This is a genomic window from Mycolicibacillus koreensis (genome assembly GCF_002104795.1).
In the GTDB taxonomy this organism is placed as follows: Bacteria; Actinomycetota; Actinomycetes; order Mycobacteriales; family Mycobacteriaceae; genus Mycobacterium; species Mycobacterium koreense.
In genome coordinates this window covers 1-56,616 of sequence record NZ_NCXO01000027.1, presented here as the reverse complement: position 1 = coordinate 56,616, position 56,616 = coordinate 1, and the positions used below count along the sequence as shown (strand labels likewise).

Here is a 56,616-nt window from a genome sequence, read left to right as displayed (position 1 = left end):
CGCCCGGGTGCGCCGCGACCCGGCGGTCACACTGAGCAGCCCGAGCCCGGCGATCGCGAACACCGCGAACGGCAGCCCCCACATCGTCGAGCCGGCCACCCCGGTGAACCCGAGGAACGCCAGCACCAAGCAGAGCACCACGAGGAACTTGCCGACCCACTCGGCGACGGCGGTGCGCATCAGTTTCTCGCTGCGCGACCACGACCGGCACCCGGACGTGAGATTTTTTCCGGCGGCGGCCAGTTTCTCCCCGGCGTCGACCCCGCCGTCGACCGACAGGCTTCCCTCGACGGTGTCGACGCCGAGCGCGTGGCCGACCAGCGCGGTGACCGCATCGACCCCCTCCCACTGCGCCGCGTCGGCGATCCCGGTGATCGTCCAGTGCTTCGGATCGTCGCCGTCGAGGCGCACCAAGTGGCGTTCGGCCATGTGCAGCACCGTCGCCACCAGGGCGTTCTCGCCGGGGGTTTCGTTGACGATGTAGGCGGTCTGGGCCGGGCCCAGCCCGTCGGGCGGGGTGTAGAGCACCGGGGCGCCCGGGGCGTCCTCGCGGGAACGCCGCGCCCACCACCAGCCACCCGCCCCGGCGAGCAGCGTCAGCAACGCCACCACCGCGACCGCCGCCACCGAGTGGCCCAGGATCGTGTCGAAGCGGATCGTCCACGGCAGCGTCAACGCCCGCGGCGGCGGCGCGGTGACCACGTCGGCCCGCACCGTGACCGGGTTCTGCGGCGGCAGCGCAGAAGCGCTGACCGTGACCTCATCGGTGCCCGCGCCGGTGATCGCACAGGGGATCTGACCGCTGGTGTCGGCGGCGCACTGCACCAGCGCGGAGCGGGTCGGCAGGTGCAGGGTCGCCGTGGCGGTGCGGATCGGCATCGCCCAGAAGCCGACGACGTCGTAGTAGAAACTCGCCGTCGGCTCCGGGCTCGGCTGGCCGGCGTGCGCGGTGAACTGCCCGGCGGCCTCGGGCGTGGGCACCAGACCACCGTCGAAGGTGTAGCTGATCTCGTAGCGGTGCAGTCCGGCCGGCACCACGTGCTCGGGGTCCCCGATGCGCGCCACGTACATGGTGCGGGCGTTGCGCCACTCGTAGTGCACCGGCACGGGGTGGCCGTCCATGCGCACCGCAGTGACCGTCGGCAGCCGGCGGGCGTGCGGATCGGTGGGGTCATCGGCGGGGAAGAACCGGAAGATGCCATGCCGTTGCGGGGCCAACTCGACGGTCAGCGCCTCGGTCGCATACACCCGCCCGTCGGCCTCGACCCGGTAGTCGGCGGTGTAGTCGGTGATCGTCGAGGCGGTATCGACCGAGGTCGACGAGTCGCCGTCGGACTGCCCCAGCAGCGGCCAGAACAGCCCGAGGCCGACCAGCACCACCAGCACCCCCGACAGCACCAGTCGGGTAACGGTGGTTAACGGGGAGAACAACGAGCTGACGCGCGGCATCCGCTGATTCTTTCACCCGCGGCCGCCCCGCGCGGGCGCTCGTTCGAGGCGGGCGCCCACCGGACGTGACCGTTGTCACCATCGTGATGCGCGGTTGTGACCTGCTCGGATTCTGTGAACATCGGGGTGAGCAAGTAGGCTAGGTCGGATGGTGCCGCTTTGGTTCACGCTGTCCGCACTGTGCTTTGTCAGTGCGGCAGTCCTGCTGTACACCGATATCGACCGCACCCGGGGACGCGGACGACGGCGCAGGTCCTGGGCCCGCTCGCAGGGGTTCGACTATGAACCCGTCTCGACGAAGATCCTCGACCGCTGGGAGCGCGGGATCATGTCGACGGTCGGCGACGTTCAGGCCCGCAACGTGGTGCTCGGCCAGATCCGCGGCGAGGCGGTCTACATTTTCGACCTCGACGAGGTCGCGACCGTGATCGCGCTGCACCGCAAGGTCGGCACCAACGTGGTCATCGACATGCGCCTCAAGGGCATCAAGGAGCCCCGCGAAGCCGACACCTGGCTGCTCGGCGCGATCGGTCCGCGGATGGTGTACTCGACCAACCTCGACGCCGCCCGCCGTGCCTGCGACCGGCGCATGGTCACGTTCGCCCACACCGCGCCGGACTGCATCGAGATGATGTGGAACGAGCCGAACTGGACGCTGATCAGCATGCCGCTGTCGTCGACCCGCGCCCAGTGGGACGAGGGCATGCGCACCGTGCGGCAGTTCAACGACCTGCTGCGGGTGCTGCCGCCGCTGGCCCCGCAGGCGGCGCTGCCGCAGGCCGCCGAGCGTCGCCCCGCGCCGGGCCGCCCCCTGGCCCCGGCGGCCCACGCCGACCCGGTCCGCGCCGAGACGCGCCGTCCGGTGTCGAGCCCCGCCGGCCGGCAGGCCTCCCACCTGCAGCGTTGATGGCGCGTCCCGTCGCGTTGATCACCGGGCCGACCTCCGGAATCGGCGCCGGCTACGCCCGCCGATTCGCCGCCGACGGCTACGATTTGGTGCTCGTCGCCCGCGACAGCGGCCGGCTGGCCGACCTGGCCGGCGAGCTGCGCAACGAGGCCGGCCGCGATGTGGAGGTGCTGCCCGCCGACCTGGCCGACGCCGACGACCGCGCCGCGGTCGCCGAGCGCTGCGCCGCCGGCGTGCAGGTACTGGTCAACAACGCCGGATTCGGCACCTCCGGGGAGTTCTGGACCGCCGACCCCGCCCTGCTGCAGGCCCAGCTCGACGTCAACGTCACCGCGGTGATGCAGCTGACCCGGGCGGCGCTGCCGCCGATGCTCGACGCCGACACCGGCACCGTGATCAACGTCGCCAGCGTGGCCGGGCTGCTGTCCGGGCGCGGGTCGACCTACTCGGCGTCCAAGGCGTGGGTGGTGTCGTTCTCCGAGGGGCTCGCCGGCGGCCTCGACGGCACCGGGGTGAGCGTGCACGCCGTCTGCCCCGGCTTCGTCCGCACCGAATTCCACCAGCGCGCCGGGATCGAGATGGGCTCGGTGCCGTCACTGATGTGGCTGTCGGTCGATGACGTCGTCAACGAGAGCCTCGCCGACATCGCGCGCGGTCGGGTGCTCAGCGTGCCCGGTGTTCAGTACAAGGCGCTCACCACCGCCGGCCGGCTTGTGCCGCGAAATCTGGTGCGTGCCATGACGAATACTTTTGGGAGGGGCCGTGGGCGCACCTGAGCTGACCGTCTCCGACAAGGCGGAACTGGCCGAGTTGGTGCGAACCCTGGCGGTGGTGCACGGCCGGGTCACGCTGTCATCGGGCAAAGAAGCCGACTATTACGTCGATCTGCGTCGCGCCACCCTGCATCACCGTGCCGCGCCGCTGATCGGACGGTTGGTGCGCGAACTCACTGCCGACTGGGATTACGTCGCCGTCGGGGGACTGACGCTGGGGGCCGACCCGGTGGCCGCCGCGGTCATGCATGCGCCGGGGCGGGCCATCGACGCATTCGTGGTCAGAAAATCAGTGAAAACCCATGGTATGCAACGGATGATCGAAGGTGCCGACATCACCGGACGACGTGTTCTCGTCGTCGAGGACACCAGTACCACCGGGAACTCGGCGCTGACCGCGGTGCGCGCGGCGGTCAAGGCCGGCGCCGAGGTCGTCGGGGTGGCAACCGTGGTCGACCGCGCCACCGGCGCCGCGGAAGCCATCGAGGCCGAGGGCTTCACCTACCGCAGCGTGCTCGGCTTGGCTGATCTGGGGCTGGAGTAGCGGCGCTATGTCTGTGCGGGCCGTCGCTGCGGCGTTGACGGTGGTGCTTGCGGTGATGACCTCCTGTTCGCGCGCCGACGGCGTCGATGCCCCGTACGGCGCGCAAGCCGCGCGGTTGGGCAGTCAAATCAGCGTTCTCGGTTGGGATTTGACGCTTTCGGATTTGCGGTGGGGTGCTGAGCACGTACTCGTCGACATCACCGGCGAGCCCACCGATCCCGACCAGCCGCACGCCGATCCCGCCGATCTGCGCTTCGGTCTCTACGGCTCGTTGCCGTATCCGGTGGAGGCCGACGGGCTCGGTAGCTGCAAGTCGGCGGTCGGGGCGACGTCGACCCCGTTGACCGGGGCCGAGTCGGGCCGGCTCAACGGAACCCTGTGTCTGGGGCCGATGAAGAACCGCTCAGCCGTGCGCGGGGTCTATGTCTATTCTCCGCAGGACCGGATGCCGGGCACCACGGTGGCCTACCCGGCGGCGTTTCCGATCGGGTTGACGCCCACCGGCGATGGGGAGACCGGGTTGGAGGTCGCCTCCACCAGCGTGCATGCCTGGCGTGCCGACGGTCTGCAGCTGACCCAGGGGGCCCTCGGGGACGCCGACGCGTTCAACGGCAACGGGCACATGCTGATCGGGTTGACCGCCGACGCGCCCGCCGAGCGCTACCGCGAACAGTCGCAACAGCGCGGCGGGCCGCTGATGCTGATTGTCGGCCCGTTCGACGAGGGCCCGTGGTCCAATCCGGCGTGCGCGGCCTATGGATCGTCGGTGCTGGTGTTGCCGGAGGCCTCGCTGGGGGCGGTGCACATGGCGGTCTCGTTGTGCACCCAGGGGGATCTCACCGCGGCGCTGCTGTATGCCACCGTGTCGGTCGTCGGTACCCACGCCGGGGTGTGGGTCACCGGTGAGTGAGCCGGGACCGACCGAGTGGGGCACCCCGAGCACCGGGGTCGGCCCGTGGGACGGGCCGTGGCCGGCCGACCCCCGCTACGATCCGGAGCTGCTGCGCGACGGTGACACCCGCAACGTCGTCGACCCCTACCGGTACTGGCGGCGTGAGGCGATCGTCGCCGACATCGACCGGCGCCGCCACGACCTGCACGTGGCGATCGAGAACTTCGGCCAGGACGCCAACATCGGCGGGGTGGTGCGCGCGGCGAACGCGTTCGCGGTGCACACCGTGCACATCGTCGGCCGGCGCCGCTGGAACCGGCGCGGCGCGATGGTCACCGACCGCTACCAGCGACTGCTCCACCACGACACCACCGCGGCCCTGCTTCAGTTCGCCGCCACGAACGGGTTGACGGTCATCGCCGTCGACAACGTGCCCGGTGCGGCTCGGCTGGAGCGCACCGCGCTGCCGCGGCACTGCCTGATGGTGTTCGGCCAGGAGGGCCCCGGCATCTCCGCGGAGCTGCAGGCCGGGGCCGCCGCGACTGTCTCGGTCGCCCAGTTCGGCTCGACCCGCAGCATCAACGTCGCGGTGGCCGCCGGGATCGCGATGCACAGCTGGATTACCCAGCACGCTGACATCGACCGCGCGTGGTAGGGCAGTATCAGTGGACATGGATCAGCAGTGGGCCAATCGGGCGGAGAGTGCCGAAGCAGCGATCACCCAACGTCACCTCAAGAAGCTGTGGTTGCTTCCCGGCACGCAGCTCGGCGTGGTGGCCTGGCCGGCGGTGCGCCGCGAGCGCTGGTTCACCGGGGTGTGGCACTACTGGTGGCAGGCGCACGTGCTGGACTGCCTGGTCGACGCGCAGCTGCGCGACCCCAGCGAGGCGCGGCGCAAACAGATCCTCGCCCAGATCCGCGGCCAGCGGCTGCGCAACCTCGGGGTGGTCAACGACTACTACGACGACATGGCCTGGCTGGCGCTGGCGATCCAGCGCGCCGACGCGGTGACCGGCAAGACCCACCGCCGCACCCTGGAGAAGCTCACCGGCCAGCTCGTCGACTCGTGGGTGCCCGAGGACGGCGGTGGCATCCCCTGGCGCAAACAGGACCAGTTCTTCAACGCGCCCGCCAACGGCCCCGCCGGCATCTTCTTGTCCCGCATCGATGAGCGGCTGGCCCGCGCGGTGAAGATGGCCGACTGGCTCGACGCCACCCTCATCGACCCGGAGACCCACCTGGTGTTCGACGGGATCAAGGCCGGCTCGCTGGTGCGCGCCCAATACACCTACTGCCAGGGGGTGGTGCTGGGCCTGGAGACCGAGCTCGCGGCGCGCACCGGGGAGCCGCGGCACGCCAAGCGGGTGCACCGGCTGGTCGCCGCGGTCGCCGAACATATGGCCCCCAAGGGCGTGATCACCGGCGCCGGCGGCGGCGACGCGGGCCTGTTCGGTGCGATCACCGCCCGCTATCTGGCGCTGGTCGCCACCCGGCTGCCGGGGGAGGATCCCGCCGACGTCACCGCCCGCGAGACCGCGAAACGGCTGGTGCTCACCTCGGCGCGTTCGGCGTGGGACTACCGTCAGCCGGTCACCGGGCTGCCGCTGTTCGGGCCGTTCTGGGACCGCAGCGCGGAGTTGCCGCGCCCGGAGACCGACGCGCCGCCGCCCGCCGATGGTGCGGTCAACTCGTCGCAGATCCCCGAACGGGACCTGTCGGTGCAACTCGGCGGCTGGATGCTGATGGAGGCCGCCTACCGGGTGGAGGCCGGCGATCCGGACGTGCCCCCGCAGGCCTGACCGCGCCGGGCGGGTCAGGCCCCGGTGATCTCCTCGGCGCCGGCGGGCTCGACGGCCGGCCCGGCCGGCCCGGCCGACTCGGCGGCGGCGCGGCGGCGGTTCAGATACGCCTTGGTCACCGAGAAGATCGCCGGCAGCAGCGACACGAACAGGATCCCGACGATGATCAGTTCCAGGTGGTCGGTGATGCCGGGCACCTTGGTGCCCAGGTAGTAGCCGGTCAGGGTCATCCCCGCGCCCCACAGGACGCCGCCGATGATGTCGAAGCCCAGATACACCGGGTAGCGCATGTAGGACACCCCGGCGATCGGCGGCACGAAGGTGCGGGCGAACGGCACGAACCGGGCCAGGATGATCGCCGCCGGGCCGTACTTCTCGAAGAACGCGTGCGACTCGGTGACGTGGTGTTTCTTGAAGAACCGGGAGTCTTCCTTGTTGAACAGCGCCGGGCCGATCTTGCGGCCGATGAAGTACCCGGTCTGATCCCCGGCGATCGCCACCACCGCCACCGCGGGGGCGAGCACCCGGATGTCGGGGTTGCCGGCCGCGGCCAGCAGACCACCGGTCACCAGCAGTGATTCACCGGGCAGCAGCGGGAACAGCAGCCCGGTTTCGATGAACACGATGACCAGGATCGCCGGCAGCACCGCGTGCTCGAAGAGCCCGCCCTGACCGATCCAGTACATCGGATCCAAGATGTGCGGCATCGCGGCCGCGACGGTGATCATGATGCACCAACATACCGGTGGTTGCGCTGAACAGGCGTTGGGGATACTGAGGGGACCGGGTCGCCACCCGAACAACCGCTTGAACCGCCCAGGAGGACGTTTCCATGCCCATCGCAACGCCCGAGACCTACAACGAGATGCTCAAACGGGCCAAAGAGAACTCGTATGCGTTTCCGGCCATCAACTGCACCTCGTCGGAGACGATCAACGCCGCGATCAAGGGTTTCGCCGACGCCGGCAGCGACGGCATCATCCAGTTCTCGACCGGCGGCGCGGAGTTCGGCTCCGGGCTCGGCGTCAAGGACATGGTGACCGGGGCGGTCGCCCTCGCTGAATTCGCCCACGTCATCGCCGAGAAGTACCCGATCACCGTCGCCCTGCACACCGATCACTGCCCCAAGGACAAGCTCGACGGGTTCGTCAGGCCGCTGCTCGCGATCTCCGCGGACCGCGTCAAGGCCGGCCAGAACCCGCTGTTCCAGTCGCACATGTGGGACGGCTCGGCGGTGCCGATCGACGAGAACCTCACGATCGCGACCGGTCTTCTCAACGACTGCGCGGCGGCCAAGATCATCCTCGAGATCGAGATCGGCGTGGTCGGCGGAGAGGAGGACGGCGTCGCCCACGAGATCAACGACAAGCTCTACACCACCCCGGAGGACTTCGAGAAGACCATCGACGCCCTCGGTGTCGGCGAGCACGGCCCCTACCTGCTGGCCGCGACGTTCGGCAACGTGCACGGCGTGTACAAGCCGGGCAACGTCAAGCTGCGACCGGAGATCCTCGACGAGGGCCAGAAGGTCGCGGAGAAGAAGCTGGGGCTGGCGGCCGGGGCCAAGCCGTTCAACTACGTGTTCCACGGCGGGTCCGGGTCGCTGAAATCCGAGATCGAGGACGCGCTGCGCTACGGCGTGGTCAAGATGAACGTCGACACCGACACCCAGTACGCGTTCACCCGACCGGTGGCCTCGCACATGTTCACCAACTACGACGGGGTGCTCAAGGTCGACGGCGACGTCGGCAACAAGAAGGCCTACGACCCGCGCAGCTACCTGAAGAAGGCTGAGGCGTCGATGACCGAACGGGTCGTCGAGGCCTGCAACGACCTGCACTGCGCCGGCAAGTCGCTGACCGCCTGACGCCGCACCGACACAGCGCCCGTCCCGGTTTCGGGGTGGGCGCTGTGTCGTCGGGGCTAGCGGATCGGCAGGCCGGTCAGGGTGCGTGAGATCACGAGCCGCTGGATCTCGCTGGTGCCTTCGAAGATCGTGAAGATCTTCGCGTCGCGGTGCATCCGCTCCACCGGGTAGTCGCGCGTATAGCCGTTGCCGCCGAGGATCTGTATCGCGTCATCGGTGACCGCCACAGCGGTCTCGCTGGCTACTAGTTTGGCCATCGACCCCTCCGCGGATTGGAAGGCCACGTTGTTGCGTGCCATCCATCCTGCGCGCCAGACGAGAAGTCGGGCGGCATCGATGCGGGTTTTCATGTCGGCGAGTTTGAACGCGACGGCCTGGAACTCCCCGATCGGCCGGCCGAACTGCTCGCGTTGACAGGCGTACTCCAAGGCATATTCGTAGGCGGCCCGGGCCACCCCGACGGCCATCGCCCCGACAGTCGGCCGGGTCCGCTCGAACGTCTGCATCGCGGCTTGGCTACGCACCGACTCACCGGATTTGATCCGGGCGATGCGGTGCTCCAGCTTCTCGCGGCCGCCGAGGACCTGGTTCTCCGGAATGCGGACGTTGTCGAGCACCACCTCGGCGGTGTGGGAGGCGCGAATGCCGTGCTTCTTGAATTTCTGACCTTGACTCAACCCCGGGGTGTCCTTGGCTACGACGAAGGTCGCCTGGCCCCGGGACCCCAAGCCGGGGTCAACGGAAGCGATGATCACGTGAACATCGGCGATGCCGCCGTTGGTGGCCCACGTTTTGGTTCCGTTGAGCACCCATTCCTTGGTGGCGGTGTCGTAGTGGGCACGCGTGCGGATCGCGCCGACGTCGGAGCCCGCGTCGGGTTCCGACGAACAAAACGCCCCGAGCTTCGGGTCGGTGGCCGAGCCGAACATCAACGGCAGCCACTGGCCCACCTGCTCGGGGGTGCCGCTGCCCGCGAGCGCCGCGGCAGCCAGCCCGGTGCCCAGGATCGACAGCGCGATACCGGCGTCGCCCCAGAACAATTCCTCGAACACCACCAGCAGGCCGAGCCCCGACGGTTCGGCGGCCTGTTGAGCGAACAGGTCGGTGGAGTACAAGCCGATCTTGGCGGCCTCCTGGATGATCGGCCAGGGGGTCTCTTCGCGTTCATCCCACTCGGCGGCGGCGGGGCGGACCACGTCGGCGGCGAATTCATGCACCCAGTCGCGCACGGACTGGACATCGTCGGATGGCTCGAGTGAAAACATTGTTGATCTCCTGGGGTGGGGTTGATCTCCTGGGTGGTCAGTGGGTGGCCCGACGGGTCATTGATGACACCACGATCGGCCGGGAACGCCATGTCACCCCGGTTCTCACCGCAGCACAATCCCCGCCAGCGGGGGCAGTGCGGCCAGCGCCAGCAGCGTGGCGCTGATCCAGCGAGCCGCCGCCGGCCCCCGCCACAGCGCGGCGAGGAGCAACACCAGCCCGGCCACCCCGCCGATCAGCGCGACCGTGCCGGCGGGCGCGGCGATGGTGCTGGTGTGGGTGCCGTTCTCGAAGTCGCTGGCGAACGCCGAGTCGGTGAGCACCAGCAGCAGTGCGCCGAGCGCGACGGCCCAGCTCACCACCCCGGCGGCGCAGAGCAGATAACCCGAGCGGGGCTTTAACCCGCGGGGGCCTGGCAGATCTTCCACTGGTCGTCGCGGAACTGCAGGTCGAAGCTGCGGGTTGAGCGTTGGCTGGGGGCGTAGGCCATGTAGGCGGTGACGTTGGCCTCGGCGTGCTCGCCGTTGACGACGACCTCGTCGATGCTGGCCACCATCGGGTAGCGGTCGGCCTTTTTCACCCGCTGGTGGATGTCGGCCCACTTGGCGTCGTCGTATTTGACGTAGTTGTCGCGGGTGGTGCCGCAGGTGATGGAGCGCAGAGTGGTCAGGTCACCCTTCTGCAGCGCCAAGTCGAAGTTGTGGATGGTCTCGCGGACCAGTTCCCGCTGGGAGGCCACCTTGGGTTTGCTGTCGCGGGTCATCAACACCGTGCCGAGCACCGCGATCGCCGCGAGCGCCAGGATGATCAACGTCACCGCCAGCACCCAGCCCCAGCTGTTGTGCAGCTGCGCGGGCAGCTTGCTGTTGCGCGGGGGGATGGCCTGCGGCGGCACCTTGCCCGACTGCGGGGCGAACACCTCGGTCTCGGGCTCGTCGGTCGGCGGCAGCACCTGGGTCGCCCCGGCGTCGAAACCCGGCGCGGTGAACCGGCGTTCCGGCTGTTCGGCCGGGGCCTCCTCACCGCTGCCCAGGATCTCAGTCGGTGGGTCCGCCGGGGCGTCGACCCGATCGGTGACGGCGTCGACATCCATGCCGTGCTCCAACGGCGCCACCGGGTCGGTGGTCTCGCCGTGGGGGTTGGACCCTGTGGGGTTCGCCATGGTGGTGCTGTCCCTCCGTGAAAATCTAGTTAGGAGCTTACGACCCCGGTGCGGCACGGCAGAATGGACGCCATGACACTCACCGGTGATCTGCTGCGCCCCGATCCGATCCTGCTGCCCGCCGAGACCGACGTGGAGGCGCGGTTGGCTGCTGGCGACCATCCTGCCATCGTGGCGGCCGCTCATCCGGCTGCCTCGCTGGTGTGGGCGGTATTGGGGGAGAACGCTCTCGGTGAGGACAAGGTCATCACCGCCTACGCCTACGCGCGCACCGGCTACCACCGCGGGCTCGACGCGCTGCGCCGCAACGGCTGGCGCGGGCACGGCCCGGTGCCCTACGACCACGAACCCAACCAGGGTTTCCTGCGCTGCGTGGCGGTGCTGGCCCGTGCCGCCGACACGATCGGTGAGAGCGACGAGCACCAGCGCTGCCTGGACCTGCTCGACGACTGCGATCCGCGGGCCCGCGCCGCCCTGGACCTGGTGTAGCCCGCACCCACCACCTGAATCCACCCGCCGCAAACGCACGCGAACGTGAGTTTCGACGCCAGGCATGCACAGCCAGGCCCGCAGAAGGCCCGCCACTAACAGCACATGCACGCCGCGCCGGGCGGCTCCACCTGGACGGTGGCGTGCTCCAGGCCGCGCCCGGCTAACAGCAGCTGCGCGTCGCGCAACACCTGCGCGGGGTCGGCGTCGGTGCTCAGGTGGGCGGTGACCATGTCGCGGCCGGGCACCAACGTCCACACGTGCAGGTCGTGGACGTCACGCACCCCGGGCAGGCCCGCGAGGGCGGCGCGCAGCTCGTCGACGTCGACGTGCCGCGGTGAGGACTCCGACAGGATCCGCAGCGCGGAGCCGGCCAACGTCAACGCCCGCGGCAGCACCCACAGCGCCACCAACACCGCGACCACGATGTCGGCGTAGGCCCAGCCGGTGGTCACGGTGACGATCCCGGCGATCAGCACACCGATCGAGCCGACGGTGTCGGCGAGCACCTCCAGGTAGGCGCCCTTGACCGCGAGGCTGGTGGTGTGGGAGTGCAGCAGCGCCACCACGACCAGGTTCGCCGCCAGCCCGGCCAGCGCCACCACGATCATCGGCACACCGGGCACCTGAGGGGCGTGCCCGATCCGCCGGACCGCCTCGACGAAGATGAACGTCGCCACCCCGATCAACAGCACCGCGTTGACGACGGCGGTGAACACCTCGGCGCGATGCCAGCCGTAGGTCCGGGCCGCCGAGCGGGGCCCGCGGTCGGCGAGCAGCACTGCGGTCAACCCCATGAACAGCGCGACCACATCGGTGATCAGATGCCCGGCGTCGGCGAGCAGCGCCATCGAGTTGATCCAGATGGCGGTGGTCAACTCGACGACGAAGAAGACGCTGAGGATCGCCGCGGCGACGACCATCCTCGACACCCGGGTGCCGGTGCTGTCCATGGTTGGTCATCGTAGGGCCGGTCGTCGTGGGACTGGTCGTCGTGGGACTGGTCGTCGTAGGGCCGGTCGTCGTAGGACTGGCCATCGTGCGGCGCCCACCCCGCCCCGGCGGCGAAACCCTCCCTACAGCAGGCTGTTCCAGAACAGCGTCAACGCCGCCCCGGCGCCGGCCAGGCCCCGCGGCACCCCGGAGAGCTCGAAGATCGCATACACCAGCCCGAAGAACGCCCGGTTGAGTCCGGGGGCGATCAGCAGCACTACCAGCGCCAAGATGCCCCACTGCTTCACCGGGGCCAGCGCCTGCTGGGTCTCGTCACTCAGGTGCGGTTCCAGGGCGCCGTAGCCGTCCAGGCCCGGGATCGGCAGCAGGTTCAACACCAGGGCGGTCACCTGCAGGAAACCCAGGAACGCCACCCCCGCCCAGAAGACCGGGTGCCGCGGGTCGTAGAACAGCTGCACCGCACCCAACAGCAGCACCGCCAAGACGGCGTTGGCGGCCGGGCCGGCCAGCGACACCAGGGTGCGCCGCCGCGGCGGCATGAACCCGGTGCGCACGTACACCGCGCCGCCGGGCAGCCCGATCCCGCCGAGCGCGACGAACAGCAGCGGCAGCCCCAGCGACAGCAGCGGATGGGAGTAGCGCAGCGGGTTGAGGGTGAGATAGCCGCGTGCGGCGACATCGTGGTCGCCGAAGCGCCACGCGGTGTAGGCGTGACCGAACTCGTGCAGACACAGCGACACCAGCCAGCCGGCGATGACGAAGACGAACACCCCCGCATACGCCAGGGCGCTGACCTCCTCGGCCGCCAGCCAGGCCCCCGCCCCGCCGAGGGCGGTCACCGCCACCAACGCCAGGAAGATGGGGCTGGGGCGCACCGACTGGCCGTGCAGCGAGCGGACATTCACCCCACGGAAGCTACCGGACCGCCAGCCAGTCGACGATGTGCCGGTAGAACGTGGAGCGGCGCACCGGCCGCGGCGCGGCGACGCCGTCGCGCACCACCAGCGCACCGGTGGTGCCCAGCTGCGCGGCCCGGCCCTCCAGCCAGTGCCGGCGCCACCCGCCGAGCACCGCGGCGCGCACCCCGGGGGCGCGGTCCAGCGGTTCGACGCGCACCCCGGCGACCTGCCCGTCGAAGAGCACGGCGTCGTCGACGACGGCCTCCCCGCGCAGCGGTCCGTCGGCGCCGCGCCAGGTGGCCGCGGTGACCAGCACGGTGCCGGTCTCGTCGCGGATCAGCGGTGTCGGGGTGGCGGCGGCGCTCAGCGCCCGGCGCGCGCCGCGGCGCCCGGCGACGTGGGCCACCTCGATGTCGAGCCGCTCGGCGCGCAGCAGCCGCCCCAGCACCGTCGCCAGTGCGGTGTCCGCGCCGAGGACAACCAGCCGCCGCGCGCCGTCGAGCTGGGCGTCGACGTCGGCGCCGGCCGTGATCGCCACCACCGGCAACCCCGCCAGCGCCCGGGGCGGTGCGGCGTCGCCGAAGCGCAGCACCACCGTCTCCGCTGTGTTCACGGCATCCCTCGCGACCTGCTCAGCTAGTGTGGACTCCCGGCTGGAACACCATAATCGCGAGACCAAGGCGGGAAGAAGCCATGCCGGCAATCGTCCTGATCGGCGCCCAGTGGGGTGACGAGGGCAAGGGGAAGGCCACCGACCTGCTCGGTGAGCACGTGCAGTGGGTGGTGCGTTACCAGGGCGGCAACAACGCCGGGCACACCGTGGTGCTGCCGACCGGGGAGAACTTCGCGCTGCACCTGATCCCCTCGGGGGTGCTGACACCGGGGGTCACCAACGTCATCGGCAACGGCGTGGTCATCGACCCCGGCGTGCTGCTCGAGGAGCTCGCCGGCCTGGAGAACCGCGGCGTGGACACCTCCGGGCTGCTGATATCGGCCGACGCGCACCTGCTGATGCCGTATCACATCGCGATCGACAAGGTCACCGAGCGCTACCTGGGCAACAAGAAGATCGGCACCACCGGGCGCGGCATCGGGCCGTGCTACCAGGACAAGATCGCCCGGATCGGCATCCGGGTGGCCGACGTGCTCGACCCGGCCGAGCTGACCCACAAGATCGAGGCCGCCCTGGAGTTCAAGAACCAGGTGCTGGTCAAGATCTACAACCGCAAGGCCCTGGACCCGCAGCAGGTCGTCGACGAGCTGCTCGAGCAGGCCGAGGGGTTCACCCACCGCATCGCCGACACCCGGCTGCTGTTGGGCAATGCCCTCGATGCCGGGGAGCTGGTGCTGCTGGAGGGCTCGCAGGGCACCCTGCTCGACGTCGACCACGGCACCTACCCGTATGTCACCTCCTCCAACCCGACCGCCGGGGGCGCGGCGGTGGGCTCGGGGATCGGGCCGACGCGGATCACCACGGTGCTGGGCATCCTGAAGGCCTACACCACCCGGGTGGGGTCGGGACCGTTCCCCACCGAGCTCTTCGACGAGCACGGCGCCTACCTGGCCAAGACCGGCGGTGAGGTGGGGGTGACCACCGGCCGGGCCCGCCGCTGCGGCTGGTTCGACGCGGTCATCGCCCGCTACGCCACCCGCGTCAACGGCATCACCGACTACTTTTTGACCAAGCTCGATGTGCTCTCCAGCCTGCAGACCGTGCCGGTGTGCGTCGGCTACCGCATCGACGGCAAGCAGACCGCCGAGATGCCGATGACGCAGGCCGAGCTGGCCCGCGCCGAACCGGTGTATGAGGAGCTGCCCGGCTGGTGGGAGGACATCTCCGGGGCGCGCACGTTCGCGGAGCTGCCGGCCAAGGCCCGCGACTACGTGGAGCGCCTGGAGGAGATGTCGGGGGCGCCGGTGTCGTGCATCGGGGTCGGGCCGGGCCGGGATCAGACGATCGTGCGCCGCGACGTGATCACCGGAGAGTCGGCGTGAGCGGCGCCGAGGAGCGCGGCCGCGGCGGGTTTCCGGATTACCCGGTCATCACCGAGGCCGAGCCCGGATTCGCCCGCTACGTCGCCGCGATGCGCCGCCTGGGGGACCTGTCGGTCTCGGCCGCCCCGGACGACGACGTGTGGGCCGGCGCTGCCGACCAGATCGAGAAGCTGGTCGCCGAACTCGAACCGGCCGTCGCCCCCGAAGGGGTCTGCCCGGCCGGGCGGGCGCCGTCGCTGCCGGGCATGGGCAGCCTGATGCTGCCGCCGTTCCGGGTGGTCAAATTCGACCCCGACGGGGTGGAGATGCGCGGGCAGTTCAGCCGCTTCCACGTCGGCGGCAACTCGGCGGTGCACGGCGGGGTGCTGCCGCTGCTGTTCGACTGGCTCTGCGGGATGGTCGTGCACGGCGCGCAGCGCCCGATCAGCCGCACCGCCTATCTGAAGGTCGACTACCGCCACGTCACCCCGATCGACACCCCGCTGGTCGCCCGCGGCCGGGTCTCCCGGGTCGAGGGCCGCAAGTCGTTCATCACCGGCGAGCTCGTCGAGCCCCGCGGCGACCAGGAGATCCTCTGCGCCGAGCTGGACGCGCTGATGGTGCAGCTGCTGCCCGGCCAGCCGTAGCGCGTCAACGGCCGGGGCGCCAACCCCGGCCTGCAGCCCCGGCCCCCGACCAGCCCACACGAACCTGACCCGCAAGATGCGAATTACGGCTGGCACCGCCGCAGGCGCCAACAACGTCTTGAACGCCGATCGCGTTCGATCGACCGCAACCACCGAGAAGAGACGACGGCGCTCGTGGCAACAAAGGCTCGTAGCAACAAAGGGAGGTCTTGATGGGTATCGAAGACGAGGTCCGCCCCGGCGTGGCCGGATCGTGGGACCGATTCGTCGGACCGCGTGCATCCCGGGCCGAGACCGGCGGCACGCTTGCCGCCGTGATAGCCGCGGCAGTGTTCGCCGACCGCGACCCGCGGCGTCGGTCGATGCTGCGCAGCGCATTGCTGCGACTGACTGCAGTCGACTTATGGGGCGGCGCGTGGGTGAACAACACCCGCGCAAGCGTGCGCTGGTACGAGCGCCCCGGCCAGGGGGCCTGCCAACACCTCGGCTTCGCGGCGCTGCATGCGGCACACCCTGCGGTGATCGCCGCCGTCGACGCCACGGGTCACCGCCGCGACCGCGCGTCGGCCATCCGCTGGACGCTGGGGCACTACGGTTGGATGCTCGCATCCGCGACCGTTATTACTACGTCGCCTCGGCGGCAGCGTCTCCTGCTAGCGATCGCGACCACCTGTGTCGGTCTAATCCTCGACCGGCGACTCGGGCGATCGACGGCAGCTCCCTGGTTCGCCTCGGTCTACTACACCAAGCTACTGATTGGGCATGCCGCCGGAAGCCTATGGAACAGGGCTGGCTCTGTGAGCTGAGTCGTTAACGAGGATTCGAGAGTCTAGCGGCAACGCCGTCGGCGGACACCCACCCATCAACCGGCTCGCCGCCTGACAACAACGCGCCAGGTCACAGCCCCTACAGGTTCAGCGCGGCCTCTTCCAGGTCCAGCCCGTGCATCAGCGCGCGCAGCACCTGATCGTCGATGTGCCCGGCGTCGCGTTCGGCGACGAACGTGGCCCGCTCGGCGGCCAGCATCTCCAGGCGCAGCCACTTGAACGTGTCCGAGACGCTCTCATCGAGGTTGGTGGGGTCGTCGTGGCGGCGCAGCCGCTCGCGCGCGGCGTTGCGGCGGCGGGTGTTCATCACCCGCAGCGCCTCGGCGGCGCGGTCGACGGTCTGTGACGGCTCACTGGAGGCCAGCACCTCGTCGAGGCGTTCCAGGGCGGCGCGGGCGGCCTTGTCCTGCGCGGTGGCCGCGGCGACCGCGTCGGTGCGGGCCTCGTCGCCGTAGACCCCGAGACGGCGGATCAGCCAGGGCAGGGTCAGCCCGTGCAGCATGAGGGTGCCCACCACCACCACGAACGTCAGGAACACCAGCTGGGGCCGGCCCGGGAAGTTGTGCCCACCCAGGGTCAGCACCGGCACACCGAACGCCGCGGCCAGCGACACCACCCCGCGCATCCCCGCCCAGGCCAGCACCGCCACCTGCGCGGCGGTCGGTGCCGGTTCGCGCTCCCGGATGCGGGCGGAGAACCGCCGCGGCAAGTAGGCGAACGCCCACACCCACACGATCCGCATCCCCAGCACCGCGGCCATCACCGCCGCCGAGGCCCCCAGCAGGGAGGCGAACGTGTCGCCGTGCAGGTCGGCGATGACCGTCGGCAGCTGCAGCCCGATCAGCATGAACGCGAACGACTCCAGCATCAGCGTCAACGCCCGCCACACCGCCTGGTCCTGCAGCCGGGTGGCGTAGTGGGCGCGGGTGAACCGCTGCCCCAGCAGCAGCGCCGCGACGACGACGGCGACCACCCCGGAGCCGTCGAGCATCTCGGCGATCAGGTAGATCACGAACGGCGCCACCAACCCCACGGCGCTCTCGGCCAGCGGATCGGTGAGCTTGGCGCGCACCCACACCAACACGGTGCCCGACACCAGTCCGGTGACCACCCCGCCGACCGCGGCGGCAACGAACACCGTCAGCCCGCCGGCGACGGTGACCGTCGCCCCGATCGCTGCACCCAACGCCACCTTGTAGGCGGTCAGCGCGGTGGCATCGTTGAGCAGGCTCTCCCCGGTCAGCAGGGTCATGATCCGCCGCGGCAGGCCCAGGCGCCGGCCCACCGCGGTCGCCGACACCGCATCCGGCGGCGCAACGATCGCCCCCAGGGTGAACGCCGCCGGCAGGCTCAGTGCGGGCACCACGTAGTAGGCCACCACCCCGACCGCCAGGGTGGTGGCCAGCGGCAGCCCCACCGCCAGCAGCGAGATCGACCGGGCGTTGCGCCGCATGTTCAGATACGAGCTGTCGAGTCCCGCCGACCACAGCAGCGGCGGCAGGATCACGAACAGCACCAGATCCGAGCCCATCGTCACGTCGGGGATGGCCGGGATGATGCCGAGCACCAGCCCGACACCCACCAGCACCAGCGGCGCCGACAGGTTGAAGTGGCGGGCCATCGCGGTCACCAACACCGCCGAACCCACCACCGCGAGCAGCAGAGCATCCACGCGCCGCACCCTCCGTTTCTGTTCGCCTTTATCCTGTAGCAAAACGCTGTCGGCGACATCGAGGGGGTGAGTCCGTGTCCGACACCGAACCCGTGTCGGTGCGGCGGCGCACCCGCGTGATGGTGCTGGGCGCCGGGCAGCTCGGCGCTGAGCTGATCGTCGCGCTGCAACGCCTCGGCGCGGAGGCGATCGCGGCCGACCCGCCGGGCGCCCCGCTGGTCCCCGCCGATGAGCACCTCAGCGTCACCCTCACCGACACCGACCAGCTGTCCGCGGCGATCAACCGCGCCGAACCCGACGTGGTGGTCACCGTCACCGACCAGGTGTCGGTGGAGGCGCTGCGGCTGGCGGCGCAGTCCGGGCAGGTGGCCGTGGTGCCCAGTGCGCGCAGTGTTCGCCTGGCCGCCGACCGCGAGCAGATGCGCCGGCTGGTCGCCGAGGAGCTCGGCGTGCCGACGGTGCCGTTCTGGTTCGCCGGGTCCGCCCAGGAGCTCGCCGCGGTCGCCGAACGCGCCGGGTATCCGCTGGTGGTCAGTCCCGTGGGGGTGTCGACACCGGGGGAGGGCCAGTCGGTGTTGGTGCGCCCCGACGACGTGGAGCCGGCCTGGCGGCGCGCCATCGCCGCCGACGGGCACATCGAGCGGGTGATCGGCGAGTCGGTGCTGGCGGTCGACTACGAGATGACTCAGCTGGTCTTCGCCGACGACGCCGACACTGTGGAGTTTTGCGCGCCGATCGGGCACCGGCCCAGCGCCGACGGTCGCGGGCTGGAGTGCTGGCAGCCGCAGCCGATGAGCGGGGTCGCCGTCGACGCCGCCCGCAGTGTGGCCGCGCGCATCGTGCGGGCCCTCGGCGGGCGCGGGCTGTTCGCGGTGCACCTGGCGATCAGCGACGACGAGGTGTATTTCCGCGACGCCGGGGTGTTTCCGGTCGACGCCGGGCTGGTCACGCTGCGCACCCAGCGGCTCTCCCAGTTCGAACTGGCCGCCCGCGCGGTGCTGGGGCTGCCGGGCGACACCCTGCTGGTCTCCCCGGGGGCGGCGCGGCTGCGCTACCGCAACGGCGACCCCGATCCGGCCGCCGCCGGTCTGGGCGCGGCGCTGGCGGTGCCGGAGACCGATGTGCGGGTCTTCGGGCCGGGCTGCCGGGTCGGGATGGTGCTGGCCACCGCCGGGGATGTGGAGGCCGCCCGCGGGCGCGTCGACGACGCCGCCGACGCGCTGAGCGGGATGTTCGCCCGATGAGTCCCACCGAGGACACCCGCGGCGGGTCGAGCCCGTGGCCGATCATCATCGCCGCCGCGGTGGTAATGCTCGCCCTGATCGCAGTGGGCATCGGGGCGTTCCTGCGCGACGACGGCGACGCCGAACAGGTGGTGCGCGCCGCCAACGGGCAGAACGACGCCCTGCAGCGTGAGGACTTCGCTGCGTTCAGCGAGTTCACCTGCGCCGCCGAGCGGGGCAGCGAATCCGATTTCATTGCCCGCCACCGGGAATCGACGCAGGCACACGGTGCGCGCTACGTCGCCGACATCAACTCGATCAACGTCGACGGTGATGAGGCCACCGCCACCGTCGTCTACTACTTCGAGAACACCCCCGACGACAAAATCACCGCCCCCACCCGGTTCGTCCGCGAGGACGGCAGCTGGAAGGCGTGTGCGGAGACCCTGGCCGGATATGCAACACTCACGAACGTGAGCTACGCCGGAGACATCACCCCCCAGGAGTCGTGGCAACTGCTGAACGACAACCCCGACGCGGTGCTCGTCGACGTGCGCACCGAGGCCGAGTGGCGCTTCGTCGGGGTTCCCGACCTCTCCGGCATCGGCAAGAACGTGGTGTTCATCGAATGGGTGGACTCCGCGGGCAACCCCAATCCCGACTTCGCCCGCGAGTTGGCCGCCAAGGTGCCCGCCGGGCCGGTGGTGTTTTTGTGCCGCTCGGGCAACCGGTCGATCCCGGCGGCGCAGACCGCTACCGGGGCGGGCCTGACCCCGGCCTACAACATGGTGCACGGGTTCGAAGGCGGCCTCGACGCCGCCGGGCACCGCGGGGCGACCGGGTGGAAGGCCGACGGGCTGCCCTGGGCGCAGTCGTGACCCCGACGAGCCCGACGATGACCCGGACGACGAGCCCGCCCCGATGAGCCCCGAATCGATCCGCGTCCCCAAACCACTGCCCGACGGGGTCGGTCAGTCCACGATCGGCGTACGCGGCGGCATCCTGCGCTCGCAGTTCGACGAGACCGCCGAGGCGCTGTTTTTGAACTCCGGGTACGTCTACTCCTCGGCGGAGGCGGCCGAGGCGGCGTTCACCGGCGAGGTGGACCGCTACGTCTACTCCCGCTACGGCAACCCGACGGTGAGCATGTTCGAGGAGCGGCTGCGGCTGATGGAGGGCGCCCCGGCGGCGTTCGCCACCGCCTCCGGGATGGCCGCGGTGTTCGTCGCGCTCGGGGCGCTTCTGGGCGCCGGTGACCGGCTGGTGGCCGCGCGCAGCCTGTTCGGTTCGTGTTTCGTGGTGTGCAACGAGATCCTGCCGCGCTGGGGCGTGGAGACCGTCTTCGTCGACGGCGACGACCTCGAGCAGTGGGAGCAGGCACTGTCGGTGCCGACCACCGCGGTGTTCTTCGAAACCCCCGCCAACCCGATGCAGACACTGGTCGACATCGCCGCGGTCACCGAGATGGCGCATGCCGCCGGCGCGAAAGTGGTGTTGGACAACGTCTTCGCCACGCCGCTGCTGCAGCGCGGCTTCCCGCTCGGGGTGGACGTGGTGGTGTATTCGGGCACCAAGCACATCGACGGGCAGGGCCGCGTGCTCGGCGGGGCGGTGCTCGGCTCGGAGGACTTCATCGGCGGGCCGGTGAAAACCCTGATGCGCCACACCGGTCCGGCGATGAGCGCGTTCAACGCCTGGTTGCTGCTCAAGGGGTTGGAGACCATGTCGGTGCGGGTCAAACACGCCACCGCCGCCGCGCTGCACATCGCGGAGTTCCTCCAGACCCACCCGGCGGTGCGGTGGGCGCGCTACCCGTTCTTGGCGTCGCACCCGCAGCACGAGTTGGCCCGCCGGCAGATGTCCGGTGGCGGCACCGTGATCACCTTCGCCCTCGACGCGCCCGGCGACACCGGCAAGCAGCGCGCGTTCGAGGTGCTCGACGCGCTGCGGCTGATCGACATCTCCAACAACCTCGGCGACGTGAAGTCGCTGATCACCCATCCGGCGACCACCACCCACCGGGCGATGGGCCCCGACGGCCGGGCGGCGATCGGTCTCGGCGACGAGGTGGTGCGCATCTCGATCGGTCTGGAAGACGTCGACGATCTGCTCGGAGACCTCGATCAAGCGCTGCGCAGGTAACGATTCCGGATCAAAGCCGCGGCACGCCGCTGACCTGCAACGAAGGCCCCGCGACGGTCGACTATGGTCGCGGGGTGCACCGTCGTACCGCCCTGAAACTGCCGTTGGCCCTCGGTGCCGGCGTTATGCTGGCGCGGATGCCCAGTGCCCATGCCGCCCCCAACCGGTGGTCGGCTGAGCAGGCCAACCGCTGGTACCGCGCGCAGGGCTGGCTGGTCGGATCGAACTACGTGCCGGCCACCGCGATCAACCAGCTGGAGATGTTCCAGCCGGGCACCTTCGACGCCCGCCGGATCAACACCGAACTCAACTGGGCGCGGCTGTGCGGGTTCAACACCATGCGGGTGTTCCTGCACGACCAGCTGTGGGCCGCCGACAAGCGCGGCTTCACCACCCGGCTCTCGCAGTTCCTCGGGATCGCCGCGCGCAACCGCATCAAACCGATGCTGGTGTTCTTCGACTCCTGCTGGGATCCGCACCCCAAGGCCGGTCAGCAGCCCGCCCCGCGGCGCGGTATCCACAACTCCGGCTGGGCGCAGAGCCCCGGAGCGGACCGCATCGACGACAAGGCCTACCGGGCGGTGCTGCGCGACTACGTCACCTCGGTGATGACCCAGTTCAAAAACGACGACCGGGTGCTGGCCTGGGACGTGTGGAACGAGCCGGACAACATGGCCAAGCAGTACGCCAGCGTGGAACGTTCCGACAAGCTCACCCAGGTCGCCGACCTGCTGCCGCAGGTGTTCTCCTGGGCGCGGTCGGTGGGGGTGCGCCAGCCGATCACCTCCGGGGTGTGGGACGGCTCCTGGTCAGATCCCTCCGGGCTCACCGAGATTCAAGGCGTGCAGCTGACCAACTCCGACGTGATCACCTTCCACAGCTACGACCACCCGACCGGGTTCTCCAACCGCATCGACGAGCTGGAGCCGACGGGCCGGCCGATCCTGTGCACCGAGTACATGGCCCGCCAGGAGGGCTCCACCGTGCAGGGCATCCTGCCGGTGGCCAAGCGCCGCAACGTCGGGGTCTACAACTGGGGGCTGGTGGCCGGCAAGAGCCAGACCTACTACCCGTGGGACTCCTGGCACAGCCCGTACTCGTCGATCCCGAAGGTGTGGTTCCACGACCTGCTGCGCCCGGACGGCAAACCGCACCAGAACGCGGAGATCCAGACCGTGCAGCGGCTCACCGGTCGGCTCAGCTGACTACTCGCCGTGCTCCTTGACGCCCTGGGCGTCCTGGGCGCGGGTCTCGTAGGCCTTGCGGGCGGTGGTGTCGACGTCGAGGAAGATCCGGTCGAGCTTGAGGCTCTTGTTCATCCGCCGCCGCCCCCGCGGGCCGAGCAGCTGCGACAGTGTGGCGGTGAACCGCAGCGGGCGCGGCACCGACAGCAGCGTGGTCGGCTTGTTGAGCACCTTGATGACCGCCTTGGCGATGTCCTCGGGCTCGACCGGCTTGCTCGCCGCGGTGGTGGTGGTCCCCGAGATCAGCTCGGTGTTGGTGAACGGCGGCATGATCGCCGAGACCTGCACGCCGTGCTCGGCGACCTCGTCGGCCAGCGCGGTGGTCAACCCGATCACCGCGACCTTGGTGGCGGTGTAGACCACCTGGCCGGGCAGCGGGATCAATCCCGACAGTGAGGCGATGTTGATGATGTGCCCGCTGCGACGGTTGATCATGCCCGGCAGCACCAGTTGGCAGCCGTTGATCACGCCGTAGACGTTGACCTCCATCGACGAGCGGATCGACGCCTGGGACTGTTCGAGGAACGGGCCGACCGGCATCACCCCGGCGTTGTTGATGAGCACGTCGATGTGCCCGCCGCCGTCGGCGCTCGCCTTCTCCAGAAACGCCGCGAACGAGTCGCGGTCGGTGACATCCAGCGGGTGACCCGAGACCGGGCCCAAGGCGCTGATCGCGGCGACCGACGACTCCAGCACGTCGATGTCGCGGTCACCGATCACCACCCGCGCACCCTTGCCCAGCAGGGCTTTCGCGGTGGCCAGCCCGATGCCGCGGGCGCCCCCGGTGATGACGATGGTCTTGCTGGCGATGTTGTCCATGCCGTCGGACTTTACACGTGTCAAATGTGATCGTGACAACAGGTGGCGGTGCCGCGCCGGCCGGCGGGGTCAGAGCGTCCAGACGCCGACGTCGATCGAGATTCCCGACGACGGGCTGTAGCGGACCTGGGTGGGGCTGACCCCGGTCGGCAGCGCGAACGCCACGCATCCGGTGGTCGCGGACTGCGGGGCCAGCACGAACTGCCCGTAGAGGAAGTTGGTGCAGTTGGACACGGTCGCCAGTGACGACGGATAGGTCTGCTCGTCGGTGCCGACGACCGAGACGTTGTTGTTGGCGTCGCCGGTGATCGTCAGCCGCCCGATGTTCTTGATGCTCAGCTCGACGGCGATGTAGGTCTTGTCCGGTTCGCGGCCGTTGGGCACGGTGGCCGGATTGATGACGTCACGCACGGTGACCGCCACCCGGCTGTCCCCGATGCGGTCGAGCTCCAGGGTGTCGCCGAGGTAGGCCGGCGGCCGCGGCGGCGGGGTCGGCAGGCTCGGGACGAACACGTCGGGTTTCTTCTCCGCCGCCGACTCCTGGTTGCAGCCGGTGAGCATCGCCAGCAGCGCGGCCGCCAGCACCAGGCCCGCGCGGGCGCGCCGGGTCATGACTGCACCGCCAGCGGCTGGGTCGGCTCGGCCGGGGGCGGAGGTTTGACGTTTTCCCCGCGCGGGTGGATCACCCGCGGCCACCAGAACCAGCGGCCCAGCAGCACCGCGATCGACGGCATGAACAGCGACCGCACGATCAAGGTGTCCAGCAGCAGACCGATACAGACGGTGGAACCGAACTGGCCGAGCACCTCCAGGTCACTGCCGAGCATCGCGGCCATCGTGAACGCGAACACCAGCCCGGCGGCGGTCACCACCCCGCCGGAGCCGCCGATCGCGCGGATGTAGCCGGTTTGCAGACCGGCATGGATCTCTTCGCTGAATCGGGACACCAGGAGCAGGTTGTAGTCCGAGCCGACGGCCATCAGCACGATGATCGACAGCACCTGCACCACCCAGTGGATGTTGTGGCCCAACAGGTCCTGCCAGATCAACACCGAGAGCCCGAACGCCGCGGCGATAGAACTCGACGCCGTGCCGACGATCACCACAGCGGCGACGAGGCTGCGGGTGATCAGCACCATGATCATGAAGATCAGTGTGAGCGAGGAGATCACCGCGATCATCAGGTCGTACTTGGCGCCGTCGTGCATGTCTTTGAACGTCGCCGCGGTGCCGCCCAAGAAGACCTTCGCGTTGGCCAGCGACGACTGCTTGAGTGCCTCCTGGGCCGCTTGGCGTTCGGAGTCCACCCGCGAAATCCCTTCCGGGGTGGCCGGATCGGAGGCGTGGGTGATGAAGAACCGTGCCGACTTGCCGTCCGGGGACATGAACTGGCGCAGACCGGTCTGGAAGTCGGAGTTGTCGAACGCCTCGGGCGGCAGGTAGAAGAAGTCGTCGTTGCGGGCCTCGTCGAAGCTCTGGCCCATCATCACGGCCGTGTTCGACATGTACTCCATCTGGTCCATCATCGCGTTGAACGTGCTGTGCATCGTCAACGTCAACGACTTGGTGTGCTTCATGCTCGCGATCGCCGGAGGCAGGATCGCGACCATTTCCTTCTGCCACTCGTCCATCTGGTGGATCGATGTCGACATGTTGCCGAACTGCTCATCGAGTTTGTCGATGCCGTCGAGCGCGTCGAAGATGCTGCGCAGCGACCAGCAGATCGGGATGTCGAAACAGTGGGGCTCCCAATAGAAGTAGTTACGCATCGGGCGCCAGAAGTCGTCGAAGTCGGCGATGTGGTCGCGCATGTCGTTGGTGACGTCGACCATGTTGTCGGTGACCTCGGCCATGCCGGTGGTGGTCTGGGAGAGACCCGTGGTGATGCGCAGCATGTCTTCGAGGTAGTCGATGGTGACCTGCTGCTCATCGGCCATCTTGAGCATGTCGGCCATCCGCTCCTTGATGAAGTCCATGTTCTGCATCATCATGTTGCCCTGCATGCCCTGCTGGAACGGCACCGAGCTGTGCTGGATGGGGATGCCCAGCGGGCGGGTGATGTCCTGGATCATCGCGATGCCGGGCAGGCGGATGATGTTCTTGGCCACCCGGTCGAGCACCAGCATGTCCGCCGGGTTGCGCATGTCGTGGTCGGCCTCGACCATCAGCATGTCCGGGTTCATCCGGGCCTGGGTGAAATGCTTCTCGGCGGCGGTGTAGCCGATGTTGGCCGGCGCGTCGTCGGGCAAGTAGTTGCGGTCGTTGTAGTTGGTCTTGTAGCCGGGCAGGGCGACCATGCCGATCATCACGATGATGCCGCTGGCCACGAAGATCGGGCCGGGCCAGCGCACCACCGAGGTGCCGACCTTGCGCCACAGGGTGGATTGGCGGGTCTGTTTGGTGTCGAGGAGTTTGAACTTGGCGGCCACCGTCAGCACCGCCGGGCCCAGGGTCAGCGCCACCACGACGACCACGAGCATCCCGATCGAGACCGGATAGCCCATCGTCTTGAAGTAGGGCAGCCGGGTGAAGCTCAGGCAGAACGTGGCGCCGGCGATCGTCAGACCCGAGCCCAGCACCACCGGGGTCACGCTGCGCACGGTGGTGTAGTAGGCGGTCTCGCGGTCCTCGCCGAGTTGACGGGCCTCGCGGTAGCGCCCGATGAGGAAGATGCCGTAGTCGGTGCCCGCGGCGATCGCCAGCATCGTGAGGATGTTGGTGGCGAACGTCGTCATGTTCATGAAGTCGTGGTGGCCGAGTAGGGCGACCACCCCGCGCGATACCGCCAGTGCGATACCGGTCATAAACAGCTGCACCAGGGTGGCGACCACCGAGCGGTAGACGATCAGCAGCATGATCGTGATCGCCCCGAGGGTGAACAGGGTGATCGTGGCGAGGCTGGCGTTACCGATCATGTGCATGTCGGTGGCCAGTGCCGCCGACCCGACGACGTGGGCGGTCAGCCCCGGCGGCGGGTCGGATTCCTCGATGGCCTTGCGGACGGCCTCCACCGACTCGTTGGCCTTGGTGGTGCCCTGGTCGCCGGCGAGGTTGAGCATGACGTAGGCGGACATGCCGTCGGAGGACTGCACCCCCGCGGCGGTCAGCCGGTCGCTCCAGAAGTCCTGGATGTGCTGGACGTGTTTGGGGTCGTCGCGCAGTTCGGCGACGAGTTTGTCGTAGTAGTCGTGGGCTTCCTGGCCGAGCTCCTCGTCGCCGACGAGCACCACCATGACCGAGCTGTTGGAGTCGAACTCCTGGAAGTTGTGGCCGAGGCGGTCCATCGCGACCATCGACGGCGCTTCGGTGGGCGCCATCGGGGCCGAGTGCGCCTCGCCGACCTCTTCGAGCTGCGGGACGACGGCGTTGACGATGATCGTCAGCAGCAGCCAGCCCAGGATGATCGGGATGCAGAACACCCGCAGCATGTGGGCGAAGAACGGGCGCCGGGTGCCCTCCGTGTAGGCGCTGTGTTGGGTCATGCGGATTTCACCACGCAGAAGGTCTGGGCGTTGTTGCCGGCGGCGTACTGTTCGGCGCGCACGATGTCATCGACGGTGACGCGGCACCCGATCTCGCTGCTGTCGCCCTGGACGACGATGTTGGGGCTGACCGACGGCAAGGTGGTGCTGAAGGTGAAGCTCCAGGGCAGCACGGCGCCGTCGATCTGGTGGGTGTTGGCCTCGGCGTCCCAGTAGTTGATGCTCACCACGGTCCCGGGCGGGCCGAGCACGTCGTAGGTGACGACCTTCGGGTTGAACTGGACGATCTCGATGCCGTGTCCGGCGCCGGCGTTGGGGTCCTCGGAACCGAAGATCCCGTGCAGCCGGTAGACCACCAGACCGGAGACGGACAACACGACGATGAACACCAACGGTATCCACAATCGCTTAAACAGCCTGGTCACCCCGACCCGTCCTAACGTCTGTGTCACTGATTCGCTGCGCCGAAACGCCCATAAGCTTTGTTGTGCTAAGCATCGGGGACGTTACCCGACGGTTGGCGCTGATGTGAAGTCGGCAAGCGCCAGTGTGAGCGGCGATACGGCGCGTGGGGCTGGCGCGTGGGGTGGGGTGTGAGGCTGGTGCGTGGGGGTGGTGTGTGGGGGTGGTGTGTGCGGCTGGTGTCAGCGGAACGCCGACAGCCCGGTGAACGCCTGACCGAGCACCAGTTGATGCATCTCCGGGGTGCCCTCGTAGGTGAGCACCGACTCGAGGTTGACCATGTGGCGGATCACCGGGTACTCCAGCGAGATGCCGTTGCCGCCGAGGATGGTGCGCGCGGTGCGGCAGATCTGCAGGGCCTCGCGTGTGTTGTTGAGTTTGCCGAAGCTGACCTGTGCCGGGGCGAGCCCGACGCTGTCCTTGAGTCGACCCAGGTGCAGGGAGAGCAGTTGGCCCTTGTGCAGTTCGAGAGCCATGTCGGCGAGTTTGGCTTGGGTGAGCTGGAATCCGCCGATGGGTTGGCCGAACTGGGTGCGGCTCGTCGCGTAGTCGCGGGCGGCGTCGAACGCGGAGCGCGCAGCGCCCATCGCACCCCAGATGATGCCGTAGCGGGCCTCGGAGAGGCTGGAGAGCGGGCCCTTGATGCCCTGGGCGCCGGGCATGAGCGCGTCGGCGGGAAGGCGCACGTCGTCGAGGACGAGTTCGCTGGTGATCGAGGCGCGCAGTGAGAGTTTGTGGTGGATCGTGTGGGCGATGAACCCGGGGGTGTCGGTGGGCACGATGAACCCGCGGATGCCGTCGTCGGTGGTGGCCCAGACCACCGCGACGTCGGCGATGCTGCCGTTGGTGATCCACATCTTGCGGCCGTTGAGGATCCAGTCGTCCCCGTCGCGGCGGGCGCGGGTGGTCATCGCCGCCGGGTCGGAGCCGACGTCGGGTTCGGTCAGCCCGAAACAGCCGAGGACGTCGCCGGTGGCCATGCTCGGCAGCCAGTGTTGTTTCTGGTCTTCGGAACCGTTGTTGTAGATCGAGAACATCGCCAGCGAGCCCTGCACGCTCACCAGTGAGCGGATGCCGGAGTCGGCGGCCTCCAGTTCCTGGCAGGCCAGCCCGTAGTGCACCGCCGAGGCCCCGCCGCAGCCGTAGCCGTGAAGGTGCATGCCGAGCAGTCCGAGTTCTCCGAAGCCTTTGGCCAGTTCACGGGCCGGCAGGTCGCCGATCTCGAACCATTCGGTGATGTGCGGGCTGACGTGCTCGGCGCAGAATTTGGCGACGGTGTCGCGCACCGCGATCTCGTCGGGGGACAGTGAGGCGTCGAGGCTCAGCGCGTCCTGCGGGTCGAAACGCGGGGTCGATGCGGTGGCGGCCATCGACTCATCCTGCCATCGTCAGCCCGCCGGAGACGCTGATGACCTGACCGGTGATGAACGATGCCGCCGCGGATGCGAAGAACAGCACCGGGGCGGCCACCTCGTCGGGGGTGGCGAGCCGGCGAAACGGGATCGCCTTGATCAGGGCGGCCTGCAGTTTCTCCGGCTGGGCGGCGAACAGCGGGGTGTCGGTGGGGCCGGGGCAGACACAGTTGACGGTGATCTGGTGGCGGGCGAGTTCACGGGCCAACGATTTGGTCAGCGCGATGACCCCGCCCTTGGCTCCGGCGTAGATGCTCTCCCCGGCGCTGCCGACCCGGCCGGCGTCGCTGGCTAAGTTGATCACCCGGGAGCCGCCGCCCGCGTCGATCATCGCGGGCAGGAACGCTGCGCACATGTTCACCGGGCCGAGATAGTTGATCGCCACGACCTTCTGGGCGAATTCCGGTGTCGCATCGACGAATTGATGGGTTTCATCCCACCCGGCGGCATTGACCAGCACCGTCGGGGTGCCCAGCTCGGTCTGCACCCGGTCGCGCAGGGCGTCGACGCTGGCACGGTCGGCGATGTCGACCGGGAAGGCGCTGATGTGATCGGGGTCGTGGGCGGCGGTCGCGGCGGCAGCGGGTTCGTTGAGGTCGGCGGCGACCACTCGGCAGCCCGTCGCCGCGAACCCCAGGGTGATGGCGCGACCGATCCCCGAACCGGCCCCGGTGACGACGACGAGTGTGTTTTCCATCCGGGTTCAGTCTTGTGGGTGCCCGCGGGCGCGGTCAAGGGGTGCTTGGGGTTGCCTCGCGGCGTGCCGGTGGACCGCTGCTTGTCGCACAGGCTGCATGTCCCACACGCTGAATGTCCCACACGCCCCACCGTTCACAGCGAGAGATGGGTGTGTCGATGTGCCCGCCTCTGTAGCGACAATGGCGGCGAACGAGCCGTTTTTAGCCGGTCGGCCCGCCCCAGGACGCCTCATCCGCCTCGCCTGCCCAAGGGGCAACATAGTGTCGCTGGGGAAGGGCTGCCCGCCGAGCCAGCGACAACAGTTCCTCGGCCTCGGCGCGCATCTGCTCGACTCGCGCACAGATGCGATATTCGGTGCCGCGCGGCATGGTGCCGGCACGGTAGCGGGCGCGGCCGATTCGGCGCACCCGGTCGCGCCGCTCCTCCCAGCGCAGCGCATCGGAGATGGTTTTCGACGCCCGCCCCGGGATGCGAAAGCCACGCCGGTGCAGGGCGGCGATCAACTGGCGCACGGTGCTCGGTCCGGTGTCGAAGAGCTCCATGGTCAGCAGATAACGCAATTCGATGCCCTTGACGAAACGACCGGATTCGCGTGTCGGGGCGGTGTTTGGGGAGAGATTTGGGGAAGGTGTTGTGGTGTCCATGGCGACACGCTGCCACCGGGGTCGGACACCCGCGGCGACCCAACGGCGGTGCCCCGCCGCGAAACGGTGTTTGGTCACACCAGCCCCGGATTGTCGCTGACTCGGTGGGCACCGCCCGCCCAGCGACAATCTGCGACTGAAGCGACCACTGGGTCTGCTGAGGCGCCATAATCGCTGAAAACCGGTCCTCGTCGCCGTTTTCCACCCGTTTGTCGCTACAGAGGCGGGCACATCGAAACACTGTTCGCGCGCGCGAACACGCCAACACGTGAACACGTGAACACGCCAACACGCCAACACGCCAACGTTTTAGGGCCGCACCTCCGAGCGGGCCGCGATGCGCTCCATCGTGCCCGCCATCAGCGTGTCCAAAAGGTCTCGGCTGTTCCCGTCGGCGTATCCGGCGACCAACAACCCGGCGTTGCGTGCATAGCTGAAGTAGCGGACCCGGGCCACCGGCTCCTCGGCATCCTTGGCATCCTTGGCATCCTCGGAATCCTCAGCCCCTTCAGCCCCCTCATCCCCGTCAACCCGGTCGATCCGGGTTACGGTGTAGCGCAGATGGTCCAGATCGCGCTCGAGGACCGCCACGGTGCAGTGCGTCGCCTCATCCCCGAACGATTCGCAGTCCGCCGTGAGCGCAGCACGCCGGTCGAGTGTCTCGGTGTCGAACTCGCGGTGCACCGTGATCCGCAGATCCACGTCGAGGTGCTCGGGATCATCGGGGGAGTAGGCCTGCACGCCGGCGGCCGCGAACGGTGGCGGCGCGAGAGACTCGGCGAATAGCGGGAAGCATTTCGCCATGCGCGACGACGCCGCCGTCGTCGCGGTGAAACCGAACACGTCGGACGGTGCAGGGGACTGTTGCACGCTCCAGCCGGTCGGGAACTCCGGCGTCGTAGGCAACATCGTCGCCAGTTCGGTGCCGTCCAAGGCGGCCAATCCCGGTGCCAGTGGCCGGTTTTGCGGTGAGCGCAGCACGGCAGGAACGGCGATCACCACCGCGACCATCACGATCACCGTCGCCAGCGTCAACAAAGACACCCACACCCAGCGCCTCACAGCGCGGCCAACTTCCGGACCGTCGCCGCTACGAGCCGCTCGATCAGTTCGCGGTCGCCGCCCTCCATGTTGGTGTAGCCCTGCACCATGATCCCGCGCACCAGGTACGCGAACCGTTCGCCGTTGACCGCTACACCGGCCTCCGCGCCGTCGGGCAAGGCGGTGTCGACCGTGCGGGTGGCGTCGTAGTCCTCGTAGGAACCGGACTGCGCGTTGGTCCCGGAGTAGTGATAACGCGTGCACCGCTGCGCCCAGTCGATGTAGTCGGCGATCACGGTGCGGGGCTCGTCGACGGTGTACAGATAGAAATGCGCCTTGTGGCCGAGCTGATAGTGCTCTCCCGGCAGCGTCAACTCGACCCGGGCGGAACCACCGTAAACCGCTGCGTCCCCGGGTATCTGGTCGAGAACGGGGATATCGCCACATTCACGCGGCGTGTATCTCTCGGCGCTGACACTGAGCGGGGCTATCGGGGTGGGCACCGGGGTCACCCGCCCGATCTTCCCGCTCAGCGAATAGTCCCACTCGGCGGGCACGTCGTCGGCGGACGGCAACGCCGCCGCCAACTCCCAGGCGGGTCGACCGACGAGGCTGGCGTCGTGATCACCGCGAAAGGCCACCACCCAGGCCACGCCGAAGATGACCAGCGCCAGCCCGACCGCGACCAGGCTCGTCGAGAAGCCGTGCCGCCCGCCAGCTTCATCCCGGCTGGCCTGGGTGGTGTCCACCCCGCGATCTTATGAGCGGCCCGAGAGGGTTAGACGCACTAATTTCCCCCTCGTGCCCATAACCGCACCAGCGCTCAGAGCGGGGTCAGCGGCGAGCAGTCGCCGTAGATCCCGTAGGTGGGCGGACCGAACACCCAGCATTGCGTGAACACCTCCTCCGGTGGCTGGGTCGCCGGACAGACCTTTCCCAGAATCAGGTTGTGCCCCCAGCAGTCGAACGAGTAGATCCTGTCCGGGTCGTACGCCGACTCCGCGCAGCCTTCCGTGCTGCCGTCGAGCGTGAACAGAAGACCCTTGGAGTTGGGGCACGGGGTCCACCGGGTGCCCCACGGGGGGACCGGCGGACAACTCTGGGCCTTCGGCACCAGGTGGGCCCAACAGAAGTAGGTGCCCGGCGGGAGACCGGCCTGGGCTGCCGGTGCGCCCAGCAGCACCCCTGCGCCGAGCGCGGCGATACCGCCGGTCACCGCCGCGGTCGCCATCTTCAACAGCTTCATGTTCGTTCTCCCGTCGGGTCGCAAGAAACCGCACGTGTGGCGTGCTCACCCGACTATCCGGCTGCCCGGGGTGCCGCAACATCGGCCAAAACGCGTAGAAATCGCCACCGGGAGCCCGTCCTGCAGCGCAGATGCGGGCTGACCGCCGAGCGCCCGGGACAGCCGCCCCGGTGGCAAACTGGCCGTATGCCCGGTTCGATCTGCGACATCCTGTTCTCGGCGGCCGCGCTGCTGGGAGCACCCGAGGCCACCGATCGGCTCGGCCTGCCCGCTCCGGCCCGGCGGGTCGTGGTGCTGCTCGTCGACGGCATGGGCACCCATCTGCTGCCGGCGATGCACGCCGACGCGCCCACACTCGCGGCGGTGAGCGCCGGCGAGATCGGCGAACTCCGCCAGCTGGAGTGCACCTTCCCGTCGACCACACCGACCAGCCTGGTGTCGCTGGGCACCGGTGTGTCACCCGGCCAGCACGGCGTACTGGGTTTCACCGTCAACGTCCCGGGCACCGACCGGGTGCTCATCCACATCTTCTGGCACGACGACCCGCCGCCGCAGAGCTGGCAGCCGGTGCCCACCTGGTTTCACCGGCTCAACACCGCCGGCATCTCCGCGCGAGCGGTGCTGCCCCAACTCTTAGTCGACTCCGGGCTCACCGCCGCCGCCTACGGAGGTGCCCAGTTCCGCGGCGTCCCGCCCGCCGCCGACTACGCCACCGACCTGCTCGCCGAGATCCACGCGGGCCCGGGGCTGATCTTCGGCTACACCAGCGTGCTGGACTCCGCCGGGCACGCCCACGGCATCGGCTCACCGGCCTGGCTGTCGGCCGCCGCCCACGTCGACGCGCTGTTGACCCGGCTCGTCGACGGCCTGCCCGACGACACCCTGCTACTGGTCACCGCCGACCACGGCGGGCTCAACGTGCCCACCCATGCGCGCGTCGACCTCGACGCCGATGCGGACCTCGCCGCCGGCGTCGCGGTCGTCGCCGGCGAACCGCGGGTGCGCTATCTGCACACCCGCCCCGGCGCGCAGGCCGACGTGCTGGCCACCTGGACGGAGAAACTGGCCGGGGCCGCGCAGGTGTACTCCCGCGACGCCGCCATCGACGCGGGACTCTTCGGCCCGGTGCGCGACGAATTCAGCCCCCGCATCGGCGACGTGGTCGCGGTGGCCACCGGCGAGACCGCCATCCTGGCCAGCGCCCACGAGCCGCCGCAGATCACCGACATGATCGGGTTCCACGGGGCCGGTACCGACGCCGAGATGGCGATCCCGCTGATCGTCGTCGCGACCTGACGCACGGGACCGAGCTGTGCGGTCGCTGCGGATCGCCGGGCCGGCTGCCGCCGGCCCCGTGTGCGGAGCACCATGGAGGTATGACCCTCGAACAGCGCACCGACACCGACACGTGGGATCCGGGCACCAGCGTGGGCGCCACCGCCACCTTGGTGGCCGCCGCCCGCGCCGCCGCTGCCGCGTCCCCCGACGCCCTGATCGATGACCCGTTGGCCAAACCGTTGGTGCACGCGGTCGGGGTGGCGGAGCTGTCGCGGTGGGCCGACGGCGACATCGACGACGAGGACCCCGACGTGCAGTGGGTGCTGCGCGGGTTCGTCGACCTGATGGCGGTGCGCACCCGGTTCTTCGACGACTTCCTGCAAGACGCCACCGATGCCGGCATCCGGCAGGTGGTGAACCTCGCCTCCGGACTCGACGCCCGCAGCTACCGGATGGCCTGGCCGGCCGGCACCCGGATCTTCGAACTCGACCAGGGGCCGGTGATCGGGTTCAAAACCAGCACCCTCGCCGACCTGGGTGTCGACACCAGCGCCGAATTGCATGCGGTGCCAATCGATCTACGTCAGGACTGGCCAGCGGCGCTGCGCGCCAACGGTTTCGATGCGCAGCAGCCGACGGTGTGGCTCATCGAAGGTCTGCTGCCGTTCCTGCGCCCCGACGCCCAGGACCGGCTGCTGGACGCCGTGACCGAGCTGAGCGTCGCGGGAAGCCGGCTCGGGGCGGAGATCTTCGTCCCGCCCAGCCGTGAGCTGATGGAACCGGTCACCCGACGCTGGCAGAGCAGCGGTTTCAGTGTCCAACCGCAGGATCTGGTCTACGACGAGGACCGCAGCGACGTCACCGTCTACCTCAACGCCCACGGCTGGTCGGCGACGACCACCACGATGCGGACCCTGCTGGCCCGCCACGGCCTGAGTCGCCGCGCCGACGACCCGCTGTTCACCAACAACAGCTACTACACCGCGACCCGCATATAGCGGCCGCACACCAGAGGATCGGCCGGCCGCGCCCCGACGCTCAACCACGATCAGTGGGTGGATCGGTGGGTAGAATCTGGCCGATGGGCGGTGTCTTGTTCTTCGACGGGAACTGCGGCATGTGCACCCGGGCACGCAACCGCCTGCTGCGGCTGGACCGAACGGGCCGACTCCGCACCGAACCCCTGCAACGGCCCGGCGTGGCCGAACGTATCGGTGTAGCCCCGGAGCGATTGTCGGCGTCGGCGTGGTGGTTGGATTCCTCGGGGGCCGTGTTCGCCGGCGCGAAAGCGATGAACGCGGCGCTGTCGACGGCGCTGGGCACCACGTTTCCACTCCGGATCTATTCCCTACCGGGGGTGGGGCGAATCCAGGAGTGGGTCTATCGATGGGTTGCCGCGCACCGGTACCGATTCCGCGGCGTGACACCGCTGTGCGAATCCGAACCCGGCCAATGCTCCTCCCGTCCGGGGTCCTGACCGGCCCGCATGCGGAGCGGTGGCCCGAAATCCCCCCGGTAGGCGCGTTCGGCCCCGCCCTGCACGGACGGGGCCGAACCAGCTAGCCGGTTGTCAGCCGGCCATGAACTCGTCGTACGCCGAGGCCAGCGGGCCGCTCAACACGGTGGTGTTGCACTGCCGCTGGGTCTCGCCGATCGGCGCCAGGATGTTGCGCAACTCGTAGTACTCGTTCGGGTGCGCGGTGAAGTAGTTGCGCACGTTGGCGGCGGCCTCCGGGCGCGGCTGGCTCACCGCCGCCGACACGACCGACCCGGCACCCGGGTGGGTCGCCAGGTAGCCCTGCGCGGCGTTGGTCGCGTTGTCGACGGTGCTCTTCACCCCGGCCGGGCTGCAGTCCGGCGCGGCCGACGCGCTCGGCGCCAGAACCGCGGCAGTGGCCGCCAGCAGACAACCCGCCCCGACACCGGCGACGGCGTGACGAATACCGTGGCGCATACCTTGTGTGTTCATTGGTTTCATTCCCCCTGACAGTGCTGTGAACGGGTGCGATTCCCCGCCCGAAACCCAAAGTACGGGAAGAGGACTCATCGGCAAGCTCACCGCCCGACGCCGTGGACGCCGCGAGGTCAGCGTTACGCGAAAACGAGGTGATCCCGCTCTCAAAAACCGGCTCTGAGCAGGGATTGGTGCCGCAGATGCGCCCAAAACTTGTGGGAAAACTCAAAAACGAGAGGGATTCTTACCGTGCTGCCAAGGAGGTTGTGACCGGATTGTGACCTGAAAACCTGCGAGAATGCCCCGAAAATCCGGTGTCTTTCACACCCGAACGCGCCGACGCGTCCGCGCCTCGCGGCGTTGTCGCTCGCGAGGCGGGCACATTGACATAGTGCTGCCCGCCAGGGACCACAGTGGCGATCGAGTCTCGTGAGTTGCCCGGGGCGCACGTGGCGCCCGGGAAGCCGGGCCAGCCCGGCCCGCCTGACAACCAGCCCGGCACACCCGACAAACCGGGTAAACCCGAAAACCCCAGGCCCTCAGATGCACGACTCCAACTGCGGCGGGGCGAACGTCACCGAACCGACCCCGCCGACCACCATCCCGTTGTCGGACAACGTCATCGGCGTGACGTAGCTGCAGGTTTTGATCTCGGCCAACCCGGCCAGGTACACCAGGTCGAAGTGGTACTGGAAGTCGCGCACCAGGTCCTGGGCCCGCCACCGCACGTCGACGACGAATCCCAACGACGACGCGCTCGGCGCCCCGAATCCGCGCGGGCCGGCCTCCCCGATGTGCGGGCGCACCGCCACCGGGCTGCCGTCGCGTTTCTGTCCCGTCAGGCTCAGGCTGTTGATCCGGTACCCGGTCGCCCCCTCGGGGGCGTGCGGGCCGAACGCCAGCGTCGTGCTGAACAGGATCGAGTAATTGGTCCCGCCGGCCACCGCGGTGGTGCTGAAACTGGTGGCGGTGTAGCGCAGCGGTACCTGTACCACACAGTCGTTGACCTTGCCGGCCGGATCGCCGCACTGGTCGTCGGGGTCGGCCAGCGCGCGCGGCGCGGCCAACGCCACCCCCAGCGCCGGCAGCGACCAGGATGCCGCGCGCAGAAACCCGCGTCGGGAGACATCGGAAAGATCGTTCACGGCTCTGTCCTCCTCGTCGAATGTTGAACATCGCGCAGCGCCGCCGCCACGGCCTCGCGGATGGGGCCGTTCCACACCTCGCCATGCCCCGGAAGCAGCACCTCGGTCTCCAGCAGCGCCAGCGACGACAACGACCGTTCGGCAAGCTCCTGATCGTGGCTGAACAGCGCCGGCAACAGTTGCGGGCCGGTGCGCGACACCAGCGGGTGCCCGGTCACCAGTGCGTCCCCGCTGACCAGCACCCCGTCGACCAGATAGGAGCAGTGCCCACCGGTGTGCCCGGGGGAGGGCACCGCCACCGGCGCCCCGGGCAGCGTCGCCGCGATCTCGGGGGTCAACACCTGCGCCGACGGGATCCCGGTCCGGGTCAGCCCGCCGGCACGCACCAGATGTGCACTCCACAGCGCCCACCGCGGCCGCCACAGCCGCATCGCCACATCCAGCGGGGACGCCTGCTCTAAATAATCGCGGCGGGTGTGGCCGACCTCGTCGGCGTGGCAGTACACCGGGGTACCGAGTGTCTCGGCGAACCAGATCGCCGACCCCAGATGGTCGACGTGGGCGTGGGTCAACAGGATCGCCCGCACATTGCCGGGGTGAAAGCCCAGCGCATCCACCGAGTCGAGCACGTCGTCGCGATCGCCCGGATAGCCGGCGTCGATCAGCAGCACCCCGGAGTCGTCGGTGACCAGCGTCCAGTTGACCATCTCGCTGCCCGCCAGATAGACGTGCTCGGACGCCTGGATCAGCCGTACCATGTCGGTCAGTCTAGGCACCGGGTAGAAATAGAGCGTGGCTGAGTTACGACTGGGATATAAGGCATCGGCCGAGCAGTTCGGGCCGCGGGAACTCGTGGAGCTGGCGGTGGCCGCCGAGGCGGCGGGCATGGACTCCGCGACGGTCTCCGATCACTTCCAACCGTGGCGCCACGAGGGCGGGCACGCCCCGTTCTCGCTGGCCTGGATGGCCGCGGTCGGGGAGCGCACCGAGCGGATCGTGCTGGGCACCTCGGTGCTGACCCCGACATTCCGCTACAACCCGGCGGTGATCGCCCAGGCGTTCGCCACCATGGGGTGTCTGTATCCGGGCCGGGTGTTCCTCGGCGTGGGCACCGGTGAGGCGCTCAACGAGATCGCCACCGGCTTCACCGGCGAGTGGCCGGCATTCAAGGAACGCTTCGCCCGGCTGCGCGAGTCGGTGCGGCTGATGCGCGAGCTGTGGCTCGGCGACCGGGTCGACTTCGCCGGGGAGTACTACCGCACCGACGGCGCCTCCATCTACGACGTGCCCGACGACGGCATCCCGGTCTACATCGCCGCGGGCGGGCCGGTGGTGGCCAAATACGCCGGACGGGCCGGCGACGGGTTCATCTGCACCTCCGGCAAGGGCGAGGAGCTCTACGCCGACAAGCTCATGCCCGCGGTCGCCGAGGGTGCGGCCGCCGCAGAGCGCGACGTCGACGGCATCGACAAGATGATCGAGATCAAGATCTCCTATGACCCCGACCCGGAGCTGGCGTTGGAGAACACCCGGTTCTGGGCGCCGCTGTCGCTCACCGCGGAGCAGAAGCACTCCATCGACGATCCGATCGAGATGGAGCGCGCCGCCGACGCCCTGCCGATCGAGCAGGTCGCCAAACGCTGGATCGTGGCGTCGGACCCCGACGAGGCGGTCGCCAAGGTCGCCGACTACGTCGGCTGGGGCCTCAACCACCTGGTCTTCCACGCGCCCGGGCATGACCAGCGCCGCTTCCTGGAGCTGTTCAAAACCGACCTCGAACCGCGGCTGCGCCGCCTCGGGTAACGGTCGCGCCCCGATACCTACACTGGGGCCGTATGACCTACGCATGGCTGGTGGCGGCGAGTGCGGGGCTTGTGCTGGTCGGCTGCACCGCCGCCGAGCAGGACGACGAGTTCGAATCGCCGAGCACTTCGTCGACGGCGAGCACCCAGGCCGGCCCCGCCGAACGCCCGGACGATCAAGAACCCAACGCCCCGATCGGTGAGCTGCTGAGCCTGGGCAACGACGGCGTGCACTGCTTCGGCGAACCGGCCGGCGCGGTGGCCGCGCAACTGCGGGCCAGCAAGGCGGCCGACGCGGCGAACGCGAAACTGACCCACGAAGCCGAAGACGAACCGTATCGCCCGCCGCCGGGGCAGTTTCTGCACGTCAGCGACGTCGGCGACACCCAGTTCGGTGCGCTGTGCTACCAAGTCACCGCCGCAGAATCCGCCGGATAATTCCGCAACTGCAGCGGCGAGGCCACCGCTGCGCTATATGCTGAACCAATGTGGGACGGACGTACTGTTTTTAATTCGCGGGCCAATTTTGCGCAGTGTCGAAGCGCGGCGGCCGGACCGGTGCGCCATGCCCTCGCCGTCCGGCGCCCGGCCCCCAGCGCCCCGCAGTGAACACCGGTCAGATCGCGTGGCGCCTCGCCGACGAACTCAGCCCGCGATTCGCCGAAGTCGACCGGGCCAGCGCGTTCGTGGAACTGGGCTCCGGGGACGACTGGGCGGCGATCAATCTGATGCTGACCTTGGCGGTGCGCGGCCGGTTGGCGCTGTCGGAGGACCTGCGCATCGAGGTGATCCGCTGGCTCAACGATCACGCCGCCAACCCCGACGCCGAGGCGATCAGTGCGCTGTTGTCGCAGGTGCATCGACGCGGCTGAGGGTGACTCTGCGGGGTGGCTCGCGGTTGCGTTCCACTCCGCCGACGGGAACCATGGATCCGATGAGTAAGGTCACCCTTACCACCGAGTTGCCGATCCCGGCGGCCACCGCGGCGCGGATCGCCCGCAATCCGGAGTTGATGCGCTACGTCCTGCGGCCGATTCTGCACATGTACCGGCTGAACGTCCCGGACCGCATCGACGTCGGAACCCAGGGGTCGGCGCGACTGTGGTGGTTCGGTCTCATCCCGTCCTGGACACATCACATCACCGTCAAACAGCTCGACGCGACCGAGATCTACACCCATGAGCACGGAGGGCCCGTGCGGACCTGGAACCACCGGTTGACCTTCGAACCCCTCGACGACGACCGGTGCCGCTACACCGACGAGATCGACACCGAAGCCGGCTGGCGCGGTGCCCCGACGAGGGTGTTCGTCCGGCTGATGTTTCGCCACCGGCACCGCCGCTGGCGCACCCTCGCCGCGATCCTCCAGTAGTGCGGTCCTCCCGTAGGGTGCAGCGCGGCCCGCCGGCACCGTGAGCCGGCCCAGGATGCGACGATAGGCGGCGAACACGACGGGGAGCACGAGGTGGTAGCCCAACGATGACCGCGCAGGCACCGACATCGCCGGGGACCGCCCGCGCCATCTACATCGCCGCCCCCGAAGGCGATACCGGCAAATCCACCATCGCCCTGGGCCTGCTGCACCGGCTGACCGCGACCGTCGCGCGTGTCGGGGTGTTCCGGCCGATCACCCGCCTCGGCGAGGACCGCGACTACATCCTGGAGCTGCTGCTCGCCCACGCCAGCGCCGAGGTCGACTACGCCGACAGCGTCGGAGTCACCTACACCGCCCTGCACGCCGATCCCGACGCCGCGATCGCCGACATCGTCGACCGGTATCACGCCGTGGCCGCGCGCTGCGACGCCGTGGTGATCGTCGGCTCCGACTACACCGACGTCACCAGCCCCGCCGAACTCGGCGTCAACGCCCGCATCGCGGTCAACCTCGGCGCCCCGGTGCTGCTGGCGGTCCGCGCCCGCGGCCGCAGCCCCGAGCAGATCGCCCAGGTGGTCGGGGTGTGCCTGGGCGAGCTGGCCGCCCAGCACGCCCACACCGCCGCGGTGGTGGCCAACCGCTGCGACCCCGACCAGCTCGAGGCGGTCGCCGCAGCGCTGGCCGCCATCGCCCCGAAGACCTACGTGCTGCCCGAGGAGCCGCTGCTGTTCGCCCCGACCGTGCGTGAGCTGGCCGACGCGGTCGGCGGGCAGGTCGTCTCCGGGGATGCCGCACTGCTCGACCGCGAGGTCACCGGGGTGATGGTGGCCGGGATGACCGCCGACCATGTGCTCGAGCGGCTGCGTGAGGCGATCGCGGTGATCACCCCGGGTGATCGCTCCGATGTCGTGTTGGCGGTGGCCAGCGCGCACGCCGCCGACGGATTCCCATCGCTGTCGTGCCTGATCCTCAACGGCGGGTTCGCGCTGCACGCCTCGATCGAAAAACTCGTGAGCGGGCTGGGACTGCGGCTGCCGATCATCGCCACCGGCTCGGGCACGTTCGACACCGCCAGTGCGGCGGGCACCGCACGCGGGCGGGTCACCGCCGCCTCCCACCGCAAGATCGACACCGCCTTGGAGCTCATGGAGCGCCACGTCGACGTCACCGACCTGCTCGATCAGCTCGCGTTGCCGATGCCCAGTGTGATCACCCCGCAGATGTTCACCCACCAACTGCAGGATCGTGCTCGGGCCGACCGTAAACGCATCGTGTTGCCCGAGGGGGCCGATGACCGCATCCTGCACGCGGCGGGCCGGTTGTTGCAGCGGTCCGTCGCCGATCTGACCATCCTCGGCGACGAGGCCGAGATTCGTTCGCGGGCCAGCGAACTCGGAGTGGATCTGTCCGAGGCGCAGGTGCTCAACCCCGAAACCAGCGAGCTGCGTGACGAATTCGCTGCCCAATACGCCGAGCTGCGCAAACACAAGGATGTCTCGCTGGACTGGGCGCACGAACTCATGCACGACGTGTCGTATTTCGCGACGATGCTGGTGCATAACGGCCTGGTCGACGGGATGGTGTCCGGGGCGATGCACACCACCGCCCACACCGTGCGCCCCGCCCTGGAGATCATCCGCACCGCACCGGGCATCTCCACGGTGTCGTCGATCTTCCTGATGTGTCTGGCCGACCGGGTGCTGGCCTACGGCGACTGTGCGGTGGTGCCCGACCCGACCGCCGAACAACTCGCCGACATCGCGATCTCCTCGGCGCGCACCGCCACCCAGTTCGGCATCGAGGCGCGAGTGGCGATGCTGTCGTACTCCACCGGCGATTCCGGCGCCGGCGCCGACGTCGACAAGGTCCGCGAAGCCACCGCCCTGGTGCGCGAGCGCGACCCGGATCTGTTGGTGGAGGGCCCCATCCAGTACGACGCTGCCGTCGAACCCAGCGTGGCCGCCGGCAAGATGCCCGACTCCCAGGTCGCCGGGCGGGCCACCGTGCTGATCTTCCCGGATCTCAACACCGGCAACAACACCTACAAGGCGGTGCAGCGCTCCGCCGGGGCGATCGCTATCGGCCCGGTGCTGCAGGGGCTGAACAAACCGGTCAACGACCTGTCGCGCGGCGCGCTGGTCGACGACATCATCAACACCGTCGCGATCACCGCCGTGCAAGCCCAGGAGACCCCGTGAGCAGCGTTCTGGTCCTCAACTGCGGATCGTCCACCCTCAAATACGCTCTGGTGCGCCCGAGTTCGGGTGAGACCGCTGCCAGCGGGCTCGTCGAACGCATCGGCGAAGCCGACGGGGTGCCCGACCACGAGGCCGCACTGCGGCAGGCGTTCGACCAATTGCGCGAGGCGGGGATCGACCTGCACGACGCCGACCTGGCGGCCGTGGGCCATCGGGCGGTACACGGCGGGCGGCGCTTCATCGAACCCACGTTGGTCACCGACGAGTTGATCGCCACCATGCATCAGCTGGAACCGTTGGCGCCGCTGCACAACCCGCCCGGGGTCCTCGGCATGGAGGTGGCCCGCAAGCTACTACCCGACGTGGCGCACATCGCGGTGTTCGACACCGCGTTCTTCCACCACCTGCCGCCGGCCGCCGCGCACTACGCACTCGACGCCGAGGTCGCCGAGCGGTGGCACATCCGCCGCTACGGATTCCACGGCCAGTCCCACGAATACGTCTCGCAGCAGGCCGCGGCGTTCCTCGACCGTCCCTACGACCAGCTGCGCCAGATCGTGTTGCACCTGGGCAACGGGGCGTCGGCGTCGGCGATCGACCGGGGCCGACCGGTGGACACCTCGATGGGGATGACCCCGATGGAGGGCCTGGTGATGGGCACCCGCTCCGGGGACATCGACCCCGGGGTGGTGGGCTATCTGCACCGCACCGCGCAGATGAGCGTCGCGGAGATCGACACCCTGCTCAACCGGCGCTCCGGGATGCTCGGTCTCGGTGGGGCGGTGGATTTTCGGGAGATCCACGCCCGCATCGACGCCGGCGACGAGGCCGCCACCCTGGCCTACGACGTGTACTGCCACCGGCTGCGCAAGTACATCGGGGCGTACCTGGCGGTGCTCGGCGGCGCCGACGTGCTCAGCTTCACCGCCGGGGTCGGGGAGAACGACGCCCTGGTGCGCGCCGACGTGCTGGCCGGTCTCGGGGCGCTGGGCATCGAGGTCGACGACGCGTTAAACACCGCCGACTCCCGCGAGATCCGCGCCATCTCCACCGACGCCTCGGCGGTCACGGTCCTGGTGGTGCCCACCAACGAGGAACTCGCGATCGCCCGTTCCTGCATGGCGGTACTGGGCTAGCGGTGATACCCCCGGAGCACACCCGGCTGTCCCAGGCGCTCTCTGTGCCCGGCGCGCAGTGGAGTGTGCTCGCCCACCCGCTGGACGGCCCAGAAACGCCGCTCGTCGAGCACGAGTCGGCGACGGTGCTCGCTTCGGCGAGCACGGCCAAGATCCTGCTGTTGATCGCGCTCGCCGACCGGATCGAGGCCGGCGTGCTGAGCCCGGATCAGCCGGTTGCACGCACCGACACCGAGCCGGTGGCCGACTCCGGCATCTGGCAACACCTGCGCATCGATGAGCTGGCACTGGCCGACGCGGCGCGACTGGTCGGACTGGCCAGCGACAACTGGGCCACCAACGCCCTGATCGACGTGGTCGGCGGAATCGAGGTGATCGCCGCGGTCGCCGAACGCGCCGGGCTGACCGGAATCGGCTTGCACGACAAGGTCCGCGGTGTGCGTACCGGAGGACAGCCGAAGACGTTGAGCACAGGCAGCGCCGCGGGCTACGTGAACGTGATGGCCGCGCTGGCGCAGCGGCGGATGCTCGGCGCCGCGGTCAGCGAACGGGTGTGGGAGTGGCTGTCCGACGGGCTGGACCTGAGCATGGTGGCGTCCGCGTTCGGGCTCGATCCCCTCAGCCACAGTGGCTCGGACCGGGGTTTGAGCGTGACCAACAAGACCGGCACCGACGCCGGGGTGCGCGCCGATGTCGGTGTGGTCTCCGGTCCCGCCGGGCGGGTGGTGTACGCGTGTGTGGCGAACTGGCGGGTGGCCGATGAGCGTGACGAGACCCGCGATGCGGTGCTGGCGGTGATGCGGGAGATCGGGGTGGTGCTGCGGGAGGTGGTCACCTAGGGGGTGGCCTGGCGGAGGCCCCAGAAGTAGGCGCCGTCGTCGCGTTGCACGCACGGTTCGGATGCCACCGGCCAGCTGTCGCGGGCCTGCTCGCAGGTCCAGGTGGAGCTGTAGGGGCCGATCCACGCCCACTCCATCGGCGCGGCATGGGCGATGTTCGCTGTGAACAGGGCGCCGACCGCCAGGGCAGCACCGAAAAGTACCCGCTGCACAGTCGGTTTCATCAGTGACCTGCTCTCCTTACTCACCCGCCGCCCGGGACAACATCAGCCTAAGTGGGCCAGGTTGGTGATTCGGACACTTTCTCTGTCCCCCGAACGGATCGGCGGTGCTAACCGGGATCACGTCCGCGGCGGGTCCGGCGCCAGACTCCCGTCCGGGGCGATGTGGGCGAAGATCTGCGCCAGCAGGGCGACAATGTGCGGGTCGTCGACGGTGTAGATGTGGTGACGTCCCTCACGGCGGGCGTTGATCAGCCCGGCCAGCCGCAGCTTGGTCAGGTGCTGGCTCATGGTGGCCACGCCGATGCCGGCCCGGCCCGCCAGGGTGGTCACGTCATAGGGCCCCTGGGTGGCCAGCCAGAGCACGTGCAACCGGGCCGGGCTGCTGAGCAGCGCGAACGTCTCGGCGGCCGACGCCAGCTGCGGCGCGGTCGGCTCCTCGTGCGGGTGCTCTGAAGTCATAGTTTCGGGCTGCCGTTCTTCAGGTTTCGTCGCGTCGGTCCCCATCTTCTCCCAAAGCCAAGGGCGGACTTCGCGCAACAGCACATTTGCATATTTGCGCAACCATCGAAGTGTCGTCAGGATGGGGACGTCCCGAGCGGGGGCTTCGTGCCCCGAATGGGGGCGCCCGCGGCGAGGAGTCCGCGCCCGCGCCCCGCCGCCGTTGACCGACAACCGATGGGGTGCCGTGACCGTGAGCCGAACACCGCTGCTGCTGCGTCCGCTCGCCTGGGGAATCCGGACCGCGCTGAGTGCCTCGGTCTCCGCCGTCGACGCCGCCACCCGCAGCGCCGCCGGCGCCGCCGACACCGTCGGTGCGGTCGCCTCCGCGGGGCTGCAGTTGGCCGCCCTGCCGGTGCGCGAGGGCGCCAAAGCGCTCGCCGGTGACGCCACACCGCTGGGCCGACGGGCCTGGCGCGGCGAGCAGCGCGCCTGGATCGAGGTGCCCGGCCTGGCCGGCCCCGACGGCGCCGAGCGGGGCGAGCGCGTGCTCACCGCGCTCACCGGTCACCCCGGGGTGAAATCGGCCAGCCTGAACCACCCGCTGGAACGGGTCGTGATCGATTTGGACCCCGCCGGTGATGCGGCGCCGTCGCTGCGGGAGCTGTGCGGTCTGCTCGACACGATCGACCCGGTCACGGTGCATCCCTGCGCCGATCGCACCACCCTGCCCGGCGACGGACTGCTGTTGGTCACCCGCGGGGTGATGGTCGCGGTGAACACCGCCGGGCTGGCGATCGCGGTCACCGGCCGGATGCTGCGCCTGCCGGCGGCGCCGCTGGCGGTCGACGCCGCCGCCACCTTCGCCAACTACCAGCCGTGGCTGCGCCGGCTATTACACGAGCGGTTCGGCGCCGGCACCGCCGACACCGCGCTGTCGCTGCTGGGTACCGGGGCACGTATCGTCACCCTGTCGCCGGCCAACCTCGCCGTCGACGTGGCGATGCAGGGCCTCAAAGCCGCCGAAACCCAGGCCGCCGCGCAGGCCTGGCGCCACCACGAACCGGCCCTGGCCCGCGCCGCCGCCACCGAGGTGCACCGCGGGGTGCGCCCGGTGCCGCTGCCCGACGGCCCCGCCCAACGGTTCACCACCAAGATGGCGTTCACCCAGGTGATCGGCGCCGGGCTGGTCGGGGCGTTGACCCGCAACCTCACCATGGCCTCCAACGCGGTGGTGGTGGCCGCCCCGAAAGCGGTCCGCAGCACCACCGAGGCGTTCGCCGCCACCCTGGGCCGCGCCCTCGCCGACGACCACGCGGTGCTCACCCTGTCCCCGCACGCCCTGCGCCGACTCGACCGCATCGATGCGCTGCTCATCGACCCGCGGGTGCTCACCGACACCGACCTGCGCACCCAGCCCGGGTCGGCCCCGGCCGCCCACCCGCTGGCCACCGCGTTGATCGCCGAGGCCCGCAGCGCCGGGGTGCACCTGGTCACGGTGGACACCGGCGTGCTCGACGAGCTTCGCCCCGCCTTCGACGAGCTGATCGCCGCCCCCGACAACTCCGGCAACCCCGACACCGACACCGCGCTCGCCGACGCCGTGGCCACGCTGCAGCGCGCCGGGCACACCGTGGCGGTGGTGTCGGCCAGCGGTGCGGGCGCACTGTGCTCGGCCGACGTCGGCATCGGGGTGCTGCCCGCCGACGACACCGCCGCGCCGTCCTGGCAGGCCGACCTGCTGGCCCCGGACCTGGCTGCGGTGTGGCAGGTGCTGCACGCCCTGCCCGCCGCACGGACCGCCACCGACCGCGGCATCGCCATCTCCACCGGCGCCACCAGTCTCGGGGCGCTGCTGATGGTGCCCGGGGTGCGCGGCGGACGCGGACCCGCATCGGTCACCGTCGGCGCGGCGGCCGGGCTGGTCTCCGGCTACCTGCTGGCACGGCGCGCCACCGCGGTCCGCGCGCCGCGACCCGCCCCCGCCCACGAGTGGCACGCCATGACCGTCGAGCAGGTGCGGGCGCTTTTGCCCGCCGCCGACCTGGACGCCGTCGCCGCACCGGAGCCGCCACCGAACATGGTGTGGCAGTTCCTCACCGCGGTGCGCGCCGAGCTCTCCGACCCGCTGATGCCGGTGCTGGGCCTGTGTTCGGCGGCCACCGCCATGCTCGGCTCCCCGGTCGACGCCCTGATGGTCTCAACGGTGCTGATCGGCAACTGCATGCTCGCCGCCGGCCAGCAACTGCAGGCCGAGAACCGGCTCAACCGGCTACTCGCCGCCCAGACCCCGCCGGCGCGCACCGTCGACGCCGACACCGGCGCCCACACCGAACTGCCCGCCGAATCCCTGGCGCCGGGCATGCTCATCGAGGTCCGCAGCAACGAGGTGGTGCCCGCCGACGCCCGGCTGATCACCGCCGCCGACCTCGAGGTCGACGAATCCTCGCTCACCGGCGAGTCGCTGACGGTGGAGAAGCACACCGAGGCGACCCCGGGCGCTGAGCTCGCCGACCGGCGCTGCATGCTCTACGCCGGAACCACCGTCGTGGCCGGCACCGCGCTGGCGATCGTCACCGCCGTCGGGCCGCAGACCCAGGCGCGGCGTGCGGCCGAGCTGGCCGCCGGGCAGCTGCCGGTGGTCGGCCTGCAACACCAGCTGTCGGTGCTGATGAACCGGGCGTTCCCGGCCAGCGCGGCCGGCGGTGTCATGGTGGGGCTGCTCGGTCTGCTGCGCGGCGGCACCCTGCAGATGGCGCTGGGCAACGCGATCGCGGTGGCGGTGGCCGCCGTGCCCGAGGGGATGCCGCTGATGGCGACCCTGGCTCAGCACGCCTCCGGACAGCGACTGAGCAAACTCGGTGCCCTGGTGCGTATCCCGCGCACGGTGGAAGCGCTCGGCCGGGTCGAGGTGGTCTGCTTCGACAAGACCGGGACCCTCAGCGAGAACCGGCTGCGGGTCACCGGCGTGCACCCGGTGACCGGATACAGCGACGACGAGGTGCTCGCCGACGCCGTGCACGCCGCCCCGTCGCCCGACGGCGCCGCCCACGCGCACGCCACCGACCAGGCGATCATCGAAGCGGCCGCCGCGCTGCCGCCCGGCGAGCAGCGCTGGCTCACCCCGGACGCGCACCTGCCGTTCCGGTCCGGGCGGGCGCTGTCGGCGTCGGTGTCCGGACGTGACCTGGTGCTCAAGGGTGCCCCCGAGGTGGTGTTGGCGGCCTGCACCGAGGCGCCCGCCAACGCCGCGGAACAGGTCGCCGAACTCGCCGCCGGTGGGCTGCGGGTGCTCGCGGTGGCCCGCCGTCGGCTCACCGCCGCCCAGGCGCGCACCGTCGCCGCCGGCGGCGCCGAGGCGGTCGAGGGGCTGTGCGGTGCCGGGTTGAGCCTGGTCGGGTTCGTCGGGATCGCCGACACCCCACGCGCCGAGGCCCCGCAACTGCTGGCCGATCTCACCGAGCGCGGGGTGGGCATCCGGCTGATCACCGGCGATCACCCGGTGACCGCCACCGCGATCGCCGCCGAGCTGGGCATGCCGGTCACCGACGAGCAGGTGATCACCGGCGCGGCGTGGAACACCTTGTCGCGCAAGCAACAGGAGCAGGCGGTCGCCGAGCGGGTGATCTTCGCCCGGATGTCCCCGGAGAACAAGGTGCAGGTGGTGCAGACCCTGGAGCGGGCCGGCATCGTCACCGCCATGGTCGGTGACGGCGCCAACGACGCCGCGGCGATCCGGGCCGCCAGCGTGGGCCTGGGGGTGGTGGCCCGCGGCAGCGATTCGGCGCACACCACCGCCGACATCGTGCTCACCGACGGGCGCATCGGTGCGCTCGCCGACGCCGTCGACGAGGGCCGGCGGCTGTGGCGCGGCGTGCAACTGGCGGTGACCGGGCTGCTCGGCGGCAACATCGGCGAGGTGATCTTCGGGGTGATCGGCACCGCGTTGACCGGGACCTCCCCGCTGAACAACCGGCAGCTGCTGTTGATGAACATGCTCACCGACGCGCTGCCGGCCACCGCGGTGGCGGTGAGCACCCCGGCCGGACCGGCCGGGCGGGTGGTGCACGGCATCGACGAGAAGGCGCTGGTGCGTGCTGTCGCGGTGCGCGGCGGCATCACCGGGGCGGCCGCCGCGGCGGCCTGGGCGATGGCGTCGCTGACCGGGCGTCCGGCGCGGGCGGCCACCGTCGCGCTGATCACCCTGGTGGGCACCGAACTGGCCCAGACCCTGGTGGATTCGCACGCCCCGCTGGTGTGGCTGACGGCCACCGGATCGTTCGCGGTGTTCGCCGCGGCCATCAGCCTGCCCGGCATCAGCCAACTGCTGGGCTGCACCCCGATCGGCCCGCTCGGCTGGGCCCAGGCGCTCGGCGCGTCGGGCGCGGCGGTCGGGGCGATCGCGCTCGCCCCGCGGGTGCTCCCGCAGCGTTGGCAGGCCGCCGTGGCTCCCGCGGTTTCCGAGGCAGCGCACCCCGAGGACACCCCGGGCGGCTCGGACGGCGCGGCCCCCTCCACCGCGCCGGCCGAACCCGGCCCCGACCGGAGGGTGGTCACGGCCCGCCCGGTTGCGCCGCCGAAACCGGTGCTCATCGGTGTCGGCTCGCCCTGAGTCGCCCCCGGCTCACGGCATCGGCCCGGTGTCGATCTGGCCGAACTGGCACGGGACATCGATCGGGGTCCGCACCGGTGGCAGCGGGAACCATTGGCAGCCGTGGAACTTCGGCGCTTCCGGAGGGGTGTCGGGCGGCTGAGGGTCGGCGCAGCCGCTGCCCCACCGGCGGGGCTGGCCGTCGGGGCACGGGGGCAGGCACTGGCCGCCGTATTCTTCGGTCCCGTCCGGGCAGGCGCACTGACCGTTGGGCCGGTGCTCCTTGCCCTCCGGGCACGGCCGCGGACATTCACCGTTCCACTCTTCGTAGCCCTCCGGGCAGGGGCCTTCGTGTTTCGGCGGCGAGTCCGGCGGGTTCTGCGGGTACCCGTGCCCGGCGCAGACCACCGATTTCTTCGGGAGTTCGGTTTCCTGGCTGGTGTCGACAAAAGTCCCGTCCGGGCAGGTCATGCCGACCCGTGCCTGTGCGTCGGTCTGCACCGGTTCGGAATTCGGGTCGTAGCACAGCAGCTTCAGCCCGTCGGGGTCCTGGCGCAGGCCCATGTCCACCCACCCGGGCGGGCAGCTGGGCCGGCTCCCGTCGGTGTCGAGGCCGGTCACCAGACAGCTGACGCCCAGGGTGGCGACGCCGTCGAGCCATCCGCAGTCGGCGTGGGCGGCCGCGATCGCACCGGTGAGCGTGCCGGAGGAGAACATCGCGGTCACCGCGAGGGCGCCGGCTGCGGCCAGTTGGAGAGTCTTCATGGCCCGACTATCGGGCGCCGCGGACAAAACAACATCGTCCAAAGCGCGTAGATGTGTCCCGCGGGGATCAGCGTGGGTCGGCGGCCGAGCGCAGCCCCGCGGTGAGCACGGCGAACACCCGCGCGCCCAGATCCTCGGGCACCGCGTCGGGGTCGAAGGCCCGCTCGATGGCCAGCCCGTTGATCAGCGCGGTGGTGGTGATTGCCAACTCCTCGGCGCTCAGCACGGTGTCGTCGCCGGTGAGGCCGGCGGTGGCGGCGGCGGCGATGCCGCGGGCCGGGCGGATGAAATGGGTGCGCACGCTCTCGCCGGTGGCGACGTCCCGGGCGCCCAGGGCCAGGAACTCCAGCAGCAGCGGCAGCCAGCGCGGGTCGCGGCCCACCCGGTGCAGAAACGTCGCGATCGGGTCGGCGCCGTCGCCGAGGGTCTCGAAGTCGGCGGCTGCGGCGGCGTCGGCGAGACGGTCGGCCAGCAGTGCGGCGAACAGCTCCCGCTTGGAGGAGAAGTAGTGATACAGCGCCCCGCGGGAGACCCCCGCGCCGCGGTAGACGTCCTCCAGCGTGGCGCCGTGATAGCCGTGCTCGGCGAAGACCTGCCCGGCGGCGCGCAGCAGGGCGGCGCGGGTCTGGGCGCGCCGCTCATGCTGGGGAGTGCGTTCGGTGGGCATGGCGTGAAACTACCCGATTTTCCTATATACCGCACGGCGGTATGTTTCTGTTACGGTGGGGTTATGACCGCCGCGCTGCCCGGTTCAGCGCCCCGAATCTGGTGTCGTGCCGCGTCGATGACTGGTTGGGGATCCTCACCGCCGAACGGGGACCCGCCGAGTAAGGAGGCCGCCATGCCCACCGACGCGCCGATGCCCACCTGGTTGCGGCGGGTGATGCTGGCCGATCGGGCCGGCTCCGCCTGGTATGTGGGGACCGGATTCATCTTCGCGCCGATCCTGGTGGTGCTCTCCCCGTGGCCGGTGCTCACCGCGGTGGCGTGGTGGCTGATCGGGCTGACCGGGCTCTACCTGGGGCTGCTCGGGGTGGCGATGGCCGTCGGGCTGGCCCAGGTGCTGCGCTCCGGTACCGAGATCCCCGCGGAGTTCTGGTGGGCGCTGATCGGGCGGTCGGATCCGGGGGCGGGGGCTGCGCATCAGCGTGCCCGATGACCCCGATGGCGGAGCGCCTCGACGACGACGAGCCCGCCGCGCCAACCGGTGAAACCCGGGTCCGTCAGGACAGCGCCATCAGCAGCCCGTTGAGCAGCAGGCCGGGAATGTCGAGCAGATTCGCCAGTGGCCCCAGCAGGGCGAGATCGAAGGGCCCGGCCCCGAACACATCTAGCGGCATGAAACCGCCACCGGCGATCAGCGCAGCCGGGTTCCAGCCCAGGCCGACGGCGATGGCCTGCGGCAGCTCAAGAAGAGCCCCGATGGGGCCGACGCCGGCACCGTGGAACATGGACGCGGTCGGGGTGTCCAACGCGCCGAACAGTGTCCCGGCGTCCAACAAGCCCGACGGGCCGCTGAGCAGCCCGCCCATCTGCAGGCCGACCGGAACGGAAGGGAACGCGCCACCCAACGGGGCCATCACCGCGTTGAGCAGCGGGGTGATCAGCGAGGTCAGGTCGAGGTATTCCTCGCCGTTGAGAAACGCGTCGGTCATGTGGGCGGGGATATCGACCAGCCAGTCGAGGGCAGCGAGCGGATCCGTTGAGGTGAGCGCGCCGATCGCCGACTGCAGATCGTCGGCCAGCGCCACCACCGGGCTGATGACCGGGCCCGCGACACCGAGCAGTAAACCGCTGAGCGGTGAGCCGCTGAAGCCGATGACACCGGCTTGCAGCGGGTCGCCGCTGAGGAGACTCGCCGCCAGCATGGTCAGGTACGGCACCTCGTTGCCTCCGAGAAATGCGGCACCGGTGGAGGTGCCAATCGGCAGCGATACGAGATGGTCGAACGGAACGAATCCCGACGGTGCACCCAGCGCTCCCAACAGGTGGGCGCCGGCATCTTGGAGGACACCACCGAGGACGAGAGGATTGTCCAACAGGGCGTCCAGGTGGGCGATCTGGTTGACGGCCAACTGCTGTGCGGCCGCGAAGGGGGCGGCGTCCCACCCGGTGAACAGGCCGGTGATGTTGGCGACCGCGTGGTCGAGGGTGTCCACCCAGGGGCCGATCGGATCGCTCAACGAGGTGAGGTCGACATCGTAGACCGCGTCGGGGATGTCAACGGCGGGCGCGCCCGGTGGCGCCAGCAGCGGGATGGCAGCGATCATGGCGACGCTCGCCAGGGCGACGCTGCCGGTGGTCCTGGGGCGGACGGTGGTGGACATGGCAACCCCCTGTGGCCGGTATCTCACCTCATCGATACACCTGAGAATAATCTGTGTGTTCACAGCGGATTAGGGCCGAAAGTAAGTAACCCGAGTTATGAACCGGCGCAAGTCGAGTCGGTTGTCGAAGCGTTCGGGGCGGTGGGCGGATCAGCGTCGAGGCCTGGGGCGCGTACGACGGATGTCCGTGACGTGCCGGGCGGTGAGGGCGAACAGTTCTGACCACTGCTCGGGTGTCAGGTCACGCGGCAAGGATCTGTCGGAGATTGACTGCGCTGCAATCCAACTCTTGACCGCTGATCCGGCTCGCGGTCCTGCAACCCGCGGCAGGATCTGTCGCAGGCCGCGGCCCCTGCTGGTAAAGACGGCATGAACAAAGGAGCGGTACTGCCGGTGTTGTGTGGGGTCGACGAGGGGGACGGCGCGTCGGGTGATGGTCATCAGGCCCGCGTCGACTCCCGGTTGCGGCGTGAACGCCGCTGCCGGAACCTGGCTTTCGAGTGTGAAGTCGTACCACGGCCAGAACTGGGCGGTCATCATCGTCGCGCCGCCCACCGCCGCGCGGCGGCGGGCGACCTCCCACTGCACAAGCAGCACCGCGGTCATCCAGTGGTCGGCGTGCAGGAGCCGGCGCAGGATCGCGGTGGTTTGGTGAAACGGCAGGTTGCCCACGACGGTGTGCGGTGTTCGGGGTAGCCGGAATCGCAGGAAGTCGTCGTGGACGACGGTGGTCCGGGACTTCACCTGCGGCCGTAGCGCTCGCACGTGTCGGGAATCGATCTCCACGGCGGTGATCGGCCGGCGCAGGGCCTGCAGGGGAAGGGGCAACGCCCCGCGGCCGGGACCGATTTCGATGATCGGCCCGCCGGTGCGGGCAACGAGGTCGACGATCGCGTCGACCGTTGTGGTGTCGGTGAGAAAGTTCTGGCCGAACTCGTGTCGGCCGCCACGGTAGGTAGGCATCGCGAAGGGACTCCGGGCAGTGATGGGGTGGCCCGGGCAGCACGAAGAAGCCGCCCAGCTGGTGCGCTGAGAGCGGCGGAGCGCAAAAAGAAAGAAGAGTCGCGGTCCACCGCTAGAAGCGGCGGAACCTCGTCACGGCGATGCTGGTAGTGCCCACGGCCGCACCCTACCTGCTCGCTGTCGTGAGGACCACGTCATGAGATCGGGCGGCCTCACCTTCCAGGGCGATGACGTCGGCGTGGTGGACGATGAGGTCGATCGTGGCTGAGGCGATGATGGCCTCGCCAAACACCTGTCCCCAGCGGGAGAACGGCAGGTTGGAGGTCTGTGCCAGGAGCATGCCCCGAGCCTTACCTAAGACGACTTATAGACGATTCAGGAAAATATAAGTAAAGTTACGTCGGTCCATGAAGCACACATCAAGGAGGATTCGTGTCTGAGACCATGCGACCGTACTTAACTGCGGGTATGGCGTTAGCGACCGCTGGGATGCTTGTCGCCGCACCTGTGGCTGCGCCGCCTGATTCTCATCTAACGTTAACTGAGGCCGATCTGGCGTTGACCGCCGTGACCGATGCGGTAACGCCGTACATTGACCTGGTCGGCGGGGCATTCACCAACATGACCGAGATTGCCAGCACTTGGCTTGGTAGTCCGATGCCGATCCTGACGACGGTACTGGGTAACCAACTTGGCTACGGCGAGAGTCTTATCAACACCTTGACTGGGGTTGGTTCCGACTTTGTCACGGCGCTGACTGATCTGCCCGACAACCTGGCGCCTGTGTTCACCGATCTGGCTGAGCTCAATATCGCGGGAGCGGCCGACGCTTTCCTTGAAGGGGTCGTCACCAATACCTTGCTGGCGCCATTCTTGGGCAACCTCAACGACCTGGTGGCCGTCATCAGTATTCCGCACACCATGGTGCAGAACCTGGCCGATGGCATTCAGGCGAGCACTCTGCCGCTGCTGCTCGGGGCGCTCGGAGCTCTGTCTCCGGTGATCGGAGCCGTAAGTGCCGCAGGTGACAGTGGGCAAGCCGTGGTGGATGGGTTGATGGGCGCTGATCCGGTAGAAGCCTTTGCCGCCGCCATCGGTGCTCCTGGCGAGATTCTGGGTGCGCTAATTAACGAAGGTCCGGACGGCACAATCGGATTCCTTGATGGTTCCAGTGGCATCATCAACACGGTGCTTAATGCGCTTCCGCAGGCGTTCGCCGGCGCGATCGTCAACGATTCAGCCTTCAGTTTGGGCAGCTTGGGTGATTTTGGTCTGCCCGATTTCGGATCCATGATGGCGTCGGTATTCGATGGCTTCAGCCTTGGTGATTTGGGTATTGGCGACCTGAGCGGTCTGCTGGACAACTTTGGTTTCCTGCCCGACCTGTTCACCCAGATCCCCGCGATGTTGATGCAGGCGCTGCTGGGCTGATTCAGATGTCCAGCCGCGCTGGTCGATGAGTGGAGATCAACCCGTCTCAGGTGACGGGGAGAAGGCCTCCGGTTGTGAAGTGTCCCCTCAACACCGCTTCACAAACCGGAGGCCTTCGTCATCGACGTCGACGTGGCGCTGCAGCAGGGAGACCAAGTCTGATGATTGAGACAAATGATTGGGTGCTGACGTACACCTTCGACTTGGACCTCGACGCCGCGGTCATGGATCACTGGGCTACCGTGCTCGATGAGATCGACGGGCCCGTCGCCCGCATTCCCGGCACGGGTTCTACGTGACGGTCTGGGTGGACGGCTCCGTGGAGATGTTCGACGCGCTGTCAACATGGCGCATGAGCTTTCGGCGCTGATCGGCGCCCAGCCGGTTGGTGTGGAGGTTGTGCGCGAGAAGGAGTATGCACAGCGAGCCGCGTCTCCGAGCATGCCCGAGCTGATGAGCGCAGCCGAGATCGCCGTTGAACTGGGGGTGTCGCGACAGCGTGTCCCATCAACTTCGCGACCTTCCCACGTTTCCGGCTCCACTGGCAGAATTGCGTGGTGGTGCAGTGTGGGATGCGAACGCGGTGCGTGTGTTCGGGTGCGGTTGGGAACGTAAGCCCGGCCGTCCCCGAGTCGGTGCGGCCTCCTGACCGGCATCGCTTATGTGGCACCCGCTCATCCTTGGAGACCTGGGCGCCGTAGATATCGGCGAAATGGGCACTGATCTCCCCGGTGGTCAACCCACGCGCATACAACGACAACACCACCTCATCGACATCGGTAATCCGGTGCTGGATTTCTTGACGATCCGCGGCTCAAAGCTGCCGGCCGGGTCCCGCGCCACGTCGATCTCGACTGCCCCACAGGTATCAGTGAGCACCGTTTTGGGGCGGGTTCCTGTGGCCCCGGGGAGGGGGCGGAAGGGACGATGAATCACATGGCTGGCACCGGAGTCGTGCCACACCCCATAATATAAGTTTTCTTACAGTGTTTTTCAGGAAAAAATAATTCTACGTTCACGTCAGGCTCCAAAAGGAGCTTTCCATGGGCCGAGGGGACGATCACCATGCAGAGCGCACTTCGATCACCAGCGTCTGTCAGCGTGGCGTTTACGGGAGCGGGGTTGATTGCGATCGCTCCACTAGCATCGCAGATTTCAAACGTGCAGATCAGCCAAAGCAACGCGATTGCAACCGCGGTCGAGCTATCTAGCTCCGTTACCGATGCGGCCGAAGACTGGATTACCGCATTCGGCGCATCAGCAGAAAACCTTGGCGGGTTCGTGCTGGGCTTCCCAGGTCAGTTAGCAAGTATGGGGCAACACCTTCTCACCGCACCCGGGCCAGTTACCTAGCGTCTCCGTAGATTTCCTGAACACCTTGATTGGTCCGTCTACCGACCTGATGGACACACCATCTCTATTTTCAATGCTGAGCGGACCACCTCTGGTGGCCTTGGCTGACACGCTGCCAGCCCCACTCGGCGGTGACGGCGGCGCCCTCCTCCTGGGCATGGTCGGGGCCAACATGATCCTTCAAGGGTTGCGTCCACCAGAGTGGTGTACGAGTCGGGACCTGATCTTGGTGACCGGCGTGTCGTAGCCAAATGATTGAAGG

General features: G+C 69.3%; 58 protein-coding genes and 3 pseudogenes. 31 read left to right on the top strand and 30 right to left on the bottom strand.

Features of this window, described 5'->3' with window-relative positions:
• The coding region (locus B8W67_RS12665) for a DUF2207 domain-containing protein (protein WP_133056105.1) at positions 1-1,449 on the bottom strand (1,449 nt) is incomplete at its 3' end.
• A gap of 148 nt (positions 1,450-1,597) precedes the next feature.
• Here B8W67_RS12665 and ttfA point away from each other — a divergent pair.
• The 6 genes and pseudogenes from ttfA to B8W67_RS12635 form a co-directional block, all read left to right on the top strand.
• A pseudogene (gene ttfA / locus B8W67_RS12660) lies at positions 1,598-2,307 on the top strand (trehalose monomycolate transport factor TtfA); the annotation flags it as partial.
• 48 nt (positions 2,308-2,355) lie between these two features.
• Positions 2,356-3,132 (top strand): SDR family NAD(P)-dependent oxidoreductase, encoded by a 777-nt coding sequence (locus B8W67_RS12655; protein ID WP_085304310.1) that lies wholly within the window; start codon positions 2,356-2,358, stop codon positions 3,130-3,132.
• Between the two features lies 1 nt (position 3,133).
• Entirely contained in the window at positions 3,134-3,673 is a 540-nt protein-coding gene (gene pyrE, locus B8W67_RS12650; protein ID WP_069390787.1) for an orotate phosphoribosyltransferase, read from the top strand.
• A 7-nt stretch (positions 3,674-3,680) separates the two neighbouring features.
• Positions 3,681-4,583: a hypothetical protein gene (locus B8W67_RS12645; protein ID WP_109470000.1), complete on the top strand. Its 903-nt coding sequence runs from the start codon at positions 3,681-3,683 to the stop codon at positions 4,581-4,583.
• Positions 4,576-5,220, top strand: coding sequence for a TrmH family RNA methyltransferase (locus tag B8W67_RS12640; protein ID WP_069390649.1), 645 nt, complete (start codon positions 4,576-4,578; stop codon positions 5,218-5,220). The genes B8W67_RS12645 and B8W67_RS12640 overlap by 8 nt, the downstream gene beginning before the upstream one ends.
• 16 nt (positions 5,221-5,236) lie before the next feature.
• Positions 5,237-6,364, top strand: coding sequence for a glycoside hydrolase family 76 protein (locus B8W67_RS12635; protein WP_085304308.1), 1,128 nt, complete (start codon positions 5,237-5,239; stop codon positions 6,362-6,364).
• A 14-nt stretch (positions 6,365-6,378) separates the two neighbouring features.
• Here B8W67_RS12635 and B8W67_RS12630 read toward each other — a convergent pair whose 3' ends face one another.
• Entirely contained in the window at positions 6,379-7,092 is a 714-nt protein-coding gene (locus B8W67_RS12630) for a DedA family protein (protein ID WP_085304306.1), read from the bottom strand.
• A 104-nt stretch (positions 7,093-7,196) separates the two neighbouring features.
• On the opposite strand from B8W67_RS12630, the gene fbaA reads away from it, so the two are divergent.
• A complete protein-coding gene (gene fbaA / locus B8W67_RS12625; RefSeq protein ID WP_069390646.1) occupies positions 7,197-8,231 on the top strand; it encodes a class II fructose-bisphosphate aldolase in 1,035 nt (344 codons plus the stop codon).
• 56 nt (positions 8,232-8,287) lie between these two features.
• Here the strand turns inward: fbaA and B8W67_RS12620 are convergent, their stop codons facing one another.
• The 3 genes from B8W67_RS12620 to B8W67_RS12610 form a co-directional block, all read right to left on the bottom strand.
• Positions 8,288-9,496 carry an acyl-CoA dehydrogenase family protein gene (locus tag B8W67_RS12620; RefSeq protein ID WP_069390645.1) on the bottom strand — a complete coding sequence of 403 codons (1,209 nt, stop codon included), beginning with the start codon at positions 9,494-9,496 and terminating at the stop codon, positions 8,288-8,290.
• Between the two features lie 105 nt (positions 9,497-9,601).
• Positions 9,602-9,856 carry a hypothetical protein gene (locus B8W67_RS12615; protein ID WP_133056104.1) on the bottom strand — a complete coding sequence of 85 codons (255 nt, stop codon included), beginning with the start codon at positions 9,854-9,856 and terminating at the stop codon, positions 9,602-9,604.
• 38 nt (positions 9,857-9,894) lie between these two features.
• Positions 9,895-10,659 (bottom strand): Rv0361 family membrane protein, encoded by a 765-nt coding sequence (locus tag B8W67_RS12610; protein WP_085304302.1) that lies wholly within the window; start codon positions 10,657-10,659, stop codon positions 9,895-9,897.
• Positions 10,660-10,731: 72 nt separating this feature from the next.
• Between B8W67_RS12610 and B8W67_RS12605 the strand changes: the two genes are divergently transcribed.
• On the top strand, positions 10,732-11,148 hold the full coding sequence (locus B8W67_RS12605) for a DUF3151 domain-containing protein (protein WP_085304324.1): 417 nt from the start codon (positions 10,732-10,734) through the stop codon (positions 11,146-11,148).
• A 95-nt stretch (positions 11,149-11,243) separates the two neighbouring features.
• On the opposite strand, the gene B8W67_RS12600 is transcribed toward B8W67_RS12605, so the two are convergent.
• From B8W67_RS12600 to B8W67_RS12590, 3 genes are all read right to left on the bottom strand, one after another.
• The gene (locus B8W67_RS12600) at positions 11,244-12,101 is read right to left on the bottom strand and encodes a cation diffusion facilitator family transporter (RefSeq protein ID WP_085304300.1); all 858 of its coding nucleotides are present in this window, start codon (positions 12,099-12,101) and stop codon (positions 11,244-11,246) included.
• 123 nt (positions 12,102-12,224) lie between these two features.
• Positions 12,225-13,007 (bottom strand): site-2 protease family protein, encoded by a 783-nt coding sequence (locus B8W67_RS12595; RefSeq protein ID WP_085304298.1) that lies wholly within the window; start codon positions 13,005-13,007, stop codon positions 12,225-12,227.
• A 10-nt stretch (positions 13,008-13,017) separates the two neighbouring features.
• The gene (locus B8W67_RS12590) at positions 13,018-13,614 is read right to left on the bottom strand and encodes a peptidase M50 (RefSeq protein WP_085304296.1); all 597 of its coding nucleotides are present in this window, start codon (positions 13,612-13,614) and stop codon (positions 13,018-13,020) included.
• A gap of 80 nt (positions 13,615-13,694) precedes the next feature.
• On the opposite strand from B8W67_RS12590, the gene B8W67_RS12585 reads away from it, so the two are divergent.
• From B8W67_RS12585 to B8W67_RS12575, 3 genes are all read left to right on the top strand, one after another.
• Positions 13,695-14,996: an adenylosuccinate synthase gene (locus B8W67_RS12585; protein ID WP_085304294.1), complete on the top strand. Its 1,302-nt coding sequence runs from the start codon at positions 13,695-13,697 to the stop codon at positions 14,994-14,996.
• Positions 14,993-15,622, top strand: a complete 630-nt coding sequence (locus B8W67_RS12580) for a PaaI family thioesterase (RefSeq protein WP_234806748.1) — start codon at positions 14,993-14,995, stop codon at positions 15,620-15,622. The genes B8W67_RS12585 and B8W67_RS12580 overlap by 4 nt, the downstream gene beginning before the upstream one ends.
• Positions 15,623-15,834: 212 nt before the next feature.
• The gene (locus B8W67_RS12575; RefSeq protein ID WP_085304292.1) at positions 15,835-16,428 is read left to right on the top strand and encodes a hypothetical protein; all 594 of its coding nucleotides are present in this window, start codon (positions 15,835-15,837) and stop codon (positions 16,426-16,428) included.
• A gap of 100 nt (positions 16,429-16,528) precedes the next feature.
• Here B8W67_RS12575 and B8W67_RS12570 read toward each other — a convergent pair whose 3' ends face one another.
• Positions 16,529-18,121, bottom strand: coding sequence for a Na+/H+ antiporter (locus B8W67_RS12570; RefSeq protein WP_085304290.1), 1,593 nt, complete (start codon positions 18,119-18,121; stop codon positions 16,529-16,531).
• A 74-nt stretch (positions 18,122-18,195) separates the two neighbouring features.
• On the opposite strand from B8W67_RS12570, the gene purT reads away from it, so the two are divergent.
• The 5 genes and pseudogenes from purT (at position 18,196) to B8W67_RS12550 (ending at position 22,691) form a co-directional block, all read left to right on the top strand.
• Positions 18,196-19,365 (top strand): formate-dependent phosphoribosylglycinamide formyltransferase, encoded by a 1,170-nt coding sequence (purT, locus tag B8W67_RS12565; RefSeq protein ID WP_234806747.1) that lies wholly within the window; start codon positions 18,196-18,198, stop codon positions 19,363-19,365.
• Positions 19,362-19,769, top strand: a pseudogene (locus B8W67_RS21690) (Rv0361 family membrane protein); the annotation flags it as partial. The gene purT and the pseudogene B8W67_RS21690, both read left to right, overlap by 4 nt.
• A 48-nt stretch (positions 19,770-19,817) precedes the next feature.
• On the top strand, positions 19,818-20,222 hold the full coding sequence (locus B8W67_RS12560; RefSeq protein WP_085304318.1) for a rhodanese-like domain-containing protein: 405 nt from the start codon (positions 19,818-19,820) through the stop codon (positions 20,220-20,222).
• A gap of 43 nt (positions 20,223-20,265) precedes the next feature.
• Entirely contained in the window at positions 20,266-21,486 is a 1,221-nt protein-coding gene (locus B8W67_RS12555) for an O-succinylhomoserine sulfhydrylase (protein ID WP_069390634.1), read from the top strand.
• Positions 21,487-21,560: 74 nt separating this feature from the next.
• A complete protein-coding gene (locus B8W67_RS12550; RefSeq protein WP_085304288.1) occupies positions 21,561-22,691 on the top strand; it encodes a cellulase family glycosylhydrolase in 1,131 nt (376 codons plus the stop codon).
• Here the strand turns inward: B8W67_RS12550 and B8W67_RS12545 are convergent, their stop codons facing one another.
• The 10 genes from B8W67_RS12545 to B8W67_RS12500 all read right to left on the bottom strand — a co-directional run bounded on the left by B8W67_RS12545 (position 22,692) and on the right by B8W67_RS12500 (position 32,535).
• Positions 22,692-23,549 carry an SDR family oxidoreductase gene (locus B8W67_RS12545; protein WP_069390632.1) on the bottom strand — a complete coding sequence of 286 codons (858 nt, stop codon included), beginning with the start codon at positions 23,547-23,549 and terminating at the stop codon, positions 22,692-22,694.
• Positions 23,550-23,618: 69 nt separating this feature from the next.
• Positions 23,619-24,161, bottom strand: coding sequence for a DUF4352 domain-containing protein (locus B8W67_RS12540; protein WP_069390631.1), 543 nt, complete (start codon positions 24,159-24,161; stop codon positions 23,619-23,621).
• Positions 24,158-27,031, bottom strand: coding sequence for an MMPL/RND family transporter (locus tag B8W67_RS12535; protein ID WP_085304286.1), 2,874 nt, complete (start codon positions 27,029-27,031; stop codon positions 24,158-24,160). Before B8W67_RS12535 ends, B8W67_RS12540 begins: the two co-directional genes overlap by 4 nt.
• Positions 27,028-27,456, bottom strand: coding sequence for an MmpS family transport accessory protein (locus B8W67_RS12530; protein WP_084228448.1), 429 nt, complete (start codon positions 27,454-27,456; stop codon positions 27,028-27,030). The genes B8W67_RS12535 and B8W67_RS12530 overlap by 4 nt, the downstream gene beginning before the upstream one ends.
• Before the next feature lie 219 nt (positions 27,457-27,675).
• The gene (locus B8W67_RS12525; RefSeq protein WP_085304285.1) at positions 27,676-28,863 is read right to left on the bottom strand and encodes an acyl-CoA dehydrogenase family protein; all 1,188 of its coding nucleotides are present in this window, start codon (positions 28,861-28,863) and stop codon (positions 27,676-27,678) included.
• 4 nt (positions 28,864-28,867) lie between these two features.
• Complete coding sequence (locus tag B8W67_RS12520) at positions 28,868-29,602, bottom strand: SDR family NAD(P)-dependent oxidoreductase (RefSeq protein ID WP_069390627.1); 735 nt, start codon at positions 29,600-29,602, stop codon at positions 28,868-28,870.
• A gap of 202 nt (positions 29,603-29,804) precedes the next feature.
• Positions 29,805-30,248, bottom strand: a complete 444-nt coding sequence (locus B8W67_RS21680) for a hypothetical protein (protein WP_372507462.1) — start codon at positions 30,246-30,248, stop codon at positions 29,805-29,807.
• Positions 30,249-30,557: 309 nt separating this feature from the next.
• On the bottom strand, positions 30,558-31,292 hold the full coding sequence (locus B8W67_RS12510; RefSeq protein ID WP_133056103.1) for a hypothetical protein: 735 nt from the start codon (positions 31,290-31,292) through the stop codon (positions 30,558-30,560).
• 14 nt (positions 31,293-31,306) lie between these two features.
• Positions 31,307-32,038, bottom strand: coding sequence for a hypothetical protein (locus B8W67_RS12505; protein WP_085304281.1), 732 nt, complete (start codon positions 32,036-32,038; stop codon positions 31,307-31,309).
• 74 nt (positions 32,039-32,112) lie between these two features.
• Complete coding sequence (locus B8W67_RS12500; RefSeq protein ID WP_085304279.1) at positions 32,113-32,535, bottom strand: hypothetical protein; 423 nt, start codon at positions 32,533-32,535, stop codon at positions 32,113-32,115.
• 186 nt (positions 32,536-32,721) lie between these two features.
• On the opposite strand from B8W67_RS12500, the gene B8W67_RS12495 reads away from it, so the two are divergent.
• The 3 genes from B8W67_RS12495 to B8W67_RS12485 all read left to right on the top strand — a co-directional run bounded on the left by B8W67_RS12495 (position 32,722) and on the right by B8W67_RS12485 (position 35,290).
• Complete coding sequence (locus B8W67_RS12495; RefSeq protein WP_085304277.1) at positions 32,722-33,831, top strand: alkaline phosphatase family protein; 1,110 nt, start codon at positions 32,722-32,724, stop codon at positions 33,829-33,831.
• An 80-nt stretch (positions 33,832-33,911) separates the two neighbouring features.
• Entirely contained in the window at positions 33,912-34,811 is a 900-nt protein-coding gene (locus B8W67_RS12490; RefSeq protein ID WP_085304275.1) for a class I SAM-dependent methyltransferase, read from the top strand.
• An 83-nt stretch (positions 34,812-34,894) separates the two neighbouring features.
• Complete coding sequence (locus B8W67_RS12485) at positions 34,895-35,290, top strand: thiol-disulfide oxidoreductase DCC family protein (protein ID WP_085304273.1); 396 nt, start codon at positions 34,895-34,897, stop codon at positions 35,288-35,290.
• A gap of 93 nt (positions 35,291-35,383) precedes the next feature.
• On the opposite strand, the gene B8W67_RS12480 is transcribed toward B8W67_RS12485, so the two are convergent.
• The 3 genes from B8W67_RS12480 to B8W67_RS12470 form a co-directional block, all read right to left on the bottom strand.
• Positions 35,384-35,767 (bottom strand): heme-binding protein, encoded by a 384-nt coding sequence (locus B8W67_RS12480; RefSeq protein WP_085304271.1) that lies wholly within the window; start codon positions 35,765-35,767, stop codon positions 35,384-35,386.
• A 539-nt stretch (positions 35,768-36,306) separates the two neighbouring features.
• On the bottom strand, positions 36,307-36,912 hold the full coding sequence (locus B8W67_RS12475; protein ID WP_085304269.1) for a hypothetical protein: 606 nt from the start codon (positions 36,910-36,912) through the stop codon (positions 36,307-36,309).
• Positions 36,909-37,670: an MBL fold metallo-hydrolase gene (locus B8W67_RS12470; RefSeq protein ID WP_085304268.1), complete on the bottom strand. Its 762-nt coding sequence runs from the start codon at positions 37,668-37,670 to the stop codon at positions 36,909-36,911. The genes B8W67_RS12475 and B8W67_RS12470 overlap by 4 nt, the downstream gene beginning before the upstream one ends.
• A 34-nt stretch (positions 37,671-37,704) precedes the next feature.
• On the opposite strand from B8W67_RS12470, the gene fgd reads away from it, so the two are divergent.
• From fgd to B8W67_RS12435, 7 genes are all read left to right on the top strand, one after another.
• Positions 37,705-38,715: a glucose-6-phosphate dehydrogenase (coenzyme-F420) gene (gene fgd / locus B8W67_RS12465; protein ID WP_085304266.1), complete on the top strand. Its 1,011-nt coding sequence runs from the start codon at positions 37,705-37,707 to the stop codon at positions 38,713-38,715.
• 32 nt (positions 38,716-38,747) lie between these two features.
• Positions 38,748-39,152 carry a hypothetical protein gene (locus tag B8W67_RS21310; RefSeq protein WP_234806746.1) on the top strand — a complete coding sequence of 135 codons (405 nt, stop codon included), beginning with the start codon at positions 38,748-38,750 and terminating at the stop codon, positions 39,150-39,152.
• Positions 39,153-39,319: 167 nt separating this feature from the next.
• On the top strand, positions 39,320-39,586 hold the full coding sequence (locus B8W67_RS12455) for a hypothetical protein (RefSeq protein WP_085304264.1): 267 nt from the start codon (positions 39,320-39,322) through the stop codon (positions 39,584-39,586).
• Between the two features lie 53 nt (positions 39,587-39,639).
• Positions 39,640-40,086 (top strand): Rv1443c family protein, encoded by a 447-nt coding sequence (locus tag B8W67_RS12450; protein ID WP_085304262.1) that lies wholly within the window; start codon positions 39,640-39,642, stop codon positions 40,084-40,086.
• A 107-nt stretch (positions 40,087-40,193) separates the two neighbouring features.
• Positions 40,194-42,287 (top strand): phosphate acetyltransferase, encoded by a 2,094-nt coding sequence (gene pta / locus B8W67_RS12445; protein WP_085304260.1) that lies wholly within the window; start codon positions 40,194-40,196, stop codon positions 42,285-42,287.
• Entirely contained in the window at positions 42,284-43,423 is a 1,140-nt protein-coding gene (locus tag B8W67_RS12440) for an acetate kinase (RefSeq protein ID WP_085304258.1), read from the top strand. Before pta ends, B8W67_RS12440 begins: the two co-directional genes overlap by 4 nt.
• 2 nt (positions 43,424-43,425) lie before the next feature.
• Positions 43,426-44,262, top strand: a complete 837-nt coding sequence (locus B8W67_RS12435; protein ID WP_163797202.1) for a serine hydrolase — start codon at positions 43,426-43,428, stop codon at positions 44,260-44,262.
• Here B8W67_RS12435 and B8W67_RS12430 read toward each other — a convergent pair.
• A complete protein-coding gene (locus B8W67_RS12430) occupies positions 44,259-44,486 on the bottom strand; it encodes a hypothetical protein (RefSeq protein ID WP_085304256.1) in 228 nt (75 codons plus the stop codon). The two genes, B8W67_RS12435 and B8W67_RS12430, sit on opposite strands and share 4 nt — an antisense overlap.
• A gap of 117 nt (positions 44,487-44,603) precedes the next feature.
• Complete coding sequence (locus tag B8W67_RS12425) at positions 44,604-44,945, bottom strand: ArsR/SmtB family transcription factor (protein ID WP_085304254.1); 342 nt, start codon at positions 44,943-44,945, stop codon at positions 44,604-44,606.
• Positions 44,946-45,177: 232 nt separating this feature from the next.
• Here B8W67_RS12425 and B8W67_RS12420 point away from each other — a divergent pair, with 232 nt between their 5' ends.
• Positions 45,178-49,536, top strand: coding sequence for a cation-translocating P-type ATPase (locus B8W67_RS12420; protein WP_234806745.1), 4,359 nt, complete (start codon positions 45,178-45,180; stop codon positions 49,534-49,536).
• Positions 49,537-49,548: 12 nt separating this feature from the next.
• Here the strand turns inward: B8W67_RS12420 and B8W67_RS20305 are convergent, their stop codons facing one another.
• Positions 49,549-50,280, bottom strand: a complete 732-nt coding sequence (locus tag B8W67_RS20305; protein ID WP_109561784.1) for a hypothetical protein — start codon at positions 50,278-50,280, stop codon at positions 49,549-49,551.
• A gap of 67 nt (positions 50,281-50,347) precedes the next feature.
• Entirely contained in the window at positions 50,348-50,947 is a 600-nt protein-coding gene (locus B8W67_RS12415; protein ID WP_085304253.1) for a TetR/AcrR family transcriptional regulator, read from the bottom strand.
• Positions 50,948-51,121: 174 nt separating this feature from the next.
• Between B8W67_RS12415 and B8W67_RS12410 the strand changes: the two genes are divergently transcribed.
• Positions 51,122-51,439 (top strand): hypothetical protein, encoded by a 318-nt coding sequence (locus tag B8W67_RS12410; protein ID WP_085304251.1) that lies wholly within the window; start codon positions 51,122-51,124, stop codon positions 51,437-51,439.
• 64 nt (positions 51,440-51,503) lie between these two features.
• Here the strand turns inward: B8W67_RS12410 and gjpA are convergent, their stop codons facing one another.
• The 3 genes from gjpA to B8W67_RS12395 all read right to left on the bottom strand — a co-directional run bounded on the left by gjpA (position 51,504) and on the right by B8W67_RS12395 (position 53,910).
• Positions 51,504-52,607 carry an outer membrane porin GjpA gene (gene gjpA / locus B8W67_RS12405; RefSeq protein ID WP_085304249.1) on the bottom strand — a complete coding sequence of 368 codons (1,104 nt, stop codon included), beginning with the start codon at positions 52,605-52,607 and terminating at the stop codon, positions 51,504-51,506.
• Positions 52,608-52,757: 150 nt separating this feature from the next.
• On the bottom strand, positions 52,758-53,570 hold the full coding sequence (gene erm, locus B8W67_RS12400) for a 23S ribosomal RNA methyltransferase Erm (protein WP_085304247.1): 813 nt from the start codon (positions 53,568-53,570) through the stop codon (positions 52,758-52,760).
• A gap of 166 nt (positions 53,571-53,736) precedes the next feature.
• Positions 53,737-53,910 (bottom strand): ATP-binding protein, encoded by a 174-nt coding sequence (locus B8W67_RS12395; protein ID WP_372507460.1) that lies wholly within the window; start codon positions 53,908-53,910, stop codon positions 53,737-53,739.
• Between the two features lie 92 nt (positions 53,911-54,002).
• On the opposite strand from B8W67_RS12395, the gene B8W67_RS12390 reads away from it, so the two are divergent.
• Both B8W67_RS12390 and B8W67_RS21305 read left to right on the top strand, forming a co-directional pair.
• Positions 54,003-55,001 (top strand): hypothetical protein, encoded by a 999-nt coding sequence (locus B8W67_RS12390; protein WP_133056102.1) that lies wholly within the window; start codon positions 54,003-54,005, stop codon positions 54,999-55,001.
• Positions 55,002-55,162: 161 nt separating this feature from the next.
• A complete protein-coding gene (locus B8W67_RS21305) occupies positions 55,163-55,300 on the top strand; it encodes a hypothetical protein (RefSeq protein ID WP_234806744.1) in 138 nt (45 codons plus the stop codon).
• Between the two features lie 377 nt (positions 55,301-55,677).
• On the opposite strand, the pseudogene B8W67_RS12380 reads toward B8W67_RS21305, so the two are convergent.
• Positions 55,678-55,898 (bottom strand): annotated as a pseudogene (locus tag B8W67_RS12380) (transposase); the annotation flags it as partial.
• Positions 55,899-56,162: 264 nt separating this feature from the next.
• Between B8W67_RS12380 and B8W67_RS20560 the strand changes: the two are divergent.
• A complete protein-coding gene (locus B8W67_RS20560) occupies positions 56,163-56,354 on the top strand; it encodes a hypothetical protein (protein WP_133056101.1) in 192 nt (63 codons plus the stop codon).
• The last annotated feature ends 262 nt before the right edge of the window (positions 56,355-56,616 follow it).

Coding starts and splice junctions, on each gene's coding strand:
- B8W67_RS12655 (WP_085304310.1), top strand. CDS start 2,356: ATGGCGCGTCCCGTCGCGTTGATCACCGGGCCGACCTCCGGAATCGGC.
- B8W67_RS12645 (WP_109470000.1), top strand. CDS start 3,681: ATGTCTGTGCGGGCCGTCGCTGCGGCGTTGACGGTGGTGCTTGCGGTG.
- B8W67_RS12635 (WP_085304308.1), top strand. CDS start 5,237: ATGGATCAGCAGTGGGCCAATCGGGCGGAGAGTGCCGAAGCAGCGATC.
- B8W67_RS12630 (WP_085304306.1), bottom strand. CDS start 7,092: ATGATCACCGTCGCGGCCGCGATGCCGCACATCTTGGATCCGATGTAC.
- fbaA (WP_069390646.1), top strand. CDS start 7,197: ATGCCCATCGCAACGCCCGAGACCTACAACGAGATGCTCAAACGGGCC.
- B8W67_RS12620 (WP_069390645.1), bottom strand. CDS start 9,496: ATGTTTTCACTCGAGCCATCCGACGATGTCCAGTCCGTGCGCGACTGG.
- B8W67_RS12610 (WP_085304302.1), bottom strand. CDS start 10,659: ATGGCGAACCCCACAGGGTCCAACCCCCACGGCGAGACCACCGACCCG.
- B8W67_RS12605 (WP_085304324.1), top strand. CDS start 10,732: ATGACACTCACCGGTGATCTGCTGCGCCCCGATCCGATCCTGCTGCCC.
- B8W67_RS12600 (WP_085304300.1), bottom strand. CDS start 12,101: ATGGACAGCACCGGCACCCGGGTGTCGAGGATGGTCGTCGCCGCGGCG.
- B8W67_RS12585 (WP_085304294.1), top strand. CDS start 13,695: ATGCCGGCAATCGTCCTGATCGGCGCCCAGTGGGGTGACGAGGGCAAG.
- B8W67_RS12575 (WP_085304292.1), top strand. CDS start 15,835: ATGGGTATCGAAGACGAGGTCCGCCCCGGCGTGGCCGGATCGTGGGAC.
- B8W67_RS12555 (WP_069390634.1), top strand. CDS start 20,266: ATGAGCCCCGAATCGATCCGCGTCCCCAAACCACTGCCCGACGGGGTC.
- B8W67_RS12545 (WP_069390632.1), bottom strand. CDS start 23,549: ATGGACAACATCGCCAGCAAGACCATCGTCATCACCGGGGGCGCCCGC.
- B8W67_RS12540 (WP_069390631.1), bottom strand. CDS start 24,161: ATGACCCGGCGCGCCCGCGCGGGCCTGGTGCTGGCGGCCGCGCTGCTG.
- B8W67_RS12535 (WP_085304286.1), bottom strand. CDS start 27,031: ATGACCCAACACAGCGCCTACACGGAGGGCACCCGGCGCCCGTTCTTC.
- B8W67_RS12525 (WP_085304285.1), bottom strand. CDS start 28,863: ATGGCCGCCACCGCATCGACCCCGCGTTTCGACCCGCAGGACGCGCTG.
- B8W67_RS12520 (WP_069390627.1), bottom strand. CDS start 29,602: ATGGAAAACACACTCGTCGTCGTCACCGGGGCCGGTTCGGGGATCGGT.
- B8W67_RS21680 (WP_372507462.1), bottom strand. CDS start 30,248: ATGGACACCACAACACCTTCCCCAAATCTCTCCCCAAACACCGCCCCG.
- B8W67_RS12500 (WP_085304279.1), bottom strand. CDS start 32,535: ATGAAGCTGTTGAAGATGGCGACCGCGGCGGTGACCGGCGGTATCGCC.
- B8W67_RS12495 (WP_085304277.1), top strand. CDS start 32,722: ATGCCCGGTTCGATCTGCGACATCCTGTTCTCGGCGGCCGCGCTGCTG.
- B8W67_RS12490 (WP_085304275.1), top strand. CDS start 33,912: ATGACCCTCGAACAGCGCACCGACACCGACACGTGGGATCCGGGCACC.
- B8W67_RS12485 (WP_085304273.1), top strand. CDS start 34,895: ATGGGCGGTGTCTTGTTCTTCGACGGGAACTGCGGCATGTGCACCCGG.
- B8W67_RS12480 (WP_085304271.1), bottom strand. CDS start 35,767: ATGCGCCACGGTATTCGTCACGCCGTCGCCGGTGTCGGGGCGGGTTGT.
- B8W67_RS12470 (WP_085304268.1), bottom strand. CDS start 37,670: ATGGTACGGCTGATCCAGGCGTCCGAGCACGTCTATCTGGCGGGCAGC.
- B8W67_RS21310 (WP_234806746.1), top strand. CDS start 38,748: ATGACCTACGCATGGCTGGTGGCGGCGAGTGCGGGGCTTGTGCTGGTC.
- B8W67_RS12450 (WP_085304262.1), top strand. CDS start 39,640: ATGGATCCGATGAGTAAGGTCACCCTTACCACCGAGTTGCCGATCCCG.
- pta (WP_085304260.1), top strand. CDS start 40,194: ATGACCGCGCAGGCACCGACATCGCCGGGGACCGCCCGCGCCATCTAC.
- B8W67_RS12430 (WP_085304256.1), bottom strand. CDS start 44,486: ATGAAACCGACTGTGCAGCGGGTACTTTTCGGTGCTGCCCTGGCGGTC.
- B8W67_RS12425 (WP_085304254.1), bottom strand. CDS start 44,945: ATGACTTCAGAGCACCCGCACGAGGAGCCGACCGCGCCGCAGCTGGCG.
- B8W67_RS20305 (WP_109561784.1), bottom strand. CDS start 50,280: ATGAAGACTCTCCAACTGGCCGCAGCCGGCGCCCTCGCGGTGACCGCG.
- B8W67_RS12415 (WP_085304253.1), bottom strand. CDS start 50,947: ATGCCCACCGAACGCACTCCCCAGCATGAGCGGCGCGCCCAGACCCGC.
- B8W67_RS12410 (WP_085304251.1), top strand. CDS start 51,122: ATGCCCACCGACGCGCCGATGCCCACCTGGTTGCGGCGGGTGATGCTG.
- gjpA (WP_085304249.1), bottom strand. CDS start 52,607: ATGTCCACCACCGTCCGCCCCAGGACCACCGGCAGCGTCGCCCTGGCG.
- erm (WP_085304247.1), bottom strand. CDS start 53,570: ATGCCTACCTACCGTGGCGGCCGACACGAGTTCGGCCAGAACTTTCTC.
- B8W67_RS12395 (WP_372507460.1), bottom strand. CDS start 53,910: ATGCTCCTGGCACAGACCTCCAACCTGCCGTTCTCCCGCTGGGGACAG.
- B8W67_RS21305 (WP_234806744.1), top strand. CDS start 55,163: ATGATTGAGACAAATGATTGGGTGCTGACGTACACCTTCGACTTGGAC.